Raw genomic sequence first — 57,671 nt, 5'->3', positions numbered from 1 at the left:
GATCTAGACGCTCAAGAGTAGGTTTAAATGCGGCTTTCACATCAGCAAAATCAATAAGCCAACCTGAATGTGCATCAACTTCACCTGTTAGCTCTAATCTAACAAGAAATGAGTGCCCATGAAGACGTCCACATTTGTGGCCTTTAGGAACATGTGGCAAATGATGGGCTGCTTCAAATTGAAAATCTTTAAAGATGGTGGTTGTCATCAAAACTCTCTTGACTTAATTAGTAAAAAAAAGACACAAATAGTACGAAGTCTACCAGTGTAGCCGATTTAGCGTATCACGCCTAATCTCCCTTAATCTTAATGACTTGTTATGTTCCTTTTTGCTTATTAATTATATTGGTAAAGGAAACCGATAAATAAATTTAGCATTTAAGGTTATTAGATAGAGCCAACAGGTCTTTAATTCATCTTCTAGTCGTGGGATACCCTCTCAATATTAGAAATATTATCAAAGAACAATAAAGCACAAATAAGTGCTTCGCTTTTTAAGGCTAGATAAATGAGCAATCAACCTCCATTATTATCAATGCTTCCATTAACACAGGAACAATTGAATAAATTACAGGATGCAACAAAAGATCTCTCAACAGCGCAGATTGCATGGTTATCTGGCTATTTGTGGGGGCAGCTTGATCCTTCTGTTGTATCGGCATCGACAGTGGTTACCTCAGTACACGTACCTGAGCAGGAAACCATTACATTGATCTCTGCTTCTCAAACGGGTAATGCGCGTCATCTTGCCGAACAGTTACGAGATAATCTGATTGCTCACAAATTAAATGTAGAACTATATTCCGCAGGTGAATACAAGTTTAAGCAGATCCATAAAACAACAACCTTGATCATCATTGCATCTACGCAAGGTGAAGGTGACCCTCCTGAAGAAGCAATCGCTTTTTATAAATATCTGAATTCTAAAAAAGCGACTGAAATGAAAGAAACGTCTTATGCTGTATTTAGCTTAGGTGATACATCGTATGAGCATTTTTGTAAGGCAGGAAAAGACTTTGATGAGCGAATTGCACAACTAGGTGCAACACGCTTATTACCAAGAGTTGATGCTGATGTTGAATATCAAGCCATTGCGGCTGAATGGATAGAACAGCTTACAGAGATCTTAAAGGCAAAAGTTCCGACACAAACTACGCAAGTCTTACAACAAACACAGTCAGGTACGACAGATACGATTGAGTCATCTATTTATCATCGAGATGCCCCTTTTACTGCCACATTACTGACTAATCAAAAAATTACAGGCAGAAATTCAGATAGAGATATTCGCCATATTGAAATCAGCCTTGAAGGTTCTAATTTGCAATATCAACCAGGCGATGCACTGGGCGTTTGGTTTAATAACTCACCTGAAAAAGTTGATGAACTTATTACTTTGTTGTGGCTAAAGGGGGATGAACCTGTCACGTTAAAATCTCAAACATTCACCTTAAAAGAAGCGTTACTGCACCATTGTGAGCTAACCCAAAATAGTGCACCTATCGTAAAAGCCTACGCCCAATTGACGCGTCATGAAGATCTATTGTCATTAGTGGCTGATAAAACCAAACTTCAGCAATATGCAGACAAACATCCTATTAATGAGATGGTACGCCAATATTGTGCTCAACCTACAGCACAAGATTTTGTTGATATTTTACGTCCACTGACTCCTCGTCTTTACTCTATTGCATCGTCACAACAAGAAGTCGAAGACGAAGTACACCTTACTTTAGGGGTTGTGCGTTACGACGTTAACTCTCGCGCTTATACCGGTGGGGCTTCTGGCTTTTTAGCGGATAGCTTGAAAGAAGGCGATAGTATCAATGTTTTTATCGAAAAAAATGCGCATTTTCGCCTACCTGAAGATAACACCGCCCCCATCATTATGATTGGCCCAGGCACAGGTATTGCACCTTTTCGAGGTTTTATGCAACAGCGCGAAAATGACGTAGCAACAGGTAAAAACTGGTTATTTTTTGGTAATCCTCATTTTGTAGAAGATTTTCTCTATCAAGTAGAATGGCAACGTTATGTCAAAAGCGGTCTGCTAACTCATATCGATTTAGCATGGTCACGAGATCAAGCGCATAAAATTTATGTACAAGATAAATTACGTGAACGTGGTAGTGAGATTTGGCAATGGTTACAACAAGGCGCTTATCTTTATGTCTGTGGCGATGCGTCACGGATGGCAAAAGATGTTGAACAGACGTTGTTAGATATTGTGATGGAGTATGGCAATAAAAATATTGAAGAAGCAGATGAATACTTAAGTGAGCTACGCCTAGAACGGCGTTATCAGAGGGATGTCTATTAAATGAAATCACACACTCAAGCGCCCTTAGTGGTTGAAGGAAAACTGGCTGATAGTGAACGCATGAAAAAAGAGAGTCACTTTTTACGCGGCACTATTACAGAAGACTTACAAAATGGTTTAACGGGTGGTTTTGAAGGCGATAACTTTCTATTGATCCGCTTTCATGGCATGTATCAACAAGATGACAGAGATATTCGTGCTGAACGTGCGGAACAAATGTTAGAGCCTCGTCATGCAATGATGTTACGTTGCCGTTTGCCCGGAGGCATTATTTCGCCTAAACAGTGGCTTAGCATTGATAAATTTGCGACTGAAAATACGCTTTATGGCAGTATTCGTATTACCAATCGTCAAACATTTCAATTTCATGGCATTTTAAAAGGCAATGTAAAACCGGCACATCAAATGCTGGTAGCAACAGGTCTGGATGCTTTAGCGACCGCGAACGATGTTAACCGTAACGTGTTATGTACTTCAAACCCAGTGCAATCTTCATTACACCAAGAAGCGTATGAGTGGGCGAAAAAAATATCAGAACATCTGTTACCTCGCACCCATGCTTATGCGGAAATTTGGTTAGACAAAGAGAAAGTTGCCACAACTGATGAAGAGCCTATTTTAGGAGAAACCTATTTACCGCGGAAATTTAAAACCTCGGTGGTGATCCCGCCTCATAATGATGTTGATCTCCATGCTAATGATATGAATTTTATCGCGATTGCTGAGAATGGGCATTTAGTTGGCTTTAACGTGCTTGTAGGTGGCGGTCTTGCAATGACACATGGCGATAAAAATACCTTTCCTCGCTTAGCCAGCGAGTTTGGTTATATCCCTATTGAGAATACATTGGCAATTGCAGAAGCTATTGTGACGACTCAACGTGATTGGGGAAATCGAACTGAACGTAAAAATGCAAAAACAAAATACACACTGGAACGTGTTGGCGTAGAGACATTTAAACAAGAGGTTGAACGTCGTTCTGGAGTAACTTTTGAGGCTATTCGACCTTATAAATTTACCCATCGAGGCGATCAAATCGGCTGGTTAAAAGGTGTTGATGATAAATGGCACCTTACTTTATTTATTGAAAGTGGTCGATTGATTGATACACCTGATGTTCCATTAAAAACGGGAGTGGCAGAAATTGCCAAAATTCATCAGGGTGATTTCCGACTGACTGCTAATCAAAACCTAATTGTGGCAGGTGTACCAGAGAGTGAAAAAGCCAATATTGAAGCGATCGCTCGTCGATATGGTTTGATGAATAGCCAAATTACACCACTGCGTGAACATGCAATGGCGTGTGTTTCTTTCCCAACTTGCCCATTGGCAATGGCGGAAGCTGAGCGCTTTTTACCTTCATTCACCGATACCCTTGATAACTTGATGACAAAACATGGTGTGAGTGATGAGCATATTGTTGTGCGTGTAACGGGATGCCCGAATGGCTGTGGTCGTGCTATGTTGGCAGAAGTTGGGCTGGTGGGTAAAGCTCCTGATCGCTACAACTTGCATTTAGGGGGAAATCGCATTGGGACACGTATTCCTAGAATGTATCGTGAAAATATTACCTCGCAAGAAATCATTGCAATACTGGATCCACTGATTGGTGAATGGGCAATTTCTCGTCATAACAATGAAGGTTTCGGTGATTTTCTTATCCGTACTGATGTTGTTAAACCTGTATTGAATTCAGCGATTGATTTTTATGAAGTGCAGGAGGCAGTATGAGCCTATTTCAGCTTGCTTCGCTAAAACAGTTACCTGTTAAAGAGCAAACACATGCTTTGAGCGAGATTAATCAACAGTTAGAGCAATTAAGTGCCATTGAACGGGTTACTTGGGCTTTAGAACATTTGCCTAAAGCCTATGTATTAAGCTCTAGTTTTGGTATTCAAGCTGCGGTATGTCTGCATTTAATCACTCGGCAATATCCTGAAATTCCGGTGATTTTGACTGATACAGGTTACCTATTTCCTGAAACCTATCAATTTATTGATACGTTGACTCTGCAGTTACAACTTAACTTGAAGGTATATCGAGCTGAAATATCTTCATCTTGGCAAGAAGCGCGCTATGGCAAACTTTGGTTAGAAGGCATTGATGGTATTGAACGTTATAACCAGATAAATAAAGTAGAGCCGATGGAAAGAGCGTTAAAAACATTACAGGCTCAAACATGGTTTGCAGGTCTTCGCCGACAACAAGCTAAAAGTCGTGAACATTTACCCGTGCTGTCAATCGCAAAAGGGATATTTAAGTTTTTACCTATCGTTGATTGGGATAATAAGCAGATCTATCAATATCTTAAAGATAACGACTTACCTTATCATCCTTTATGGGAACAAGGCTATCTCTCTGTGGGAGATACTCACACAACCCGAAAATGGGAAGACGGTATGAGTGAAGAAGAAACACGATTTTTCGGCTTAAAACGTGAGTGTGGATTACACGAATAACGCCATTATCTGCCAATAAATAATTTGGGGAATAGAGCTTATCTATTGCCCTTTTTGTCATTTATAAAATTATAACTATTTGAAAACACTTTGTTTTTCCTTATTCCTTTCTGTTCCATCACATAGCTTTTTGTCATTTCATAACCTCTAAAGCACCTTTTATAGTCGTTAGTTATAAAGTGAACAACGAAGGTGAAATACGCGTATGGATTACCTACCCTTATTTGTGGAATTAAAAGAACGCCCAGTGTTATTGGTTGGTGGTGGTCATGTTGCTGCGCGTAAAGCTTTGCTGTTGTTAAGAGCTGGCGCTCGCTTAAGAGTGATTGCACCTCAGTTGTGTGATGAATTACACCTTGCTTACCAGCAAGATAAAATTGAATGGGTATCAGCAAAGTATCAATCTGAACATCTATTAGGAATGATGCTTGTGATTGTAGCCACTGATGACAGTGTGCTTAATCAGCAAGTTTATCTTGATGCACAAGCACGGCATATTTTTGTCAATGTAGTGGATTCACAACCTCAATGCTCATTTATTTTTCCTGCCATTATCGATAGAAATCCTATTTTGATTGCCATTTCATCGGCGGGAAAAGCGCCTGTTTTAGTGCGAATGATCCGTGAAAAGTTAGAAGCCTTATTGCCAAGTTCATTAGGCGCAATGGCGACAATAGCCGGAAAATGGCGCAACAAAGTGAAACAGCACTTAGAGACTTTTCAAGCTCGTTGCCGTTTTTGGGAGCAAGCTTTCAGCGGTAAATTTGCTTCTTTAGTGGCAAGCGATCAATTAGCACAAGCAGAGGCCCTGCTTGAACAACAATTGAAACAAAAAGAGTGCCAACAAGGCGAACTTGCATTGGTTGGAGCTGGCCCCGGTGATGCAGGGCTATTAACACTGCGTGGTTTGCAGGTTATTCAACAAGCTGAAGTTGTGCTCTACGACAGTTTAGTGAGCCCAGAGGTTTTAGAACTTGTTCGCCGTGATGCTGACACTATTTGTGTAGGTAAAAGAGCGGGACATCATAGTGTTTCTCAAGAAGAAACCAATGCACTTATCGTGAAATATGCGCAACTTGGTAAACGCGTTGTTCGATTAAAAGGTGGTGACCCCTTTATTTTTGGACGTGGTGGTGAAGAAATTGAAGTTGCTATCGCGCATGGGATCTCTTTTCAAGTTATACCGGGGATCACTGCAGCGAGCGGAGCGAGTGCCTATGCGGGGATCCCATTAACCCACCGACAATATGCTCAAAGTGTCACCTTTATGACAGGGCATTGTAAAGCCGATGGGATCGAGCCGGATTGGGCATCGTTAGCGCAAGCTAATCACACACTCGCTATTTATATGGGAACAGCAAAAGCAGAGCTTATTAGCCAGCGTTTAATCAAACTAGGACGTTCTCCATTAACGCCTATCGCGGTGATTAGTTGTGGCACTCGTCGTGATCAGCAAGTCTTCACGGGGGATCTAACACAATTAGCGCAGTTAGCTGAAAAAGCACCGACTCCCGCTTTATTAATTGTGGGAGAAGTTGTTGCACTACATCACCAACTTGCGTGGTTTGGTGATAGGTACGCTTATCAATCCTTACCGTCACTCCATTCACCTTTGGTTCATTTTGCCTAAATGAGGTTGTTATGAATGAAACACAGCTAACCCATCTTCAGCAATTAGAAGCAGAAAGTATTTATATTCTGCGTGAGGTTGTCGCTGAATTTGAAAATCCCGTCATGCTTTATTCAATAGGTAAAGATTCCTCGGTGATGTTGCATTTAGCTCGCAAGGCGTTTTATCCCGCGAAATTACCTTTTCCTTTGTTGCATGTTGATACTGGCTGGAAGTTTCGAGAAATGTATGAATTTCGAGATAAAACGGCTAAAGAATATGACTTTGATCTTAAAGTTTATCGAAATCCACAAGGGGTAGAGCTTGGGATCAATCCGTTTATTCATGGTAGTGCAAAACACACAGATATCATGAAAACCGAAGGGTTAAAGCAAGCTTTAGACAAATATGGGTTTGATGCGGCATTTGGTGGTGCGCGCCGTGACGAAGAAAAATCACGTGCTAAAGAACGTATCTATTCGTTTAGAGATAGAAAGCACCGCTGGGATCCGAAAAATCAACGCCCTGAATTATGGAAAAACTATAACGGACAGATTAATAAAGGTGAAAGTATTCGTGTATTTCCGTTATCTAATTGGACAGAGCTCGATATTTGGCAATATATCTATTTAGAAAATATCGACATTGTTCCGCTCTATTTTGCAAAAAATAGACCAGTTATTGAACGTGATGGCACTCTAATTATGGTAGATGACGACAGGATCGATCTAAAACCTGGTGAAGTGATCTCACAGCAAAAAGTAAGATTTAGAACGTTGGGATGCTGGCCATTAACGGGGGCGATCCCTTCTCAAGCAGAAACACTCCCCGCCATTATTGAAGAAATGCTGATTTCCACCAGCAGTGAACGACAAGGGCGTTTAATTGATAGTGATCAGTCCGCTTCAATGGAACTGAAAAAACGCCAAGGTTATTTTTAATCGGAGGAAATATGGGACTTTTAGCCGTAAAAACGAATCAGCTTGTCGCAGGTGAAATCGCACAACAGGGAGGTGTAGAGCGCTATCTCAAAACTCAACAGAATAAAGGATTACTCCGATTTCTAACCTGTGGCAATGTCGATGATGGAAAAAGCACATTAATAGGGCGTTTACTTCATGACACAAGGCAGATCTATGAAGATCAGCTTTCCACATTACAAAATGAAAGTAAAAAGATCGGTACTCAAGGTGAAAAACTCGACCTTGCTTTGCTGGTGGATGGATTGGCGGCAGAAAGAGAACAAGGGATCACTATTGATGTAGCGTACCGCTATTTTTCAACTTCAAAGCGTAAATTTATTATTGCTGATACACCAGGGCATGCTCAATATACCCGCAATATGGCGACAGGTGCATCAACAAGTTCACTTTCTATTTTGTTGATCGATGCTCGAAAAGGCGTACAAGAACAAACACGGCGACACAGTTTTATCAGTACACTCCTTGGGATCCGTCACTTAATCGTTGCAATCAATAAAATGGATCTAGTGGATTATCAGCAAGCAATTTTTAACTCGATCCAACAAGATTATCTTCATTTTGCTGATCAGCTCCCAACGGATCTAACCATTGAGTTTGTTCCTATTTCTGCCCTTGATGGTGATAATGTGGTTTCTCCCTCATTGAATATGCCTTGGTATCAAGGAAAAACGTTGCTTTCATTATTGGAAGATGCGCCGGTTAAATTAGGTTCAGACGCGCAACCTCTGCGTTTCCCTGTGCAATATGTGAATCGTCCAGATTTAGATTTTAGAGGATACAGCGGTACGGTATCTTCGGGCGTGCTTTATCAAGGGCAACAAATCAAAGTACTACCTTCAGGAAAACAGACAACGATTAAACGTATTGTCACTTTTGACGGTGATTTAACACAAGCCAAAGTAGGGCAAGCCATTACACTGGTTTTGGCGGATGAAATTGATATTAGTCGTGGGGATATTATCGTTGATGATAACGATACAACCACCAATATTAGTACTCATGCATTAATCGACGTGGTGTGGATGTCAGAGCAACCTTTAGTACAAGGGCATACTCTAGACATTAAGATTGCAGGCAAAAAAAGCCGCGCCAAAATAGAGAATATTCATTATCAAGTGGATGTGAATAAGCTTACTCAACAAGTAACAGATAACTTAAGTTTAAATGCAATAGGTAGTGTTGAAGTCTCATTTGAAGAGCCATTAGTGTTGGATAACTATCAAATCAATAGCGATATGGGCGGGCTTATTTTTATTGATCGACTAAGCAATGTCACTGTTGGTGCTGGACTTATTCGAGAAACAAGAGATAACGCGATACAAACTACGACACAATATGATGCTTTTGAAGTCGAGTTAAACCAGCTTATCCGTCGCCATTTTCCCCATTGGGGAGCAAGAGATCTTCTTGGAGGAAAATAGTGGTGATAAGCAACGATATTGTTTGGCATCCTCATAAAATTGGATTAAATGAACGCGAATCACAACAAACACACAAAGGATGTGTGCTTTGGTTTACAGGTTTATCTGGTTCTGGTAAATCCACGCTTGCTGATGCGCTAGAGCAAGCGCTTTATCATTACTCACAAAAGTATTCACTCATCCATACCTATCTATTAGATGGAGATAACTTACGTTATGGATTATGTCGTGATCTTGGATTTAGTGCAGAAGATAGGCACGAAAATATCCGCCGTGTGGGTGAAGTGGCTAAATTGATGGTAGATGCGGGACTGATCGTCTTAACGGCTTTTATCTCGCCTTACCAAAAAGACAGACAACAAGTTAGAGAGCGTTTTGAGCAAGGAAGATTTATTGAGATCTTCGTTGATACGCCACTTTCTATTTGTGAAGCTCGTGATCCGAAAGGACTTTATCAAAAAGCAAGACGAGGTGAGATAAAGGAATTTTCAGGTATCGATTCGCCTTATGAACGGCCCATTGATCCCGAATTACATTTAGACGGCACACTTCCTATAAATACCCTTATCCAACAAATCATCACATACTTACGGCAAAAAAAAATTTACTGTTAATTTTATGATGGTATTAAATTATCTCTACACACCCCACACACAAAAAGGGTGGATGTGTAGAGATAATGTATGTATTTAAAGTAAAATATGCATATTACGCCATACTATTTCAAATGCGACTTACGCATTAATTAAGAGCCCATTTATTTATAAATAACCCCCATAGCACTTCATCTGAATAAGAAAAAATTAAACCTTAATCTGAATTTTATAGAAGTTATCCACGTTTCTAGTGAGGATAATGGGAATAATAATGTAATATATTCCAGCACTTTTGTGGCGTCTGTGGTTGAGTTGTGGGATGATTAGCCCATTAATCTTGGGGGTGGTAATGGGGAAATTAACAGTCTTACTTCTGATTTTACTTGGCTGGCTACAATATTCATTGTGGTTAGGTAAAAATGGTATCCATGATTACAACAAAGTAACTCAAGAAGTTGAATCTGCATTGGCGCAAAATACGCAGTTAAAAGAGCGTAATGATCGTCTATTTGCAGAGATTGATGACCTCAATGGCGGGCAAGAAGCGTTAGAAGAGCGTGCTCGTAGTGAATTAGGAATGATAAAGCCTAATGAGACATTTTTCCGTATTGTGAGCGATAAATCTCAACCACGTCGTTAATTTATTGAATTAATAGTGTGTCCTGATACAAATATCATAATGAATATAACAAACTCTACTCTTCCTATTGTTGCCGTTATTCCGGCAGCCGGCATCGGAAGTCGAATGCAATCAGTCTGCCCAAAACAATATTTGAAGATTGGTGGATTGACTATTCTTGAACATACCATTAATGCCTTATTGAAACACCCACGTATAACGCAAATTATCGTGGCAATCAGCCCTAATGACAGCTACTTTCACACTTTATCTTTAGCACAAGATAAAAGAATAATTACGGTTGATGGTGGTGGTGAACGCGCTGACTCCGTATTGTCAGGTTTAGAATATGTCACTCAACATTTTCCTGAAAACACATGGGCATTAGTTCACGATGCAGCAAGACCTTGCCTACATTTTGGCGATCTTGACCATCTAATTAAACTCATTGATGAAAACGTGATGGAACCCCACTTTTGTGGTGGCATTCTTGCGACACCGGTTCGCGATACAATGAAACGTAGTTATCACCAAGATAACCATATTGAACAAACAGTAGAAAGAACAACGCTATGGCATGCTTTAACGCCACAATTCTTTCCTGCATTGTTATTAAAACAAAATATAGAAAATGCACTCTCTCAAAAAGCAACGATCACTGATGAAGCCTCAGCGATGGAGTTTGCTGGATATGAACCTTTATTGGTTAAAGGTCGTGCAGATAATATCAAAGTTACTCAGCCAGAAGATTTAGCGCTTGCAGAGTTTTTCCTCTCACGCCAAATCACCAGTATAAGGAACACATAATAAATGAGAATTGGACACGGTTACGACGTACATAAATTTGGCGGTGAAGGCCCTATTATTATTGGCGGTGTCAGAGTTCCTTATGAACAAGGGCTATTAGCTCACTCTGATGGTGATGTAGTTTTACATGCGGTTACCGATGCTATTTTAGGTGCAATGGCAATGGGTGATATTGGCACATTGTTTCCTGATACCGACCCTGCATACAAAGGTGCAGATAGTCGCGTACTCCTTCGTGAAGCCTTCTCACGCGTAAGAGCAAAAGGTTACCGAATTGGTAATTTAGATGTCACAATCATTGCTCAGGCACCAAAAATGCTACCTCATACACCACAAATGCGCGTCAATATCGCAGAAGATCTTCATTGTCACGTTGATGACATCAATGTGAAAGCGACCACAACAGAAAAGCTTGGATTTGTCGGTAGAAAAGAAGGCATTGCCTGTGAAGCCGTTGTTTTACTAATGAAAGAGTTATTACCTGAATGAGTGATTTACCCGAACTCCATTGGTTACATGGAAAACCACAAGCAACAGGTTTATTAAAGTCAATTCCTGAAGATTTTATTGTCTGTGAAGATCTTGGCTTCACCCTGGATGGTGAAGGCGAGCATGTCATGGTGAAAATCAGAAAAACAGGTTGTAATACAGCTTTTGTTGCTGAAAAATTAGCAAAATTTGTTGGGATCCATCCTCGTGATGCCAGTTACGCCGGTCTAAAAGACAGAAATGCAGTGACTGAACAATGGTTTTGTCTGCGTATGCCGGGTAAAGAGATGCCTGATTTCAGCCAGCTCGCTTTAGAAGGTTGTGAAATTCTAGAAACGACTCGCCAGCAACGTAAATTACGTATAGGAACACTAAAAGGTAATCACTTTACATTAGTGCTACGAGATATTTCTGATCGCAATTTTGTTGATGCTCGTTTGGCGCAAATAAAAGCAAAAGGTATCCCTAACTATTTTGGTGCTCAACGATTTGGTCGTAATGGTGATAATTTACGACAAGCCATGCGTTGGGCAACAGACGAAATCCGCGTAAAAGAACGAGGAAAGCGTAGCTTTTATCTCTCCGCGGCCCGTAGTGCGATGTTTAATCATATTGTCAGCAAAAGATTAGAATGTGATTTATATTCAAAAGTGGTACTCGGTGATGCAATGCAACTTCATGGGCGAGGTAGCTGGTTTGTTGTTGATGAAGCTGAACTGGCTCAAACACAAACTCGTTATGAAGAGCATGATGTTCATATTACTGCACCTTTACCAGGTAAAGGTGATTTAGGTACACAATCACAAGCATTAGATTTTGAAACGAAAAATCTGGCAGAATATGAAGCCTTCTGGTCGTTGGCTCGACAAGAACGCGTTGATAATACAAGACGTGCTATCAATGTATTACCAGAAAATATGTCATGGAATTGGGTAGACGACACCACTGTTTCTCTGTCATTCTTTTTACCTGCAGGAAGCTTTGCAACTAGCGTTGTACGTGAATTAATTTTATTAGGGAATGATGATGCTGAAAATATTGGTGAGTAATGACGATGGTGTGATGGCGAAGGGGATACAGACCCTCGCTAAAGCATTGCGCCAGCGTTATGATGTACAAATTGTTGCACCCGATCGCAATCGTAGTGCTGCATCTAACTCTTTAACAATCGACAGACCTCTACGCAAACAAGAGCTTGAGAACGGGGATATTGCGATTGTTGAGGGTACACCAACAGATTGTGTTTATCTTGGTGTAAATCATTTAGTGCGTCCTCGTCCTGATATTGTGGTTTCTGGTATTAATCATGGCCCTAATTTGGGTGATGATGTTATTTATTCAGGTACGGTTGCTGCAGCAACAGAAGGGCGTTTTTTAGGTTTACCAGCCATTGCTGTTTCACTTGATGGTGAAACGCACTTTGAGACAGCTGCTCAAGTAACTTGTGAAGTCTTGGCAATGTTACAACAAGTACCTTTAAGAGCCGGAAATATTCTCAATATTAACGTACCTGATATTCCTATTGATGAAGTAAAAGGTTTCCGTATTACACGCTGTGGTAGTCGTCATGCATCACAACATGTTTATACGCATACCGATCCTAGAGGAAATAGTCTTTATTGGATTGGGCCTCCAGGTGAAAAAAATGATGTAGGTCCTGATACAGATTTTGCTGCTGTTGATGAAGGTTATGTTTCGATAACTCCATTGCATGTTGATTTAACAGCGTATAAAGCACTTGATTTACTACAAAATTGGTTAAATAAAGCAGAGGTCAAAAAAACATGTTAAGTCGGTCAATGAAAGACTTACTGACAATGTTAAAACAGCATGGCATCAAGGATGAGAGCCTGTTGGAAGCAATGAGTAAAGTACCTAGAGAGCTTTTTATTGATGAAGCGCTTTCTCATAAGGCTTACGAAAATACAGCTTTGCCTATTGGCAATGGGCAAACTATTTCACAGCCTTATATTGTTGCCAAAATGACAACACTACTAGAATTACAAAGTACCGATTCTGTATTAGAAATTGGTACAGGCTCGGGATATCAAACTGCAGTATTAGCAAATTTAGTCCATCATGTTAGTTCTGTTGAGCGTATAAAGATATTGCAATGGCAAGCTAAACGACGTTTTAAACATCTTGATTTACATAACATCTCGACACGCCACGGTGATGGATGGGAGGGGTGGTCATCAAAAGCGCCGTTTAATGCCATAATAGTGACAGCATGTGCAACAGAAGTACCACAACAGTTATTGATGCAGTTAGCCGATGGTGGCAGGATGATAATACCTGTCGGTGAACAACAACAAATACTGAAGTTTATCCGACGTTTAGGTAATGATTTTCACTACCAATCTATAGAAACAGTTAGATTTGTACCTTTAATTGCAGGCGAGTTAGCATAACTTCCAGATAAATCTGACCGTTTTTTATTACTGCTTTTTAATAGCTTGTCGTAATCTGCACTAATAAATGAAACATTTTCAAAAAATTGCAGTCTTTTTGTTTAACTCGACAAATTGCTAGATGCTAATGCCTTTTTAAAGGGAGAAGGAAGTATGAATTCAGAAAGCCCAATTAAGCATGTCCGCTGGGCAATCATGTGTTCGGTAATTGGATTTGCATTAACAGGCTGTGCAGATACACCTTATCGTCCTGCACCCATTACCTCTGTAAATGATAGCTCTTCAAATAATACGGTATCAACCGCACCTGTAGTGACTAACAGTAATGCGACGCCTATTGAAAGAACTACCCCCTTACAATCGTCACCTCCTCCTTCAATTAAGGTGAACTCCGCTTCGTCTAATGGAGGCATGGTTCAGTCTCAAAACCAATCTCGTCCTCAAACATCTGTTGCAGCGCAAAATGTAAGTACTGATGGCTCTGGACGGATTGTGTACAACCGCAATTATGACAGTATTCCTAAAGGAAATTACAGCGGTAATACCTATACAGTAAAACGTGGTGATACCATGTTCTATATCGCGTGGATAACAGATAGCGATGTAAAAGAGCTGGCATCAATGAATAATATTCCAGAGCCTTATAGTTTGAATGTGGGGCAGGTGCTGAATATTGGTAACCGTCAAGTTAATACGGGAACCAATACAAATGTGAACACATCTGTTATCAATCAACCAAGTAGTGCAGGTGTTCAAACGGCTCAAACGAAACCGACAAATAACACATCAATGGGGCCATTGATCACTAAACCGGCAACAACACCGCCGAAAACAACGACTCCGCCACCAACAACCAACACGAATACCACAACGACAGCGAAATCAGCACCAACAACGGTTTCTGGTAAGTGGATTTGGCCTGCGCAAGGTAATATCATCGAAAGCTATTCGAGTGCGCCAGGTGGTAATAAAGGTATCGATATCGGTGGTACAAAAGGTTCACCAATTGTTGCAACCGCAGCGGGTAAAGTGGTTTATGCCGGTAGCGCATTACGTGGTTATGGTAACCTCGTTATCATTAAGCATAATGACGAATACCTCAGCGCATACGCACATAACGACACCATTTTAGTGCGCGAACAACAAAATGTGAATGCAGGCCAGCAAATTGCCACAATGGGTAGCTCTGGAACTAGTTCTGTCCGACTACACTTTGAGATCCGTTATAAAGAAAAATCACTCAACCCAATGAGCTATTTGCCTAAGAAATAGGTAAGTGATTTTTTACACGTATAGTGAATAATCCTAAAGTTAAGCCCTTTCCTTTACAAAAAGAAGAGGGCTTTTTCTTATCTGTAATTAATTAAAATATTGAAACAAAATAAATTTTACCTAAGTATAAGTGCTTATTTAAAGGTTATTAAAAATGAGAGGTCAATATAAAATTATAGATAACGTTAAATTAGACGGTTGATTCTCAACCAATGAATGCGTATGCTAAAAATTGTTATATAAAAAATGAATAAAGATTCGTTGTTATGAAAAGATGAACTATAAAACAACCTATTGTTTAGGTAGGTATTTTCTTTATTAGATTATCTTTTTAATAATAGTACGTAATATAAATTATTGGATATTATTTTAGTATTATGGATTTTTATTTGTTTTTTTAGATGTAAATAGTCACAAATAGTACATCAAATAGAGTAATTTTACGCATAGATAGATATACGTAAAATATAATAAAAAAACTGTTAATAACCTGCACTCAATAGTTAAGTTATATATTGAATAAAGAAAGAATAAAATTAACAGTAAAATAGATTATGTTATCTTTTATTTTGTAATTCGTTACAAGGGAAAATCAGTAAACCCGTTGTGTCGTGACACAGCGATAAACTGGTAAATAGACTTTAATTAGGAGTCGTTTACCTAAATTATCAAGGGTAGGAGCAGCTGATGAGCCAAAGTACGCTAAGAGTAGACGAGTTATATACAGATGAAATTGAAGAGAACATGGAAGAGTTCGATGAAGTTGCTGCAAAAGAGGCAGAAAATGAGTCTGATGCTCAAGATGAAATTGAACTTATTGAAGGAGTCAACCAGCGTGCGCTCGATGCAACTCAGCTTTATTTAGGAGAAATTGGTTATTCTCCGTTGCTGACCGCTGAAGAGGAAGTTTTTTTTGCCCGTAGAGCGTTGCGAGGCGATATTCCTTCAAGACAACGAATGATAGAAAGTAACCTACGTTTAGTTGTTAAGATCTCTCGTCGTTATACAAACCGAGGTCTTGCCCTGCTTGATTTGATTGAAGAAGGGAACTTAGGACTTATTCGTGCTGTTGAAAAATTTGATCCTGAAAAAGGTTTCCGTTTTTCAACTTATGCGACATGGTGGATACGTCAAACTATTGAACGTGCCATTATGAACCAGACTCGTACTATCCGCCTTCCTATTCATATCGTTAAAGAGCTGAATGTTTATTTAAGAACAGCAAGAGAATTAGCACATAAACTCGATCATGAGCCTAGTGTTGAAGAAATTGCACAAACACTTGATAAACCAGTTGAAGATGTGAGTAAGATGCTACGTTTAAACGAACGTATTACTTCTGTTGATACCCCAATTGGTGGTGATTCAGATAAAGCATTACTCGATATTATCTCTGACGAAAATGAAGAAGGGCCGGAAGTAACAATTCAAAATAATAACCTCAAGGAAAATATCATAAAGTGGTTATTTGAATTGAATCCTAAGCAACGTGAAGTATTAGCACGTCGTTTTGGGTTATTAGGCTATGAAGCAGAAACTTTAGAAGATGTTGGTAGAGAAATTGGTCTAACAAGAGAAAGAGTTCGTCAAATTCAAGTTGAAGGACTGCGTCGCTTAAAAGACATTCTACAAAGTCAGGGATTATGTATTGAAGCACTTTTCAAAGCATAGTTAGCCATCCTTGTTCTATTTATAGCTTTAATTGACAAATTGTTATTACCAAAGCCGATTAGTGGATTTACTAATCGGCTTTTCTTTATCTTGTATTATGCGACTTAAAACGATAAAACAAGAATGCAGTCTTGCACCTTATTAGCCTGATGAAAGTAATAAAGGAAGATATGAAAGATTATTTTTTAAACGTTAAATTAGAACGTTGCGATTTTAACCAAAGTAAAATCTCCCCGAATGGAATGGTGAGATTAATAGCATCAGGTAAAAACTTCTATCTTAATGAAGAGGATTTTTCTAATTCTCAAGATTTTCTTAAACGATTAAAACAAGGTGATGAACTTAAAATCTGTGCTGAATTATTGAAAGATGGCAGTTTTTGGGTGCAATGGATTTATCATGATACAAAAGGAAGGCTTGAGCCTGAAAGAAAATTCACGCTAACAGCAAAACAACAAAAATGGTTATTGCTTGCATTTATTCTGACGCTTGTTGGCGGTTATTGGAGCTATTTTTCGATCCTCTATCTTGAAGTGAATTTCTTTATCGTTGTTTCTATGGTTATTGCATGTGGTGCAGTGATGGCGGGGATCAGTTATATCGGAGAAAAAGCTTATCGCTATTTTCAGCGCACCAGACCCAAACATAGAAAGAGAATAAAGGCGTTAGATAAAGTTATCGCCAAGCAAGTGTTGATAGCGCCAGATGGCGAGCGCCTCATTATTACTGGAATAAAATCAGCACCATTACCTTCATTGACTGTGATTAAAAAATCGTTTCCTCAAATAAAGCAAAGTAAAGTACAACGAGTTCGAGGAATAATACAAATTCATAGTAGTAATAGAATTAAAATGCATCACCGCAACGGCGAGACGGTGATAATGCAAGTATCCTGCCTGATTGATAATCATCCTTTCGTATTAAGTTATAGAGAGCGCTTATTTTATTCTGATCATAATCTGTTTCTTGCTGATGGTGATGATGTTGAACTGTTCTTTTGGCAAGCTGAAGATAAGAACTCAGGGCCTGTTATTTTGGGGGTTTATAATCATACAGATAATGGTGCTTATACAATATCAGGACAAATGTATATTGGTCACCAGCGTACATATCGTTTATCACTGTTAATAGTCGCATTAATTAGTGTTTTTATTTTCTCAATGGTTGCAAGTTTCTCTATTTCTGATGTTTATGATAATGGCAATTATTGGGATAAATGGGATTGGTATTCTATTGGTGATAGTTTTTTAGGAATGGGAATTATCTATGGCTTAATTATGAGTGGCATTGCTTTTTTAACTGCCTTGTTTTCAAATCTTTATATTTTGTTATCAGAAAAAGGCAATAGCAGTTATCAAACCCATTTTTTACTTCAGCAGCAATGTATTGAAAGCAAACAACCCCTGTATATTACGGAGTTGCGCCAATGAATCCTTTTTTCCGTAAGCCTTTTATCATTATCACAAGTTTATTTATTTTAAGCTTACTGCTTTTTTATGGCGTACTTTTTCATGGATTCGCCTCTAAGTGGCAATGGAAAAATGAAAACTCTTCCGAATTATCTTCATACCCATATTCTCACTATGATTGGCGTAATACTTTTTATGCTTCTAGCGGAATGTTAATTAAAACTGAATCTGATAGTGGCCGATATGATGTAGATATTTATGGCAGACTTCATCGCCAAGATAACCAGAGAAAATATACACTGTACTTTTCTGATAAAGAAGGCATGCGCTTTGTATCGCAAGGTCAAGGTAGCTTTTATAACGCTTATTGTGTTGCCGATAAATGTGTTTTATTTACAGAGCAGGGACGACAAACTATAGATTTAACAGAGTTTACAGTAGCAGATTTAATTCCTTGGCAAGAGACTAACAATGGTTATTATCGTTTTCCTTTAGCGCTAATTGGTGGAAAATTACTCTTTTCACAAACAACATCGCAACTAGTACTAGTTGATAATAAGACAATATTAACAAGTTTAGATGAAGGCGAAAGCTGGGAATATTCAGTTAATACAGAAGATTTGGTGAAGCAATATTACGCTGAAGATTTTGGTGAGTTTACTCAATTTCATTACGCTCTATCAGGTGATTCCCTCATTATTTTTTATAACCACCATTACACAACAAATACGTTAGAAATCACGTTAAATTTAGTGAATAAAGAAGTGACAAAAACACGCTGGCTTCCTTTGCGTGTTAAAGAAGTTGCCCAAAATGCTAAAGGTGATATCTATTTTATTGCTCAACATGCTTATCGTGATCTCTATTCTGTTGTTCAACGTCAAGCTGATGGAAATTTAGTGATTTTCTATGAAAGTGGTTATAAATATATAAATCAGTTAATGGCAAGTAATGATAATTTGATTTTAAATAAAGGCCGTAATGATGATGAAATTACGTTAGTCTTTTCATTGAAAACAAAAGATTATACATTTTATGAGAAAACTACTGACGATATGATGTTTAATCCTGCTTTATCATCATTTGTTCGCTTATTTGACAACTATGGTGATAAAGACACTTTATTGTTATTGGGTGAGCGGCTGAAATATAGCCATGCTTCAATTAATTAATGTTGTATTTATCTTTGATTATCTTCATTTGAAAAATTAGAAAGTAAGCCATAAAAAAGGCTCTGAAAAATCAAACAGAGCCTTTTTGCTATCAATATTTAGTATTTGTTATGACTTATTTTGCCATCTCTTTTAAACGATAGAGTTGTTCTAATGCTTGTCGAGGTGTTAATGCATCAGGATCGATTTTATCTAACGCTAATTCAATGGCAGAAGGCTCAGCTTCTGTTAATAACATCAGTTGTGACGTTTCAACATGACCAGAGCCAGTATGACCTGATAGCATTTCAAGCTCTTTTAGCTTCTGCTTAGCGCGACGGATCACCTCTTTGGGCACGCCTGCTAATGATGCTACGGCTAAACCATAACTTTTACTTGCAGCGCCTTCTTGGACGCTGTGCATAAAGGCAATAGTATCGCCATGTTCAACTGCATCTAAATGAATGTTTGCAGTGCCTTCAAGTTTTTCAGGCAGTGTAGTTAATTCAAAATAGTGAGTTGCAAAGAGAGTCATCGCTTTAATGCGGTTTGCTAAATTTTCAGCACAAGCCCAAGCCAGAGATAACCCGTCATAAGTGGATGTACCCCGACCAATTTCATCCATTAAAACTAAGCTATTTTCAGTCGCATTGTGCAAAATATTAGCGGTTTCTGTCATTTCAACCATAAAAGTAGAACGTCCAGAAGCAAGATCATCAGAAGCACCGACACGCGTAAAGATGCGATCGACTGGGCCAATTAAGGCTTTTTCAGCAGGTACAAAGCTACCAATATAAGCAAGTAAAGTAATTAATGCGGCTTGGCGCATATAAGTACTTTTACCCCCCATATTAGGGCCTGTAATGATCAATAAGCGACGTTGAGGTGCTAATTGTAATGGATTTGAAATAAACGGTTCACTAAGGACTTGTTCAACAACTGGGTGACGTCCTCCAGTGATTTGAATGCCTGTTTTTTCACTCAACTCTGGGCGAGTATAATTTAATGACTCAGCGCGCTCTGCAAGGTTAGAAAGAACATCTGTTTCAGCTAAAGCCTCAGCACTAATCTGTAATGCTGTCAGGTGAGGTAATAGCTTTTCAAAAATCTCTTCATAAAGCATTTTTTCGATAGCTAATGCTTTACCTTTAGAAGTTAATACCTTGTCTTCATACTCTTTTAATTCAGGAATAATATAACGTTCAGCATTTTTCAATGTTTGACGACGAACATAGTGCATAGGCACTAAATTGCTTTGCCCGCGACTGACTTGGATGTAATAGCCATGTACACCATTAAAGCCAACTTTTAGAGTATCAATACCCCATTTTTCACGTTCACGGATTTCAAGTTTATCAAGGTAATCACTTGCGCCATCGGCTAATGCACGCCATTCATCTAATTCGGCATTATACCCAGAGGCAATAACACCACCGTCACGTACTAATACTGGCGGTGTTTCAACAATAGCATGTTCGAGTAATTCACATAATTCATCGAACTGACTAATACGCTTTTGTAATTCTTTGATGTAAGGCATATCAGCTTGTTCAAGCACTTGATGAATATCGTGATATTGCTGGAAAGCATGGCGCATACGAGAAAGATCGCGAGGACGTGCGGAGCGTAGAGCTAAACGCGCTAAGACTCGCTCTAGATCACCTATTTGTCGTAAAAAAGGTTGCAGTTCAAAATAGAGGGGCTGTAATGCACTAATTGCATCTTGACGTTTAACGAGTTGTTCACGTTGGCGTAATGGGGTGTGTATCCAACGTTTTAGCATGCGGCTTCCCATAGGGGTAACACAGAGATCAAGTACGGATGCGAGTGTGTTATCGGTACCACCTGCAAGATTCTGTGTTAATTCAAGATTACGACGAGTCGCCGCATCTAAAATAATTGAATCTTGAGGGCGTTCCATAGTGATATTACGAATATGGGGCAATGCTGTGCGTTGTGTATCTTTCACATATTGTAATAAGCATCCAGCAGCACAGAGTGCCAAATGTGCATTTTCAACACCGAAGCCTGTTAAATCACGAGTACCAAATTGCAGGTTCAGTTGTTGTTTTGCTGTTTCTGGTTCAAATTCCCAAATAGGACGACGGCGCAAGCCTTGCTGGCGCTCAATTAGTGCCATCGACTCAAAAGTTTCTGGATAGAGTAATTCAGCGGGATGAGTCCGTTGTAATTCGGCAATCATGCTTTCACTATCTGGCATTTCAGTAACACGAAAGCGCCCTGATGTGATATCTAATGTTGCATAACCAAATGCGCCATTTTTATCTTGCCAAATAGCCGCTAAAAGGTTGTCTTGGCGCTCTTCAAGTAAGGCTTCATCAGTAACAGTACCCGGCGTTACAATACGAATAACTTTGCGCTCAACAGGGCCTTTACTTGTTGCAGGATCACCAATTTGTTCACAAATAGCGACAGATTCCCCTAGTTGAACTAATTTAGCGAGATAGTTTTCAACAGCATGATGCGGAACACCTGCCATAGGAATAGGTTGGCCTGCGGACTGACCCCGTTTTGTTAATGAAATATCTAATAAGCGAGAGGCTTTTTTAGCATCATCAAAAAACAGTTCATAAAAGTCACCCATACGATAGAACAGTAAGATTTCAGGATGCTCTGCTTTAATCTTAAGATACTGCTGCATCATTGGTGTGTGGGATTCGAAATTTTGGCTGTCAGTCATGGGGTTATCTATATTAACTTATTGAATTAACTTGATTCTGTGTTTTTTTATTGTCTCATAAGATCTCATTATATCTTATAAAATATCACAGAATCCCATATATAAGTGTAGGTTAAAGTGTAGGTTGTTGATGGTGATATGGTATAATGGGCATAACAAAACTGACAACCTACACTTTTCACTAAAAATCTTTAATTATCTTATAGTCAGCGCTAAACAAGGTAACACTGATGAGCCAAAAGCAGCCAGCAAAACCCTTATCAACGAAAGCCATTGAGGCAATGAAACCTGCCAGTAAAGATAGGTCTGATACAGGTGAAAATACAGGTTTACGTGTATTTTGTGGCGCAACAGGCATTAAGACATTTTTCTACCGTTATAGTAGCCCAGTTACACATAAACTTGTACAGCTAAAGATCGGTAATTTCCCTCAAACTTCATTAAGTGAAGCGAGAGTTAAGTTATAAGAGTTGAAACAGTTACGTCAATTAGGCCGATGCCCCGCGACTGAGATGAAAGAAGAAAAGCAATACAAAAAACAGGAACAACTCCAGCCGCAAAAAACACAGTTAACAGTAAAAGAACTTGTTGAGCTTCATTTAGTTGATCGTATCGAAGATCGTATAGGCAAAGACGGTAGAATTATTTCTGGCTCAAGAAAGAAGAAAGGGCAAATAGAAGTTCGTCGTATGCTTGAAGCCGATGTTGTTCGTGTTTTAGGTGAGCTTATGGCTCATGAAGTAACCTGAAAAAATGTGATAGAGCTTGTGCGTGAAATTGATGGACGAGGCGCTAAGGTTCAAGCCGGTAATGTATTGCGTGAACTGTCGGCAGCCTATGAGTTTGCAATCGGTCTAGAGTATTTCGAAGATAATTTCGCTAATCCAGCTTTATTGGCAAAATCGAGCTTGTAGCAAGCTAAGTTTAAACTAACGAGTAATAAAGGCACTCGTTACCTTGATGATAATGAACTTCAGAAATTTTTAGCGTGGTTACCAAGTTCTGCTTATACCAATGTCGTGAAAAATGTTTTCCGTTTAACACTTTGGACAGGTTGCCGAACAGGAGAAGTGTGCGCAATGGCTTGGGATGATGTGGACCTAGAAAAAGGTACTATTCATTTGAAAGAAACTAAAACAGGCATTGAACGCTACGTGCAATTACCTGAGCAAGCAGTCACCTACTTGAAATCAATGCGCATGAACTCCGATAAATACCTTTTTCCATCTCAAGTAACCAAGTTACCCATTCAGCAAAAGTATCTAACAGAATGTGCATGGCGTTTACGTAAAGAAGGCAAGATGTTGGATATCCCCGATTGGTCACCTCATGATTTACGCCGTACCATGCGTACTGGTTTGGCTAAACTAGGTTGCCCTAATGAAGTGGCTGAGGCGATACTTGGTCATATACGTGGCGGCATTGAAGGAACGTATAATTTATACAAGTATGATAGTGAATGTAAGGTGTGGTTGCAGAAATGGGCGGATCATATGGGCAACTTAGTTTAACACATCAATCCGTGATTTTTTAGATATCTCATTGAATTTAATTTGATTTTTTGTAAAATTGCATGTTGTAATCATAGGTATGCTCATTTAATCTATTTAATAAAGTGGGATGTTGCCGTATAGCCAGAATAACCTCTATTTAAGGGTTTCGAGCCAACGGATTTATATCTGTTGCCCAGACATTAATATAATAATCAGAAAGAGAGGTTAGAAAAATTAGCTCAGATTTGACCTGATATATCTATTGTACAGAGCCAAACTTAATCTGACAGGCAGCTCTGTGCCAGGAGCAGACATTGCCAACGTTATGACCCGTTAGGATATCTTCGATTACATCAAAGAGCCCTATAGCCTAAACCTGCACCATAGCCATCTCTGTAGAATTCGTTCTAGGGGCTTTTAACAGACCTAGTTGTATGGATCGGAAAGAAATATTAAAGCTCAAGGCGTCAGTCCAGTGCTGTCCTGTTTGCTGACCACACAAAAGAGTGCTGCTTGTACCTGCTAACTAATGGTATGCGGAGTGAGGGGGGAGAACCAAAAGCACTTACTACGTGTGGTGCTCTCCTGGAAGAGGAGACGTCGAAGTGATAACGCTAACAACAGTCTTACTGGTGATGCAGATAATGCTAGCTGGTTTGCAGATTATCGTTGCCATCAAGCAACTGACCGGACGCCCGTAAGGGATGAAGGACCTTGATTAAAGGCAGGGGGGTTACCTCCCCTGCCTTTTTTCGTTACTGCGCAAGTTAGCTCTGTTATTATAATCCTTACTCACACTGTAAGGACATAGTTCAAATGACTGAATGGCTTAATGCACATTTTGGTACAGACGCAGCTACCTATTTTAGCTTATTAGTCGGCGTACTGGCACTGTTTGGTATTGGGGGCGGTGTTACATATAGAATCAGACAGCAAAACAACATCAAACAGAAGGCAAAGAAAACCGAGGGTGATGTGAACCAGGCTGGGCGGGATATTAATCAGACCACCAACGTTTACCACACATCCAATGAATCTGCTGAGGACCTTGTAAAAAAAAAGCAAGATGAACATGATCTGAAGATCATCGACCAGATTCTTGAATTGCTGCCTTATGAGGATACTACTCAATGGGTTGAGCAGAGCTACCTGAGCGGTATACGGCAAGATGTTTGCTTAAACATTGAAAAAGCTGAAAAATTTAGCGGTGAAAAGTATCGGTTATTCAATACTGAAGTGAATGGTGCGAAGGACGCTTTTTTGGACGCTATGACCGCATACGTAGATAGTACGCTACCGTTTATGAGTGTTGATTACCCGAACAGAAAGCCAGTGATGCTAAGCCTTCCCCATGACTGGAAGAGTAAGAGTGTTGAATCGGAGGCAAACTTCCGCTTTCATCAGCAAAATGTGCGTGAAACATCGGGGGTGATGATTGCGCGTTATGAGGATTTTGTCAGGACATTTAAGGCTCATGGATTCATAAGCGATAAACTGTAAAGGCGCAGTGAGTCAGCGAACACCGCAACGACAGAACCGCGTAAGCGGTAAAATCAGCTTGTTAACTGGCGAGTTTATAGCCGTCCCTCCGGGGGGGGGCTTTTTTATGACTATAATGGACAGAATCACCTGAACGTCCAGTTGAGTTTCCCTGACAGGGCGTCAAGGAATGTTCGTTTTGTGCCAGAAACGGACATAGAAAACACGATGTTATAAGATTAGGTGCATATCTCCGATCGCATTCATTGGACGTAATGATCGTACTAAGCCGATCTCAAAGGAAAGCATTAATCAGGTAATTGAGCTATTAGGATAAAAAGGAAGGCTGACGGGGGAATGGTTTTCGTCACACATTGAGTACCATTCTGCACGAAGAAGGATTCAACTCTGCATGGATCGAAACACAGCTTGCACATGTGGATCAGAACGCTATTACACGGGGCTTACAATCATGCACAGTATTTGGAAGGGAGACAACAGATGATGCAGTGGTATAGTGATTACATAGATAGCTTGTCTAGAAATAAACTTCCGCAATTTTTTCTTCAAAAAAAGCAGTATGAACAATAAATCTAGTTGATGCATACAAAGGTTTATTGTTGATAGCAAGAGGAGCGCCACAATCGTGAATGTACAGAAAACCAAATTTTCATCTAAAGAATTCCTAAGGCGCCGTCGCCCTGAAAAATTTTCTGATTCAACAATCAGAGAGACTGGTACTTTAGATAGAGTTGTACTGGAACACTTCCTCTCTACGCTAAATACAAGAAATCAAGAATTACAATTCGAGGATTTTGCAAAAAAAATATGTGAAAAAATAATTTGCCCTAATCTCCTTGAACAGACTGGTCCTGTAGCAGGGGGGGATGGTAAAACTGACACACAAACATACCCTGTTTCGGAACAGAATAAGCTTCTTTGGTTCGAAGGTGTTAATGATACATCAAATAAAGAACGTTGGGCCTTTGCGGTAAGTACACGTAAAGACTGGAAGAAAAAATGTCATGAAGATGTACTTAAGATAAAAGAAACAAAGCGTGGGTATACTAAAGTATTTTGCATAACGAATCAATCTGCAAAGTCCAATATTCGTTCAGAGGCCGAGGATACACTAAAAACAAAAACTGGAATAGATGTCCGTATATTAGATATTAATTGGCTATTAGATCAAATTTACAAAAACCATTTTGAGCAATTGGTTATTGATTCATTGTCAGTTCCAACACAATATAAAAGAGAAGTTATTTTTGGAGAAAATGATTATAAGAAGCATAAAAAATATGAAGAATTAACCGAGTATATTAGAGAGAAAATAAACCCTGCTGAAATTTCATATGAACAAGTAGATATATTTTTAGTAATTGCAGAGTTAAGCGCTGAACTTGAGAAACCACTAATTGAAACACAAGGTCTATTTGAAAGAGCTATAAAAATCTCAAAAAAATTCGGGACTAATCAACAATTGCTAGATGCGTATTATCAATACGCCTGGAAGTCCCATTTTTGGATGGAAGATTTTAATCTCTTCGAAGAAAATCTTCAATTAGCGTATGAAAGTATAGCATCATCAACTAATTCCTCAAAATGGGAAAAAGTTTTAAATTTAATAACCGTTCATAAAAGTTATATTAGACTTAACAACGCAACATATACAATCGACATTGAGAATATTGAACGTAACATGCTCGCCAAACTAGATGAGATAGCTGACGATGATTCACGTCCCAGTAATGCGCTCACAGCGAGAACTCACAAAGCCATTTATAAACTGATAACGTTTTCAGATGTAGAAGATGCTTCGGTTGTATTTGAAGAGTTATATGAAATTTTTAAAAATAGTGGGAATTTAATAGGCTATCCGTTTGAGAAAAACTTCCAACTTTTGAACGAACTAGATGACATTTTTTTCAATGTAGATGCATATGAAAATTTATTAGACTATATGACTGAGCAATCTGCTGTTAGAGGTGGTGAAGTTAAAGGGGCATTATTAAATCTGCGAAGAGGTATAAAGAGGCTTCAAAATGGTCACCCTTATCAGGCAATCAAGTATTTAGGAAAATCTTTTATTCCACTCTATAAAGAGGAATCACGAGATAAATTTATATTAGCATCAAAAGCTATTGCTTATGCTTACGAATCCATTGGATTGCTATGGAGTTCACGTTCATGCTTGCTTCTATCCGCTTCTTTGATTACAGATAACTTCTGGAAGTATGATGAGATATCTTTAAAGCAGGCTGAAATTTATTATAATTTATGTCTAACAGAAATAAAACTAGGGAAATTAGCACATGCTCTTTTATGGTATGAACTGTTTTTAATAATTAACGAGAATATCAGTGATAGCTCGTTCGGCGATAAAGAAAATCAGCAAGTCGATTTTTACATAAGTCAACTCATTTTGAACACTGATCTAAAGGGAATAAATCGACAGAGTAATATCCCCGATGAACTCGATAGATTAGGCCTTTTTGTATCATCGGGATGTCTTAAATATGCTTTAGGTTATATTGAAGATTTTGAACGTGAGTACGGAGTTACTGCCGATAAAGATCATAATGATTTCTTGCAAAAAATACGTGACTTTGATACAGGATTTAATAGTAAGGGCATAAAAGATAACCATGACAAACGAGGAGTACATACATCTTTTATTTTTGGATGCACTATAGAAATTAACTTTCCGAATCGGTCACCATTTATAGAGTTTTCAACTAATGTCTTATCACTTTTAGAGGGGGCTTTTGCAACCTGTACGATTGACAACATCTATCTTAAAGAAGCATTTCTAATTATTGAAGTAATAGCAGATGACGATGATGACTTATCCTTATCACATGAAATAAATAGCAATAGTGGAAAACTAAATCTTACAATAAATTGCGCTGGTTTTGATGTAAGTGATTTTAGAATCGAGGCGCAACAAGAAATCACTAATGAATTCAAAGGATTAGTATTCAATCTTCTCCCCGAGTTATTTTTTATAAAAAATACAGAATACATTGAAAAAATGATCTTCGAAGATGCTGCATTCGACAGAGCAATTAGTTTTGGTGCCTGTATCAAATCTATTGAAAATGTTCTTGGTAATGATATTGATCAACAAATTAAGAAAATTTATTCCGCCAGTTCTGAAAAGAAAACTTACCCTCTTTTAAGAGATAAATCCTGGGATAGTGAATTTTCGAAAGTGTTGGAGATCGAGGATATAAAAGCTCCAACACCCGGTAAAGGAAGAATGCCTGAAGAGGAACTTAATTTCGAAAATATAACACATAAAGATTATTCCATACAAAGTCTAATCAAACCTCGTCTATGGGATAGAACACGCTGGCAAGGAGTAGGTTTCGCTCAATTAAAATCGTGTTATCCAGGATTATATCTATTATTTAAACACCCCGATATAGGTGAGGATATTTTTAAAGATCTTATATCATCAGTAGGCTTGGTAGATAGTAAAGCCAGATTACGGGTTTGTATTGTCAAGGGCATCTCAGTTAAAAACCCAACTCATTATAGAGTACTAATATCTGAAAATATGATGACAACTCCATTAACTAAAAGAATGACAATGATCAGTAGAATTAATACGATGACTCCTGATAGCAATGTCAATCTAGAAAGATTTCTTACTGCGTATCAGGCCTGTGGAAAATTCTATCTTGGATGTGATGCGATGTTAAAAAATATTGTTCCTGAGCATCCACAAAGAGATAGTTTAGGGATAGAAATGAGTACGTTAGATGTTAGGTGGGCTTGGGAAATTGGGTTAAATGATGTTGATTGTATTGGGGTTAATTTAAAAGAAGATGACCCCTATATTCCTAATGATGTAACTGAGATCCCATTATTGCAATTGATAAACAGTAAATAAGATGTTTGCCAAGAATACCGCCTCTTAAGGGGGGGATTCTAAACAAATCTTTAGCCTCTTCACTAATACTATTAGTGTTATTGCTTTCACAATAAATTGCTGACCTACTCCCCATTGCTTAACAAGCATCGAAGTAAGTATACATTCTGAACTTCCGCTTTTCGCTCAAAGAAGACGGAAATGAAACAACATTGTGCTGCAAAATTTTTAACTAGAAAGGTGTTCTATGTTGTCATATAAATTAACGGTGATAAAATGCACTATCGTCAGTTTGAAGTGAGACTACCATGAAAAAGAATGAATTAATTCAAGCAACAAGACCAACTCGTACTCAACTTATTCGTTCGGTAGCAACCTCTACAGCTATTGAAACAGGGCAGGAGTCTCGTCGCCTTGAAGAAGAAATGAAAACAAAGCGTGAGAAGTTTGGTCATTTGAAACTGGCGATTTAGCTTTCTTTTAAGGCTTCGCTAACCCAATATTTCATGGGGTCATAGTTAAGGTTTAACCCTGCGTGGATTGCTGCAATATACTGCTCGGGGTGTTGAGTCCAACTTTCATAATCCAACGGCTGGAAACCAGCTTGTACTGCCATCACATCCGCGAGTAAACGCGATAAGCGCCCATTACCCTCCCTAAACGGGTGTATCAGAATTAATTCCACATGTACTGTTGCTATAGCTTCTATGACTTGTTCTCGGCTCATATCGGTGCAGGGGGTGTACTCTGCTAGAAACTCTTTTTCAAATTGAGCAAGTAACTTTGCAACTCGACCGGCAGGGGCAAACATAAAGCCACCCTTGCTAATATTCACCGTACGTAACTGACCAGCCCACTCGTAAACATTCCCTAACCATTGGCGGTGCCAACGCTGAATAAGTGATACGGTAATTTGCTCAGTGGGAAATTGTTCTTCAAAAATGACTTGATACAGTTTTTCTAACAGGACAAGCTCTGCATCATTGATATCATCAACGTTTGAAAGCCCTAGCTTATTAGCTAGCACTTCTTCATCAGGACCATCAGCAAATTTTCCTTCGCTGTTAGATACATCATATCTATTCATTTTATACTCGTCATACTTCAAGTTGGCAGCGTTGTTGACTACGTCAATTCGCACTAGTCACATACTTATGTATGCTCCTAGCGACTCATTTACTTGTCGCCTAGCTACACCTCGAATTATTTAGAGTATAAGCGCTGGCTAGATTAAATAAAATAATAACTACCTATAAATCAAAGAATTAATTAAGTGTGGGTTAAATTATAGGTTTTTCTGGAAAATTAATAAATATCGTTACATTTCAACGTTAACACACCCATGCATCATTGGTGTGTGGGAGTCTAAGTGTTGAATGTCAGTCATGTTGTTGTCTGTCTTAACGTATTGAATTTTAAGTTATTTGTGAAAATCTATTGTTACACCACATATCGTTCTATTTCACAAGCATTGTGTGATCATATCACAAGGTTTCAGTTCATTGTTTTAATGATCCAAATATCTTTTTAGACTAAAAGCCAAATAATTTTAAGTCTATGATATCGTTGATTCACCATTAATGACAATCTACACTTACCTGGAAACTCTTTGTTTTTAATTTATTACGTATTGATTTAAATGATATTTTATTACATTGATAAATAAAGTGATAGTACCTGCTTTATTGATTTTATATTAAAGCTTATTGCTCAGGCATTAAAGGAAGGAATTGAAAATAGCTAATATAGGATATCTATAAATTCTTTAAAAAATACTTATAAATATATAATATTATATTTAAGTAAATATACGTTATTAATCAAAGCTCGATACTCTCATCAAGAGTATTATTAAGATGCTTAAAATTAATGTAATAAAAAATAGTCATTAATTATTAAACTCATTATAGTTTATAGCGGGTTAATTACTTAATAATATAATGAGGGATTATGAAAAAGAGCATATTGGCATCGATAATAAGTCTTTTATTAATATCAGCAGTAGGTTGTGATAATTCAAATGAAAATTCGAATACAGGAACACCTTTGCAAGATAAAAATAAGACAGAGCAAACAACACAATCTAAGCCTGATTCAAAAAATACGCAATCTGATGAAGTTCAATTTAGTCAGAAAATTGAAAAAGGTAACTTATGGTTAGCAACGTTTAACGAAGATTTTGGCACCATCATTCAGAAAAAAACCGGCAGACTTTCGGGCACAATTAACGTTAATCTTTTAGATAATACGAAAAAAGTTTTAACAAGTTTAAGTTCTGATAATGGCAAAACTCTTGATCTAACACCTTTCAAAATACTCGAAAATGAAGCAGAGACCGATCAAATAAAAAGAATGAAAGCGAACAGTGCGCTAATGCCTGTTAGAAGTGCTTTCTCTATGTATTTGAGTGGAGCAGGTGCTGAACGCGCTCAAGAATCTTTTGAATTTATGAAAACATTTTCGCCTACACTCCCAGAGCTAGATGCTGTGGGGAATGCTTATGGTGAAAGCTATGTTGATCTATATAAGAAACTGCTGAAATTAGGCGATTATCTTGTTGTAAAAGAGACTTATCGCTTAGATGATTTTGCACAAGCAAGTACTTTGTATGAAGATGTGAAAAATGCTTATGCCAAACTAATCGATGAGAAAGAAAAAGCCGCTGAGGCATATGAAAACTATTACCAAGCAATGCATATTGAAGAGCTTGAATTAGTGAAAAAAGAAGGCTTAGTTGTTCGTTATCAAATTATGCAATCATTGGATACAGTAACTAATACTCTTGATTCAATGAACCCAGATAAAATTGATGTGACTGCACTCTCTGCTGCGATTACAAAAATTGAGGAACAATCAATTGAGTTAGGAAAAGTATTTGGTGATGAAGCATTGCTAAATAAAGAAAATATGAAAGGTACTGATTATTCAGTTAAAAAATATTTAGAATTATACCAACAACTTGTTATTGAGTTAAAAGTGTTAGAAAAAAAACTCAATGAGAATAAAGATATATCAGGTAGCATAAATACGATTTCAAATGAATATAAATATTTAATAGAGAATTATAATTCTCTAATAGCGAAGTAATATTTACGCCATAAAAATGTAAATTGCACTTTAATAGTGCGATTTCTTTCGCAAAATTCACCTTTTTTACTGTGTTTTATTAAACATTAAATGATTGTTAGAAAAAGATGATCCAAACTAATGCTCAGAAGAGTCTTGAAATAGAGTGGAATGCTAGGAAAAAAATATTAAGAATGTAATCTGTTTTTATATAATAAAATTTTAAATTAATGATAAGTATTCATTCTTATTTTACATTCTTACTTTATTATAGTTGCGCTATTTATTTTGCTCTTTGGCTTAATTTTACTGATAAGAAAATGCGTTTTTATCGGTGCAATATAGGACTATCTATAACCACTTATACTTTAAGACGTGCTTCATCACCAAATACGTCAATTGTATTTAATGCAACAACGGATAATGACAGCAATATTATTTATTGGTTTATAGATGATGCTTATCTAGGGAATAGTACAAATCAGCGTTCAATAGAGTGGTATCCCAAAGAGAGTGGTCGCTATCGTATTCGTGCAGTAGACGATAAAGGAAGAGCGGATACGCGAAATATTCGTGTTGATATTATTGGTGTGATTAACAAACAAGAAATTGAAGCACATTAATATTGAAGTTAAAGTCGGTAGGTTTTACTTAATGTTTTTCTTAACGCCAAAATATTAATCTCTATCGTTATCTTACTCTAACTGTTATTACCCTATATTGTTGCGAGATAATTATTAGGTAAAATATTGAAAAATTTATTTTATCTCGTGAGCAAGGAAGAAATAACCAGTATGAAAACTAGTATTCTAAAATTAGCTTTATTAGGTGCATTAGCGTTACCGTTAGTGGGATGTGGTGATGCAACACCTAATTGTGATAGCACTGAAGCAAAAAACTTAGTGGTTGATATAACAAAAGATGAATTACGTGATCAAAAAATGGCGGCTGTGATCGATCAAATTAAGATCAAAGTAGAAAGCGTACGTACTCGTGAACATGATGAGAAGAGAGATACTTACTCATGTGCTGCTGAACTTTCTTTTGAAGGTAAAGGTGGCAAAAACTCTATTCCAATTACTTATACCATTGAAAGTACAGATGACGGCAAAGAGTTTTACGTTAATGTATTTGGTTTGTAGTTGATCCAGAAAAAACCAGAATAGAAAGTAGATATATAAGTAACAAGCCTATATATCTACTTGTAATAGAAATTATGCTAGATCATCCAGAAATTCTGGTGATGGAACAAAGAATAATGTACCCGTTACAGGGGTACTGAATTTAAGCAATTTATCCGTATGGCCCTCAGGTGTACCTGTAAACATATTTTCTAACATACGGTTAGTTGTTGAAAAATAACGTGCATAACCAATAAAGTAAGTACCATATTCATTTTGGGATGGATTGGAAAAAGGCATATTGGCTCTGACAATTTTTAAATCTTCGCCGTTCTCATCTTGAATATTGGTGACAACATTGTGTGAACCAGGCTCTTTTTCTTCATCAGTTAATTCCACATCATTAAATTTATGTCTACCAATGACTTTTTCTTGTTCGATAAGAGGCTGTTTTTCCCATGCTTCCATATCGTGAATATATTTTTGTACAAAAGCGTAACTGCCACCTGCAAACTCAGGATCTTCATCACCAATAACGGCATAAGAAGCTCGTTCATCTTCATATTCTGGGTTTTCAGTTCCATCGACAAAACCAATAATAGAGCGCCCATCAAAATATCTAAACCCATGTACTTCATCAACAGGCGTAACAATATTCTTTAGCTTTTGGCTGATGATAGATGCTAATTCGTAACAGGCTGAAACTTTGAGAGCTCGAATATGGAAAAAAAGATCGCCTGGAGTTGAAACCGCGGTATAAGTATCACCTTTAATTTCTTTAAAGGTATTTAGCTCTTTGGGTTTAGGCTGATTGGGAAATAATGTAGCCCATGCATTTGCCCCGAATCCCATTACACAACTTGTTTCCAATTCAGGAAAACGTGTTCTCATACTACGTATCAGGCCAGAAAAATTATTACAAAAATCGATCAGTATATCGCGGTTTTCAGGTGAATGGGTGAGGTTAAAAACTAAAAAATAAGCATTCTCACAGGGTGATTTCGTAACATCTTGGTATTTCATGGTGATCCCTAAATGACGAATAATAGATGAATAGTAATTAAGTTATATTTACAAAACATTGTTTTTTTAGTTTTACACCAAAAAACTCCCTATTACAAAGAGAGGGTTTGAGTTTTATTCAGATTTTTATCAATAAACATTATCAGAAATGCTATTGTTTTCTCTATTTTTTATAATGCTAATACACTGTATTAATTAATATTCTCATGACTTTGATAAACTAAAGATAGGTGCGGATGTTCCCATAAACTAGCTGGAGTGACAGTAGTTCTTTCCCACGGTATTTGCCCAATAAACCATAATTTCCAAAATTGTAATTTGGCATTAGGATTTTTGCTTAATAACTCTTGGAATGTTTCTATTTCACCTACACGAATAGAGAGTGCTGATTTATAAATATCAAAAACAAATTTAGAGCAAAACTGGCGGGAAGAGTCGTATTTAAAACCTGTGTGGTAAAGCTTATTTAATCTTTCAGGTACTTGTGCAACAAGTGCATTTTTTTGTTCGTCAGAGAGTTGTGTTGATAGCCGGCGTATTGCATAACGTTTGTCCGCAGAGCGGTTAATAAAGCGGGTTAATGTGGTTGTGGTTGAGAGCGGAACTCGACTTTCGGCAACTAAATAATCCTCACCATTATGACCAATAATAATGCCAACATGATTACTCCAGCATAAAGAAGCTGAGGAAATTTGACGAAATAAAGAGGTACCAATACACGTAAATACGATATCACCAACTTCTAATTTTTTTGGATAATCAATTTTTATCATCATTATATGACCTATTAAATAGAAATATAATCACCATTCTTTGACCATAATAAGTAGATAAGGTTTCTATTTGATAACTCAATGATCTTAAGATAAAAAGAACGCTCGGATTTAAGATGTTCTTAATTTTAAGAGGAAAATCATTATTTATTCAGAATAAGAAGATAAAATTAGAATATTAAATTAATATTTTAATTGAGTAATAAATATATATTTAAGTAAATTAACTTAGTCTCTCATTTGAAATATCATATTTTACGACCACGCTATTTTCATAAAGTAACTCTGATGTAATTAATTGAGGAAAAGCACCTACATTGTTCTTAGTGTAAATATCTCGCCAAATTTCATTACAGCGATATACATGCTCTCCCTTTTTGATAAAAGAAGAAGACTTCTCATAAATATGATAACGATATTCCCTTGCTTCACTACAAAGGAGCTCACCTTCTAACTGATGTTCAGCAACATGTAATCTAATTTGGTAATCATAAGGTGTTGGATTATATAAGACTAAATCTACATAGTTATAAAAAATTGCGGCTCCAGAGCCAAAAGGAAGTACTCGTCCTTCATCAGGAAAAGGATCAAAACTATGATTTGCCTTTTCAATCACTTTTAATTCAGAGTGTAATGCTAACCAATGTATTAAATTACTCGCCTGACAAATTCCACCGCCTACACCTTTTCGTGCTTCGCCATAGGAGAGTTGCATACCATCAATAAAACCTCTTTTATAGCTAGGTTTACCGACTAAATAACAAAAAGAGAAATACTCACCCGGTTTGATCACTACGCCATCTAACGCTTTTTCGACTAATTTAAGATTCGTTATTTTATTGTATTGTAATTGAATATCACTTTCGCCACGGCGACTAATCAATTTAGATGTATGTTTTAAATAACGGTAAGAAAGTCGTTGTTCTGGTTGAACGTCTCTGCTGTATTTTCGACCTGAAAAATACCAACTAAGAGAACGGAAGAAACGACGTTGCGCCACTCTCAAAGTATAAAGAATAGGGTGATAAGACGAGAGTGTTCTACGCATAAAATCCTTTTAAACAATAACAAATAGAAAGGAATAAACGGGAGTATGATAACGATTTAATGAGGATATTGATACGCTGATATCCTTAAAATAATAGGACTAAGAATTTAGCTGCTAAATTTATTTATTGATATCTTTCGTTAAAATTTGAGCTTGAGATTGTAAGATAGATAAAAAATTCTTAGTGGCTGGGGAGATATATTTTTCTTTATGATAAAAGTAACGAATGCCTCGGCTAAATTGAATATCATCAAATGCAATTTCACATAAAAGACCAGATTTTAATTCTTGCATGATAGATAAACGGGATAAAATTGAGATCCCTAAACCGTGAATAACCCCCTGTTTTATTCCTTCTAAACTATTTATTTCCATTACATTTTTGAGTTCTTTATTATTTTCTTGGATCCTATCTAATAAAAAGTCACGGGTAGCAGAGTGCTCGGGTTTGATCAGAAAAACTTCTGATACAATATCAGAAAATCTGCAATGTTTCTTTTTTGCCAACCAATGTTCAGGTGAACAAATAAGCACTAAGGGATCGATAAGAAAAGTATCAAGATGATATTCCGTCGGATCTAAATAGATATGATCTGACATGATCAAAAATTCTAATTCTTGGGTATCAAGCTTACGGATAAGTTGGGTTGAACTTGAAATATCCATGCTTAATTTCACATCAGGATATTGCTCTCTAAACTGCGCCATAATTTGAGGCAATAGGTAAACGCCAACAAAATGGCTAGCGCCAAACTTAATTTCACCTTTAGAGGGATCATCAAATTGTCGCATATGCTCAGAAGAGGATTTTACTAAATTAATAATCTGAGTTGCGTACTGCTGATAAACCTTACCTTGGGGAGTTAAATAAAGCCGATTATTGATCCTTTCAAACAATGTTGTTTGCAACTCTTCTTCTAGCTTTCTGATTTTAATACTCACACTGGGTTGAGTGCAAAATAGGCGTTCTGCAGTTTCAGTGACATTAAAACCGTTGGCAAGTAGTAAAAAAGCATCAAGTTGGCTTAAATTCATATCAACACCATAAATTATTTTTATAGTTATAATATATTAATACAATTATCTTTATACCTCAATATTTCTATACTGGACTTCCTACCCTACACATTAAGAGGAATCGGTTATGGAAAAGACTGCGAAGCGAGATGACATCGCTAAACCAGCGCCATCATCACCAAAACAAAACGGTAAGAAAATAACCTTAAAAACAATAGGAATACCTTTAGCTTTATTGGTATTGCTTGTTTTATTTTTTATACCAACACCAGATGGATTAAGTATTGAAGGGCAAAAAGCCATTGCTATTTTTTGTGCTGCGTTAATTTTATGGGTGTGTGGTTCTTTACCCATTTATTTAACTTCAATGCTCGTTATTGTTTTGCTTCCAATAACGGGAACTGTCGCAAAAGAGAAAGTGGTTTTCGGTACATTAGGTTATGACGTTATTTGGCTGATGGTTTCAGCATTTGTTTTAACGTCCGCCATGATCAAATCGAATATTGCCAGACGCTTTGCTTTATGGATGATCACCAAATTTGGGCAAACCCCCAAAAAAGCGTTATTTGTTCTTATTTTAATTAACTTTAGTTTAGTTTTCTTTGTTCCTTCAACGACTGCACGCGCAACATTAATGGTGCCTATTTGTATGATCTTATTAGAGATACATAAGGCAATTCCCGGAAAAAGCAATTACGGGAAATTAATGATGTTGCAAGGTGTACAAGCTGATGCCTTGGCAACATCCGGCGTAATGACGGGTACTGCCGCTAATATTATTGCAGTTGGATTTATCAATTCACAAGCTGGCGGTTCTATTGGTTATATGGATTGGCTAATTGCCTCTTTCCCATTAGCTATTGTTGGCATGACTATCTCCTTTTTTATTGGATTAAAATTATTCTCTTTTAAAGGGGAAGTGGATTTTGAAGGCTCGCTAGAGAAATTGAAAAAAGAACGTTCTCAACTTGGTGCATTAACTAAGAATGAGAAAAAAGCCATGTATATCTTTTTAATGGCAGTGTTCTTATGGGCAACCGAAAGCTATCACCAAGATATGTTTGGCTTCAAGATTAGTGTTTATATGACTGCTGTTATTGCTGCCATTCTTTGCCTGATGCCTCGTATTGGCTTATTAACGTGGAATGAAGCCAATATCAAATGGGATCTAATGATATTTGCAGCAGGTGCTTATGCGGCTGGTAACACCTTAGAATCTACAGAAGGAGCACAATGGTTAATTGGTAAAATGGTTTATGGGCTCGGGCTAGAAAATATGAGCACTACAATGGTTTATATTGTAGTTGTCTTTATCTGCATGTATAGCCATTTAATTTTTACCAGTAAAACAGTAAAAACAACCATCTTAATTCCGGCCATTATTGCACTTGCTAAAACATTGGGCATGGATCCGGTTACATTGGCATTAGCTGCGTCATTTACACTGACTTATACCATTACCTTACCACCACATTCGAAAGTAAATACTATCTATTTCTCAAGTGGCTACTTTAGTGTATTAGAGCAAATGAAATATGGATTAATTACTTGTTTTGTTGGGGCATCGGTAATTTCTATTGCGATATTTACTTGGTTCCAAATTCTTGGATATGGTCTTTAAACCATTAAATTAAGGAATAATAATGAGACTAATTTTATTAAGACACGGTGAAACCTTATGGAATATGGAATCGCGCTTACAAGGACATGCTAATTCATGTTTATCACCAAAAGGTATTAATCAAGCAATGGCGATAAAAGAGAGTATTAAATTATTATCACCTGCTAGGATTATTACGTCAGATTTAGGCAGAACAGTACAAACCGCAGAAATTGTTGGTCATCCAGAAGCAGTTAAAGAGCCGTTATTGCGTGAGTTAAATATGGGAGAGTGGACGGGACAACGAAAACCAGAACTTATAAGACACCATGCAGATAAATACAAAAATTGGCGAGCAGGAACATATACGCCACCTAAAGGCGAAAATTGGTTTGATTTTTGTGATCGCATTGGTGCGGCATTACAAGGATGGGTGCATAAAGAAGACAGCGATTTATTAGCGGTTGTGCATAGTGGAGTTATTCGTGCCGCCTGCAAAGTATTTTTAAATTTATCTCCTGAGTTTTTATTACCAGCAACACCAGGCACAATAACGATATTTAATTTTGATCTTAATTCTGACAAAGCACCAAAATTAGAAGCCTATAATATTGGCTCTTATATGCCAGATAAGAATGTCGCTGATTAAGATTAATAAGTAGTGGTTTTCAAATTAATCGTAGTAATTTAATTTATATAACTATTTAAAAAGCACTCCGATATTAAATCAGAGCAAGGGAAACCTTGCTCTTTTTTTTGTCTATGAAAATAAAAGAATACATTTTGTAAATAATGTTTTTTATTCTTTTTTATACAATTTGTAACTAATAGATTAAGTCGAATTTCATTCAAAAGTAACATGTGGTGGGTTTAATTTAATCAAATAGAGTAAAAAGTAGCTTTTATTATTAAGAGAAAATAATACTTTTTTTTACTCACACCATATGCGTTATAAAATGAAATAAAAATTTATTTATTAATAAAAAATAGTATTTAACTTTTATTTTGATTTAACAATGTTGTATCAATATATGAAAATTTAAAATAATTAAAAATAAACTTTATTAGTTAACTAATAAAGAGTTCACTTGGTTTTAAATCCTGATTAAAATCAAAAATAATGAATATTATACCGCTATAACCAAAACTTGTTTATTGTAAAAAACAATTAGATAATACTCACATACTGAGTTAATTAAGTATTTTTTAATTAATTTTGTTTTATTAATAAAAATTAATCGGAGAAAAAATGAGAAAAAATTTACTTGCAACATTAATTGCTGCGGCGACTATCTTTGTCACTAATAATGCATTAGCAGCAGATGGTACTATTGATTTTACAGGTGAAATTATAGACAACGCATGTGAATTAGCAGCGGGTTCTGATGCTTTAAAAGTTAATTTAGGTACTGTCTCTAAAAAAGCATTACCAAGTACAGGAAGTACTGCTGCAGCGACAAAATTCACAATTAAATTAATTAATTGCCCTAAAACAGTGACCACTGCATCTGTTAAATTTGACGCAGATTCATATGTAGGTGATGACAGTGTTATTGCCCTGAAAAAAGAGTCGGGTGTAGCAACTGGAGTGGGTATTCAAATTACGGATGATGCAAATGTTGTAGTACCTTTATTTACAGCATCTAAAGCCTATCCATTAAAAGAAAATATTGAAAATAATTTAGATTTTAGAGCTCGTTATATTGCTAAAACAGATTCTGTTACTGCGGGTTTAGCAAATGGTAATGCAACGTTTACTATTAACTATAACTAAATAAGATTAAATATAAATTAAGGTTTAAAAGGACTTGAACCTTATTATAAAAACATAGTGGTGATAATATGAAGTCTATTATTGTCTTTTTAATTTCTATTCTTTTTTTTATTAATCAATCTTCTGCTGGTGTTATTATTGGCGGAACTAGAGTTATTTATACAGAAGGGAATAAGAACGTTAGTATTAATGTTGAAAATCCAGATAAAATTCCCTATTTAATCCAGTCTTGGATAGATGATGTTAATGAAAATAAACAGTCAAAATTTACCATTACTCCACCTTTATTTAGACTAAACCCAGATAAGGCGAATACGCTGAGGATATTTTTAACTGAAGGGGATTTACCTAGTGATAAAGAGTCTCTATTTTGGCTAAATATAAAAACAATACCTGCAACAGAAAAAACAGAAAATTCATTGCAGATTGCTTTTAAGACTCAAATGAAATTAATTTACCGACCTGAAAATTTAAAAAAGGTAAATTTTGAGGAAGAGCAGAAAAAATTAATATGGTCAAAAGTTGGAAAAAAAATTAGTGTGAATAATCCAACACCCTATTATTTTAATTTTCAGATAATTAATTTTAATGGGAAATCAGTCAATGATGTCTCTTATGTTGAACCTTTTTCAACAAAATCATTTGATATAAATGATGGTAATGAACATGGCACGATAAATTGGGAAGTTATTAATGACTATGGTGCTAGCGTGAATTTATCAGAAGTGAAAATATAATAAATTATAAATTTAGGTTTTAATATGAAAATTAGAAAAATATGTATTAGCCTAATTTTATATTTGGGCTATACGGCTTTATCATATGCGGAAAATGACAAATCAGATAATATCTACTTTGATCCTGATTTTTTAGAATTACCCAATAAAAGCTCAATTGATTTATCTCAGTTTGAAAATAATGAGCAGTTACCAGGTAAATATTATGTTGATATTTATGTTAATACTAATTTAATTGGTACTAAAAATATTAAATTTGAGAAGATAGATAATGGCAAGTTAATCCCCTGCTTATCAATATCTGATCTCACTAAATTTGGTGTTAAAACAAGCGAATACAAGGAATTAGAAACAAAAGGAAATAACTGTATTAATTTGTCAGCGATCCCTAATGCAAAAAGTGAATTTCAATTTAATTCTCAACGCTTATATTTAAGTATTCCTCAAATAGCGATGAATAATGATCCTAGAGGATTTGTTGATTTAAATAATATAGATAATGGTATTACTGCACTGTTATTAAATTACAGTTATAGCGGTTCGAAAAATTATGATCGTAAGAGTGATGGCTCAAATACAACATCAAACTATATTAATTTAAGACCTGGAGTAAATATAGGTCCTTGGCGTTTGAGAAATTATACAACTTGGTCTAATAGTGATGATAAATCTAGTAAGTGGGATACTGTTTATACGTATTTATCGCGTAGTATTAATCAACTGAAAAGCCAATTAATTTTAGGGGATGGTGTATCACTTTCTTCTGTTTTTGATAGCGTACCTTTTAGAGGTATACAACTTGGTACTGATGATGATATGTATCCTGAAAGTGTACGCGGATATGCGCCTGTAGTACGTGGTATTGCGCGCAGTAATGCCCAAATTACTATTAAGCAAAATGGATATATTATTTATCAGACAGAAGTCGCCGCAGGGCCTTTTGAGATTAATGATTTATATCCCACTGGGAGTAGTGGGGATTTATACGTCACAATAAAAGAATCTAATGGGAGTGAACAACATCAAATCGTACCATTTGCTTCTTTACCTGTTTTACAGCGTGAAGGCTATTTATCTTATAGTGTGACGGGAGGCGAATATCGCTCTTATGATAAGAATGTGGATAAAACTAAGTTTGGGCAATTTACATTAATTTATGGCCTACCTTATGGAGTGACAACTTATGGTGGTAGCCAGTTAAGCCAAGATTATCAATCTTATTCATTGGGAGCAGGAAAAAACTTAGGTGTTTTTGGTGCAATTTCTGTTGATATCACACATGCAAACTCAACCTTTAATGATGGTACTAAGCAGCAAGGTCAATCCTATCGTTTTAGATATAATAAAAATCTGAATAATATAGGAACGAATATAGCATTAGCAGGTTATCGTTATTCTACAAACGGCTTTTATAGTTTATCAGAAGTATTCGATAGTTTTCGACGTACAAACTATAGCCCAGAAGTTGAACGTCGCCGTAATCGTGCTGAAATTACGATTAACCAAAATCTAGGTGAAGGGAATGGTTCTTTAGCAATTGGTTATATAAAAGAAGATTATTGGAATAGTAATAAAAAGACACAGTCTGCTACGTTAGGTTATAACAATAGTTGGCAAGGGATCAGCTATGGAATGAATTATACTTATAATAAGAATACAAATCGTTACTCTTATATTTCAGGAGAGAAAACACAAAGTGAAAACGAACACTTATTTGCATTTTCGGTGAGTGTGCCCTTTAGTGTTTTTGATGATACTTTTTATTATAACTTTAATACCAATAGTAGTAATCATAATACCAGCACAGGCAGTGTGGGAATTTCTGCATCTCAACTCAATAATAGATTAAATTGGAGTGCACAACAGGGATTTACCAATCAAGATCAAGGATCTTCTGGAAATATCAATGCATCCTATAAAGGTCAACTAGGTGATATTACTGGGGGGTATAGCTATAGCAAAGACAACCATAATCTTTACTATGGGGTCAATGGTAGCGTAGTTGCTCACTCTGGAGGAATAGTCCTTGGACAACAACTGGGTGAAACTTCTGCAATTGTTGATATTCCAAATGCTAAAGATATTGCGATACTAAATCAAGCGGGGGTCAAAACCAATAGTCGTGGTTATGCATTAGTGCCTTATGTTACGCCGTATCGAAAGAATACTTTAGAAGTTGATACATTAATGTTACCTGAAAATACAGAAATGGAATTGACGAGCCAAACGATTTCGCCTAGTCGAGGGGCTTTAGTTAAAGCTGATTTTTCTGCTAACGTAGGTCATCGCGTATTAATGACGGTTAATCTTGCAAATAAAAAACCAGTTCCATTTGGTGCTCAAGTTATTTTTAAAGATAACAGCCAATTGAATAGTATTGTTGGTAATGATGGAGAGGTTTATTTATCGGGGTTAGAACAACGCGGAAACTTAACTATTAAATACAACAATGAAACATGTCATGTAAATTATGATTTATCAGGTGTTCTTGATTATTTAGGACTCTATAAAGTCGCTGTGACTTGTCAGTAGTAAATTTAAATAGCATTAAAGCTAATATATTAAACCCAGTTATTTCTTTTATAGCTGTCGATATTTGCTACGCGTAGGAAAGTGAAATGACTATATTAATAAGATTTTTTATTTTAATAACCAGTGTAATAATAAGTTTTCCTTTACTCGCTGGGAATACGGTTACTGTTAATTTTTCTGGAAATATTAGAGCTGCAACTTGTAATATTTCTGGAGGAAGTAATATTAATATTGATTTAAAGGAAATGCCTGCAAATTTATTTAAGACAACAAATTCGAGTTCGGTGTGGAATAATTTTACGATTAAATTAATTGATTGTTCACCCACAATAAATCAAGTAAAGCTAACATTTACTGGTACACCAGATAATGCTGATGTCAATAATTTATATAAAAATGAAGGAACTGCAAAGAATATTGCCGTGCAATTGCAGAATGAAAATAGTAATGGATTAATACCATTAGGTAATCAAAAATCACTGTATATCGCGGTTAATGGCCAGTCATCAGTGAATATTCCTTTAAGAACACGGGCATTTAGTAAACTTGGAAATGCCACTCCAGGTACGGTATCTGCAAAAATTACAGCAACCATAATCTATAGGTAGAGGCAGAATATTATGTATAAAATCATACCATTATCCCTATTGTTTTTATGTTCTCCTTTTGCAGTAGCAAGTGTTGTTAATATTAATGTTTATGGCTCTGTGATTGCATCACCTTGTGAATTAGAAACAAAAAATTACTTGATTGATCTTAATAAAATAAATATTAGAAATATTAAAAACAATCAAAATTCAGATTGGGTTAATTTTTCTATAAAGTTAAAAAATTGCCCAATAACAACGAATAAAGTCACAATGACCTTAAAAGGGATTGTTGATCCTAATTATCCAGAGTATTTTATTAATAGTGGCACAGCAAAAAATACGGCATTAAATATCGCAGCACAATTAAATAAAAGTATTATAAAAAATAATGAAAAATTAATAGTGAACGTTAATCAGCAGACACACAATGCTGAATTTCCTTTATCGGCAAGAATTATAGGTTATGGAAGTAATATCACAGTGGGTTCATTTAAAAGTCATCTTGAATTCACGCTTCTTTATAATTAATGAGTAATAAAGGAAATAAAAATGAGTCATATTTACCCGGCATCAAAAATGATTGGAAAAAAAATAGCTTATTATAGAGCTATGAATGGGTACACTTTAAGTGAACTGGCGGAAATAATTGGTATCAGTCAACAACAGCAATCAAGATATGAACGAGGTATTAATAGAGTTAGTTTAGATAGACTTTATCAATATGCTCGTGCTTTTGATATTTGTTTAAGCCAATTTTTTATTTTAGATGAAGAAGAGCAAAAAGAGATGAAAACTAAAATAATAGATAAGTTAGGAGATAAAAATGCGCCATATAAGCACTAAATCTATTTTTTTATTAAGTGGGGCTTTATTTTATTCCACGTATACTTTTTCTGCTTGTATTCAAAATCCAAATCTCAGAAATATTAGGGCTGATATACCGAATAGAGTCTATTCAATTCAATATGATGATATGGGAACTCGTGTATTAGAAGAAATTCAGATCAATTATAAAAATGGACCTATAAATACCTACTCAGGTACTGATGGGCAATGTGGTAATGCATCAATTTCTGCGAAATATACTAATGGATGGGTGCCTAATGCGAATAAAATTGTACAGACAAATATTCCTGGAATTGGAGTGAAAGTTTATTTTAATAATATAGGTGCTATTAATTTTGACTGGGTTAGTAAGTCTACTGAAGTTGGTAAAACATATCATATGCCCAATCCTTATTGGAGAGTGCAGATAATAAAAACAGGCCAAGTAACACAGTCAGGAAGCTTAAAATTGGGAGAGGTTGCTAAAGCTGTGCAGAATAATACTGCACCTCGCAATACTACTTGGAATTTAACATCGTTATTTCTACCGTTAAATGCAATAAGAATAAACTCTTTAAAATGTTCAACCAAATCATCTAGTTACAATGTTAATATGGGCACTTGGTATGATACCCAATTTAAAAATATTGGTGATGTAAGTAAAAATGTTGATATTCCCATTACGCTAAGTTGTGCTGCAGGTACCAATATTAAAGCCACTGTGACGAGTAGTGCTGGATATATTGATGTAAATACAGGCAAATTAAAGTTATCAGGTACAAATTCAGCAACAGGAATTGGAATTCAGTTATTAGATAAAAATAATAATCCTATTAAATTAAATACTAAAAATAGTTTACAAAATCAGGTTGCATCAGGCGATTATATTTTTGGTTGGAAAGCACGTTATATAAAAACAGGAAGTACTATAACACCAGGAAGTGCTAACTCAATTGCTACGGTAAATATTTTGTACGAATAATTAATGAGTGTATTTTTGATATTATCAATTTTATTTTTCGGAGATGTTATGAATAAAGAAATATCAAGATTAGTTGGCGCTAAAATTAGAGAGTTAAGAATAACACACAGTATGAGTGGCAGTGAGTTTGGTGCTTTATTGGGAATAAGCCAGCAACATCAATCTCGTTTTGAAAATGGTGAGTCAAACATCCATGCAGAAAGTATTTATATTTTATCCTATCTTTTTGATGTCGATTTAAATTACTTTTTTGATGATGTTCAACATGTTGTTGATAAAGATAAAATAGAGAATAAAAAAAGTCATTATCAATCAGAGTCAATTATCGCAAGTAACGATATTTGGCGTTAATTTTATAAGATGCCTAATAATAAACTAGGCATCTTATATTTGTTTTATTTAAGGCGATATTTTTAAAACCTTACCAATATCCCAGTACCTTCCACCATACACTACCCAAGGTTATCCAAACGATAAGGTTAACTACGCTCATCACAAATCCGGTTTTCCACCATTCGCCCAATGTGGCGTAGCCAGAACCGAAAATAATGGGTGCAGTACCAGTACCGTAATGGGTTAATGACATCATTAATGAAGATGAGAATGCCAAGATAAGTCCTAATAACATTGGTGGGGCGCCAAGGGCTAAACCTGCGGCATAGAAAGCAGCAAACATAGCGGTAATATGGGCGGTAGTACTGGCAAAGAAATAGTGAGAATAAACATAAATTAATACCAGTAATATCATGCCACTGACCCAACTTATTCCCATGCTATCAATACTTGCCCCAACACTGAGTGACAACCATTTAATTAGTCCTAATTTTCCTAAGAAGGATGCCATCATTACTAATGCAGAGAACCAAACTACGGTATCCCATGCACCTTTGTTTTTTAAAATATCATCCCAATTCAAAACGCCTGTACATAATAAAATAGATAAGCCAATAAATGCCGCTGTTGTCGCATTAACGCTAAATCCATCACCAAATAACAGTGCAGGGACGCCTGCCCACATAATTAATAATAATGCGAAGACGGCAAGGGTTATTTTTTCAGGCAATGAAATAGGCCCTAATTGTGCTAAACGCTCTTTAGCAAAATGTGGTGCATTCGGGGTGCTGGTTATTTCAGGTTTATAAAGTAGATAAATAACAATAGGCATTAAAATTAATGAAACGATAGCGGGTACAAAAGCCGCAATTGCCCACATAGACCAACTAAGCTCATGTGTAGGATCGGTTTCACTGATAATTAAACTCACAATGAGTGGGTTAGGAGCTGTTGCCGTAATAAACATGGCAGAAGTAATTGGGTTTATATTGTAGTTCACTAAAGAGAGATAACGGCCTATTTTACCACTTGTACCATCTTCTGCTTTAGAGTTAAAACTATCTGATATTGAACGCATAATTGGGTGAATAATCCCACCACCACGCGCGGTATTACTCGGTGTTACAGGGGCTAATATTGTTTCAGCAATAGCCAATGAATAGGCTATCCCAATGGTTTTTTTGCCAAATAGGGAAATAAAATAATAACCAATTCTAGCGCCGAGCCCGGTTTTATTCAGACTCATTGACACCATAATGGAAATACCAATTAACCAGATAAGATCATTGGAAAATCCACTTAATGCATCACCGATAGCGGCTTTGGTTGAATTAGGGTTAGTGACCCCTGTAACAGCGACTAATGCGATAGCAATAATAGAAACAGCTCCGATAGGAAGAGCTTTACCAATAATGGCGGCGATAGTCCCGACAAAGAGCGCTAATAAATGCCAAGCATTGGGATCAACTCCCTGTGGTACGGGAATAAGAAACCAGATAATAAGGGTAATAGAAACGGCGATTAATGTAGGTATGGGGCGTAATGGAGTTAATTTATTCATCAGGTTATTCCATTAGGTTGCAGGTTAAATAAATAATCGGAAGTAAAAAAATAAAGCGAATAAGTGTTTTTATTGAGAACGATCTTATTAACATATTATTAAAGATTCATTGATTGGTGTCATAAAAATAAAATTATTTATTAACTTAATTTTAAAAAAATACATTTTATATAACTTAATGTTATTGAAATATAGAGTGGTTTTTATCTTTATGTTTTTATTGGTTTTTTGTATTTTAACTGATTTATTAATAATAAAAGTCAATTTCAATAATAGGTGGAAATAAAATATATTTATGATATGTGAATTCATCTTATATCACATTTATAATATTAATTTAATAGAGTTAGAATAAATTGTGTTATTATTTCTGATCGTCTTTATCTTATTAACCTATGTGATTATAATATTATTAACAATAGTTGAATAATGGAAAAAATATTTACAATTATTTTTTGCTATAATATTGGCGCCTGAAAAAATTCAGCTAAATATTGAAAATAACCTAATAGGTGATACACAATGAAGTACGATTTAAATGATCTCTACTATTTTGTGAAAGTCGTTGAGTTTGGCGGTTTTTCTCAAGCAGCAGAAACATTAGGTATACCTAAATCTAAACTAAGTCGTCGTATCGCTGATTTAGAACAGAAGCTCAATGTCTCTTTGATTTATCGTTCTACACGTCAATTTCATGTCACTAAAATCGGGCAGACATTTTATCAGCAGTGTAAAAATGTAGTCTCAGAAGCTGAAATTGCAGAAGAAGTTATTTGTTCAGCGCAAGGGCACCCACATGGCACAATTAAACTCTCGTGTCCTGTCGCATTATTGCAAATTTATATTCAAGATATTTTGGTCGATTTTATGGAGAAATACCCGGATATTAATATCCAGATATTAGCTATTAATCGTCCTGTTGATGTAATTAGTGAAGGTCTTGATTTAGCCTTGCGAGTAAGAGCATTACCATTAGATGACTCAGGTCTAACAATGAAAATCCTAGGTTATTCTCGACGTGTTCTAGTCGCCAGCCCTTTGTTATTTAAAGGACAAGAGATCCCTGATTCACCAGAACAACTTGCAGACTATCCTATTTTGGCAAATAGCGAACATTCACAACAATACACACTAACCTTGACTCATGAAAATGGTACGGTTTCCACACAACATGTGACTCCGAAACTAGCGACAACCGATGTTATTACACTTTATAAAGCAACATTAAAAGGATTAGGAATAACTCGATTACCACTGAGTGTGGTTGAAAATGAACTACAAGACGGCTCGTTAATTGAAGTGTTGCCAAATTGGCGTTTTCCTAAAGATGTTATTCATGCAGTTTACCCGTCAAGAAAAGGCTTATTACCTGCGATTCAAGTATTGCTGGAATACCTTGCTGATAATATGTCGCCATTGAAAGAGTAAGTGCAATATAAAAACGGCTCCGAATATTAAAGGGAGCCGTTTGGTTTCTATTGTTTGTTGTATGAAATAAAAGTGTTACTCGTTAGGAATACGACCGAATTTACCTTGGTTAAAATCATCAATAGCTTGTTTGATTTGAGCTTCGCTATTCATGACAAAAGGGCCATAACCAACAACTGGCTCATTAATAGGCTCTCCACTGAGATACAAGATTATTGCATCTTCAATAGCTTCAAGATTAACAGAACCACCTTCATTATCTAAAATCACCAAATCACCTGTTTGTAGTTGAGTTTGATTATCAAGATAAACACTACCGTGCAATATCACTAACCCTACATAACGATCTTTCTTGGTCGGCAACGTCACTGATTTTGTGCTTTTTAATTGAAGATCCCACACATCTACAGGTGAAAAAGTTTTTGCAGCGCCATGTGTGTCGTGATAATCACCGGCAATAATGCGCATTTTTCCGGCATTATCTGCTAAAGGAAGTACAGGGATCGCGCTTTCTTTTAGCAATTGATAGCCAGCAGGTGCCGATTTAGCCTCAGATGGAAGATTAACCCACAATTGCACCATATCTAACACACCACCTTCTTTGGTAAATTCATCAGAATGATATTCTTGATGTAAAATACCTGACGCAGCGGTCATCCATTGCACGTCACCCGGGCCGATTACGCCCCCTTCTCCTGTGGAATCATGGTGTGCAACTTCACCTTTATAAACGATAGTGACTGTTTCAAATCCACGATGTGGGTGTTCCCCGACACCACGATTATGTCCTTGAGATGCAGGAAAATCGGTAGGCCCGGCTCTATCTAAAAGTAAAAATGGGTTTAAATATTTACCATGATTACCATAACTAAAGAGTGAGCGAACATGAAAACCATCGCCAACCCAATGTTGACGAGGTGCTTTATAAATACCTATGATTTTTTTCATAAAATGTTCCTATAAGATTTCTATAGGGCCTATTTTAGAGCGACTAATATATTTAAGTAGTGCCAAAAATAGATTTCATCATCCTAAAAATAGAACAATAATAAAATGTTTCAGTGTTCTATTTTTAGAATAGTGTTTATCAGAATTGCTACTACCGAGATTTTAATTAATTGATTATTGTTTATTACAACGAAAGAGAAACGATATAAAAATATTTTTCTTAAATCATGTTAATGATCAACTTTATTAATTAAAAGGAATAAATAAATGAGCACTCCAGCAAATTTTAATGGTCAGCGCCCTGTAATTAATCCAGAAGATGCGGTTATGTTATTAATTGATCATCAAAGTGGTTTATTCCAAACCGTGGGTGATATGCCAATGACTGAATTACGAGCTCGTGCTTCAGTATTAGCAAAAATAGCAACATTAGCTAACATGCCTGTTATTACAACGGCTTCTGTACCACAAGGTCCTAATGGCCCATTAATTCCTGAAATTCATCAAAATGCTCCTCACGCAAAATATGTTGCACGTAAAGGTGAAATTAATGCTTGGGATAATCCTGAGTTTGTTGAAGCCGTTAAAGCCACAGGTAAAAAGCAATTAATTATTGCGGGTACTATTACGAGTGTTTGTATGGCATTCCCTGCAATTAGTGCCATTGCTGAGGGTTATCAAGTCTTTGCAGTGATTGATGCATCAGGTACTTACAGTAAAATGGCGGAAGAAATTACCTTAGCTCGTATTGTTCAAGCTGGCGTAGTACCGATGGATACCGCAGCAGTTGCTTCTGAAATTCAAAAAACATGGAACCGTGCTGACGCAGCAGAATGGGCGCAAGCGTATACCCAGATTTTCCCTGCTTATCAGCTATTAATTGAAAGTTATAGCAAAGCTCAAGATGTATTAAAAAATAACGAAGCTTTAGATTCTCAGCGTTAATTAATTTTTAACTCTCTTTGCAATTTGTATTTTCTGTGTTTAAAAATGCCTATAAAACTTTTTCTTTATGGGCATTCTGTTACAAAAATATATTAGGAAACAATAATGAAATTTATTTTATCTACCATATTATCATCATTATTACTTGTGCCAGCAGTACAAGCAAATGAATATAAACTTGAACCAACACACACTAAGGCCATGTTTTATATTGATCACTTTGGTACTTCTACTAATAGTGGTGGTTTTTATGAAATTGAAGGGGATTTAACTTATTCTCCAGAGAAGAATATAGGGAAAATAAACGTTACTATTCCGGTTAAAACATTAAATACGGGATTAACAGCATTTGATAATCATATAAAAAGTGCCGATATATTGGATGCAGATAAATATCCAACAATTCAATTTTCTTCAACACAATGGCATTTCTCTAATAATAAGCCCACATCTATTGAAGGGTTATTAACCATGAAAGGAAAAACATTGCCAATTAAATTAACAGCAACTAAATTTAATTGTTATGAAAGCCCTGTATTTAATGCACCTGTTTGTGGTGGTGATTTTGAAACAACCATTAAACGTTCAGATTGGGGTGTGGACTTTTTAGTTAAAGAAGGGATGACTGATAATATGACATTAAAAATCCAAGTAGAAGCAATTAAGCAGTAACTTAAGTCATATATTAAATATTCTTTCTATTTTAAAAGCCTTATTAAATACAAGGCTTTTTTGCTATTTTATAAAATAAAATACAATTAAAAATAAAGGCTAATTTGAAAATCCAACAAATAAAAATAGATTTTTTTATTTGTTGATAATAATTATTTATTGTTGTATGTTATGAAATTGTAACCTGTAAATCATTTGTCTTTGTTTTATTTGATATTTATAGGTTGGTAATTGTTTGTCATTCGTTAAATCTTCCTATAAAGTTTTTGGTTTTATTCAAAAATCAATAAACTTTTCTCATCATAATTTATTTAATAAATATCGTTCGATTAAATAAAAATTTTTTACAATAAATAAGTGTGACTTCTATCACTCTACATTTTGATATTTCTTCAGTATGTTTATACGCAGAGATTAGAAATTAATAAATCAGACATTTATTTATATTGCTTAATAACTTAAGCAAATAGGCTTCTTATTATCAAAAAAACGAAATGCAAATAGATATGTGCTGTTACATATATTAAATGCGTTAAGGATATCATAATGATCCATGCTTTTATTAAAAAAGGGAGCTTTCAGGATTCAGTAAGCCTGATGATTATTTCCCGAAAATTAAGTGAAGCCCCAGAGGTGGAAGAAATTTCCGTCATGATGGGTACACCAGCGAATAAATCTCTTCTCGATGTCACCGGTTTCTGGCATGACATGTTTAACGAAGCAACACCGAATGACATTTGTGTTTCGATTAAAGCGGAATCAGATGATCCTGCCATTGTCGACATGATTTCTACTGCGTTAGAAGAAGCATTAGCAGAAATTGCAAGTGGTCAAAAAGGCGGTAACAAATTAACGACAGTCCGTAGCTGGCGTACTGCTAAACAAAAAAGCACTAATGCCAATATGTTGCTTATCTCTATTGCCGGTGAATATGCTGCTGAGCTAGCGGATACGGGGTTAGATGATGGCTGTAACGTTATGCTGTTCTCTGACAACGTATCTATCGCAGATGAAAAAGCACTAAAAGAAAAAGCAGCCGCTAAAGGTCTGATTGTTATGGGGCCAGACTGCGGTACGGCAAATATTGCTGGTGCACCTCTTGCTTTCGCTAACATTGCACCGAAAGGCTCGATTGGTATTGTTGGGGCATCAGGTACAGGTATTCAAGAAATTACCTCTCAAATCGTTTTACAACGCCAAGGTATTTCTCACTCAATTGGTTTAGGTGGTCGTGATTTAACAGAGCAAATTGGTGGTATCAGTGCGATCACTGCTATCAATATGCTAGCTGCTGATCCTAATACTCGTGTCATTGCCTTTGTTTCTAAGCCACCAGCACCAGCTGTTCGTCAAAAAATCATTGCAGAAATGAAGCGCCATAATAAACCGATTGTGGCTCAATTCTTAGGAACAACACCTGAGAAATTCCAAGACGACAATATCTACTTCACTCGTACTTTAGATGAAACTGCACGTATTGCGGCTGAATTAGCGCGTGTTGAAGATATCGCAGCAGAGTTACCAAAAGTTGCAGGTAAGAAAATCATTGGTCTTTATGCTGGCGGTACGTTAGCGGCTGAGTGCGCCATGTTGTTATCTGAAAAACTCAATGTTGAAGTCGATAACGAACATAAACAAGGCACGATGCTAGATGCAGACGGCCACAAAATTATCGATATGGGTGATGATTTCTATACACAGGGTAAACCACACCCAATGATTGACCCATCTACACGTAACAAATTTATCAGTGAGCTAAGCAATAAAACAGAAACGGGCGTGTTACTGGTTGATTTTGTTATTGGTTATGGTGCAACTCAAGATCCAGCCGGCGCGTTAATTCAAGAAATCAAAAAACTGAATGAGAAACGTGGCGAAGCTAATCCACTGATCACTATCGCAACAATCACTGGTACTGAAGACGATCCACAAAACCGTAGCGAACAGCAAAAACAGCTGAAAGAAGCGGGCATTATTGTGATGGACACGTTGCCAGAAGCCGTTTTATTAGCAAAAGAATTAATCCAGCCACATCCAGCAGAAGTACATGCTGAAGTATCACCACTGCTTAACGGGATCTCTGTGATCAACGCAGGATTACGTAGCTTTGCAGACGATCTGCAATCAAGTGGCACCCCTGTTGTTCATTATCAGTGGGCACCTGTCGCAGGTGGTAATAAGAAACTGGCTGAAATATTAAAGAAATTGAAATAAGGAATTGCAGATATGTACTCAACTATCGAACAAGCGAATGAAGCAGTTATCGAACGTATCCGTGAAGCCCGTCCTCACTGGTGTGATGTTAGCTTAGCAAAAGAAGTCGTTCCTACTTTAGAGACAGGTAAAAAACTACTTCATGCAGGTCCACCAGTAACTTGGGGAGAAATGAGCGGTCCTGTTCGCGGTGCATGTATCGGTGCTTCTTTATTTGAAGGCTGGGCAGAAACTGAAGAGCAAGCATTAGCCATGTTAGAAGCAGGCGAAATTGAGTTTATTCCTTGCCATAACGTAAATGCAGTAGGCCCAATGGGCGGTATTACTTCTGCTCATATGCCAATGCTGGTTATCAAAAACCACATTCATGGTAACTATGCTTACTGCAACATGAACGAAGGTATCGGTAAAGTGATGCGCTTTGGTGCTTACGGCCCAGATGTGCAAGAGCGTTTACATTGGATGAAAAATAGCTTAGCACCAGTATTAAAAGCTGCGATTGCAACGTTTGAAAACGGTATCGATCTAACTGCAATTATGGGGCAAGCAATTACGATGGGTGATGAATTCCACCAACGTAACATCGCTGCATCTGCTCTGCTACTGCGCCAACTGGCACCAGTATTAGGCACTTTAGATTTCGAAGAAGCTGAAATCACAAAAGTGACTAAATTCCTGAGCATTACAGACCAATTCTTCCTGAACTTAGCAATGGCTTACTGTAAAGCGGCGATGGATGCAGGTGCTCAAATCAAGCAAGGTACTATCGTCACTGTGATGACGCGTAATGGTAGCAACTTTGGTATCAAAATCAGCGGAATGGGTGATCAATGGTTTACCGCTCCAGTCAATACGCCGCAAGGTCTATTCTTCTCTGGCTTTAGCCAAGCAGATGCAAACCCAGATATTGGTGACAGTGCAATCACTGAAACTTTCGGTATTGGTGGCGCAGCAATGGTTGCAGCTCCTGGTGTAACACGTTTTGTTGGCGCATCTGGCGGTATGGATGCAGCGCGTGAAGTGACTGAAGAAATGGCTGAGATCTATCTTGCTCGTAACATGATGTTGCAAATTCCAACTTGGGATTTCCAAGGTGCATGTTTAGGCTTAGATGCACGTCGCGTTGTTGAAACAGGGATCACTCCACTGATTAACACTGGTATTGCACATAAAGAGCCGGGTGTTGGTCAGATTGGTGCGGGTACTGTGCGCGCACCTTTAGGTTGCTTTGAAAAAGCGATTGTTGCACTCGCTGAAGAGCTAGGTATCGACGCTTAATCTCGTTTTCTAACGACAAAGTACAGCAATAAAGGGGGCATTATGCAAATTCAAGCACTTCAAACCAGCCAGCATATCACTGACTTTGAAGGTGAGATTAAATGTGTGGGCATTTATGATCATGCTTTGAATTTCATTTGCCCTCAGCAACGCTTAATGACTTTTCATCGTGAAGGAAGAGGATTAAGCCCGATGGGGTGGTTACTGAAGCAAGATGATTTTGATTATTTTGCAAAACAGTGCCATCCCTCGATTGTGATGAACCTTAAAAATCATCAAGCAACACTCGCAAATAAGCTCACATTGAATGCAGGTCAAAGTGAGAATTTGCGTTTACAAGAAAAAGCGGATTTAGATTTACGTTGGTTAGAAAGTTTTTTTTCTCTGTTATCACCCGCGATTGCAACGGGGTTATATGGATCATTGAAAAATTACCGTCAAATCGCGCAACTTAGTGAAATTAAGTTATTAACTAAGCTGTTTCATAACCAGCTATTAGGCAATGCTGTTAACTGGGCTATTTTTACAGGGAAAGGCCCCGGATTAACGCCAAGTTCAGATGATATGCTGGTGGGAATGTTATTTGCGCATTATCTAGCAGAGCCTGAAAAGAAACTTAATCATTTTTTTAATAACACACCACCTTTATCTGAGTTGACCACTATTGTCAGTAAGCATTATTTGGAATATGCCACACAGGGAATATTTTCTACCTATCTCATTCAACTAGGTAAAAAAATAAAGAATAAAGAGATTATTTTTAAGGATATGTTGGAAATACTCTCTATTGGTCATCATTCCGGAGCAGATACATTACTGGGATTATGGATTGGTTACCAAACTAAAAAACAACAACAGCATATTGATTAAATTTCTTTAATAAAAGAATTTATATAAACATTCGGATACGGATAATTATGAAAACAATTGTTATTGCTTTAGGCGGAAATGCATTATTGCAACGCGGAGAAGTTTTGTCTGCTGAAAATCAATATAAAAATATTGAATTGATGTCAGAGACAATTAATAAATTAGCCAAAGAGTATCGTGTTGTATTAGTACACGGTAATGGGCCTCAAGTTGGATTGCTTGCACTGCAAAACCTTGCATATCAAGATGTTCCTGCATACCCGTTAGATGTCTTGGTGGCAGAAAGCCAAGGTATGATTGGTTATATGATGATGCAGAAAATTAATCAAAATCATCCTGAACAAGCTATTACAACGGTAATGACTCGAGTTTCAGTTGATATTAATGATGAAGCATTTAACGATCCAAGTAAGTTTATTGGCCCTATTTATGATGAAGCTGATAAAGAAGAATTAATTGCGAAGTATCAATGGACATTTAAACAAGATGGTAAACATTATCGCCGTGTTGTTCCATCACCAACACCGAAAAAGATTATTGATATCGAGGCAGTAAGACTTTTATTAGATAAAGGCCATATTGTTATTTGTGGTGGCGGTGGTGGTATTCCAGTCAACAATACAAATAATGAATTTATTGGTAGTGAAGCGGTTATTGATAAAGATTTAACGGCAGCTTTAATTTCTCGTGAATTAAATGCAGAGCACTTTGTTATTTTAACAGAGGCAGATGCTATTTATAAAAATTGGGGTACACCAGAACAAGCTGCAATTCGTGAAGCAACACCAGAAGAACTTGCACCAATGGCTGTCGCTGATGGCGCAATGGGACCAAAAATTATGGCAGTGAGTGATTTTGTTAATGCAACAGGGCAACAAGCTCATATTGGTGCATTACAAAATATTCAACAAGTTATTGAAGGTCAGTCTGGCACTTTAATTTATAAGTCTTAATAAAAATTCTTTCAGGAGCGTCATTATGAACGATGCACAAGTGAATGAGAAAGGCAAAGTCCCTTATTGGGTCAAACTGACCATTATCTTCTTCTTTGGCTGGATTGCGCTGTATGGTAGCCGTGCCATTGTTGGTCCTTTAATGGTAAATATTGGTGCTGAGTTTGATCTTACTAAAGCTCAACTCGGTTCTATCATGAGTATTTTCTTTATCGGATATACTGCACTTAATATTCCATCAGGAATGATAGGTGACTATTTAGGGAAGAAAAAAGTATTAGTAACAGGGGTTGTTCTCTTTGGTGGATTTACCATTATTGCGGGGATGATGCCAACTTACGTGACCTTTATGTTTGCATGGGTCATGGTGGGGATATTCCAAGGCTTCTATTATGGCCCTCAGTATGGCTTATCTTCAGAAGCAATACCGAAGCATCGTATTACATTAGGTAGTGCGATTATCAATAGTGGTATGGCATTTGGTCTGTCTATTGGTTACTACATTTCAAGTATTTCTGTCGGTGAGATGGGAATGAGCTGGCGTGCTCCGTTCTATATCATTGGTGTACCAATTATTATCATTGGTTTGGTGATGTTATGGATCATCAAAGATA

Annotated in this window: 52 protein-coding genes and 2 pseudogenes (2 of these 54 running past the window's edge); 45 read left to right on the top strand and 9 right to left on the bottom strand. The window is 36.6% G+C overall.

Going from position 1 to position 57,671, the window contains the following annotated elements; genetic code table 11:
* Window positions 1-211, bottom strand: partial view of a 6-carboxytetrahydropterin synthase QueD gene (gene queD, locus NBG71_RS10270; protein ID WP_164530180.1) — the 5' portion only. 155 nt of this gene lie to the left of the window's left edge; 211 of the gene's 366 nt are visible here — the first part of the coding sequence; the start codon lies at window positions 209-211; its stop codon lies beyond the left edge, outside the window.
* Between the two features lie 297 nt (window positions 212-508).
* Between queD and cysJ the strand changes: the two genes are divergently transcribed.
* The 17 genes from cysJ (at window position 509) to NBG71_RS10185 (ending at window position 19,238) form a co-directional block, all read left to right on the top strand.
* Window positions 509-2,320 carry an NADPH-dependent assimilatory sulfite reductase flavoprotein subunit gene (cysJ, locus tag NBG71_RS10265; RefSeq protein ID WP_075673800.1) on the top strand — a complete coding sequence of 604 codons (1,812 nt, stop codon included), beginning with the start codon at window positions 509-511 and terminating at the stop codon, window positions 2,318-2,320.
* Window positions 2,321-4,051, top strand: coding sequence for an assimilatory sulfite reductase (NADPH) hemoprotein subunit (gene cysI, locus NBG71_RS10260; RefSeq protein WP_075673799.1), 1,731 nt, complete (start codon window positions 2,321-2,323; stop codon window positions 4,049-4,051). It begins immediately after the preceding gene.
* Complete coding sequence (locus NBG71_RS10255) at window positions 4,048-4,779, top strand: phosphoadenylyl-sulfate reductase (protein ID WP_075673798.1); 732 nt, start codon at window positions 4,048-4,050, stop codon at window positions 4,777-4,779. Before cysI ends, NBG71_RS10255 begins: the two co-directional genes overlap by 4 nt.
* 205 nt (window positions 4,780-4,984) lie before the next feature.
* On the top strand, window positions 4,985-6,409 hold the full coding sequence (cysG, locus tag NBG71_RS10250) for a siroheme synthase CysG (protein ID WP_156733983.1): 1,425 nt from the start codon (window positions 4,985-4,987) through the stop codon (window positions 6,407-6,409).
* Between the two features lie 11 nt (window positions 6,410-6,420).
* On the top strand, window positions 6,421-7,329 hold the full coding sequence (cysD, locus tag NBG71_RS10245; protein WP_099660057.1) for a sulfate adenylyltransferase subunit CysD: 909 nt from the start codon (window positions 6,421-6,423) through the stop codon (window positions 7,327-7,329).
* A gap of 11 nt (window positions 7,330-7,340) precedes the next feature.
* Window positions 7,341-8,792, top strand: coding sequence for a sulfate adenylyltransferase subunit CysN (cysN, locus tag NBG71_RS10240; RefSeq protein ID WP_156733981.1), 1,452 nt, complete (start codon window positions 7,341-7,343; stop codon window positions 8,790-8,792).
* Window positions 8,792-9,406: an adenylyl-sulfate kinase gene (cysC, locus tag NBG71_RS10235; RefSeq protein WP_083629118.1), complete on the top strand. Its 615-nt coding sequence runs from the start codon at window positions 8,792-8,794 to the stop codon at window positions 9,404-9,406. Before cysN ends, cysC begins: the two co-directional genes overlap by 1 nt.
* A gap of 331 nt (window positions 9,407-9,737) precedes the next feature.
* On the top strand, window positions 9,738-10,028 hold the full coding sequence (ftsB, locus tag NBG71_RS10230) for a cell division protein FtsB (protein WP_036913758.1): 291 nt from the start codon (window positions 9,738-9,740) through the stop codon (window positions 10,026-10,028).
* Between the two features lie 39 nt (window positions 10,029-10,067).
* Window positions 10,068-10,814 carry a 2-C-methyl-D-erythritol 4-phosphate cytidylyltransferase gene (gene ispD / locus NBG71_RS10225; RefSeq protein WP_075673793.1) on the top strand — a complete coding sequence of 249 codons (747 nt, stop codon included), beginning with the start codon at window positions 10,068-10,070 and terminating at the stop codon, window positions 10,812-10,814.
* A gap of 3 nt (window positions 10,815-10,817) precedes the next feature.
* The gene (ispF, locus tag NBG71_RS10220; protein WP_075673792.1) at window positions 10,818-11,303 is read left to right on the top strand and encodes a 2-C-methyl-D-erythritol 2,4-cyclodiphosphate synthase; all 486 of its coding nucleotides are present in this window, start codon (window positions 10,818-10,820) and stop codon (window positions 11,301-11,303) included.
* On the top strand, window positions 11,300-12,352 hold the full coding sequence (truD, locus tag NBG71_RS10215) for a tRNA pseudouridine(13) synthase TruD (RefSeq protein WP_075673791.1): 1,053 nt from the start codon (window positions 11,300-11,302) through the stop codon (window positions 12,350-12,352). Before ispF ends, truD begins: the two co-directional genes overlap by 4 nt.
* Window positions 12,330-13,094, top strand: a complete 765-nt coding sequence (gene surE / locus NBG71_RS10210) for a 5'/3'-nucleotidase SurE (protein ID WP_075673790.1) — start codon at window positions 12,330-12,332, stop codon at window positions 13,092-13,094. The genes truD and surE overlap by 23 nt, the downstream gene beginning before the upstream one ends.
* Window positions 13,088-13,714 carry a protein-L-isoaspartate(D-aspartate) O-methyltransferase gene (locus tag NBG71_RS10205; RefSeq protein ID WP_075673789.1) on the top strand — a complete coding sequence of 209 codons (627 nt, stop codon included), beginning with the start codon at window positions 13,088-13,090 and terminating at the stop codon, window positions 13,712-13,714. Before surE ends, NBG71_RS10205 begins: the two co-directional genes overlap by 7 nt.
* A gap of 153 nt (window positions 13,715-13,867) precedes the next feature.
* The gene (gene nlpD / locus NBG71_RS10200; protein WP_223672774.1) at window positions 13,868-14,986 is read left to right on the top strand and encodes a murein hydrolase activator NlpD; all 1,119 of its coding nucleotides are present in this window, start codon (window positions 13,868-13,870) and stop codon (window positions 14,984-14,986) included.
* Between the two features lie 687 nt (window positions 14,987-15,673).
* Window positions 15,674-16,657, top strand: a complete 984-nt coding sequence (rpoS, locus tag NBG71_RS10195; RefSeq protein ID WP_075673787.1) for an RNA polymerase sigma factor RpoS — start codon at window positions 15,674-15,676, stop codon at window positions 16,655-16,657.
* A gap of 170 nt (window positions 16,658-16,827) precedes the next feature.
* Window positions 16,828-18,087, top strand: a complete 1,260-nt coding sequence (locus NBG71_RS10190; RefSeq protein WP_159242299.1) for a hypothetical protein — start codon at window positions 16,828-16,830, stop codon at window positions 18,085-18,087.
* Complete coding sequence (locus NBG71_RS10185; RefSeq protein ID WP_099660062.1) at window positions 18,084-19,238, top strand: hypothetical protein; 1,155 nt, start codon at window positions 18,084-18,086, stop codon at window positions 19,236-19,238. The genes NBG71_RS10190 and NBG71_RS10185 overlap by 4 nt, the downstream gene beginning before the upstream one ends.
* A 115-nt stretch (window positions 19,239-19,353) precedes the next feature.
* Here the strand turns inward: NBG71_RS10185 and mutS are convergent, their stop codons facing one another.
* Window positions 19,354-21,918, bottom strand: coding sequence for a DNA mismatch repair protein MutS (mutS, locus tag NBG71_RS10180; protein ID WP_196563949.1), 2,565 nt, complete (start codon window positions 21,916-21,918; stop codon window positions 19,354-19,356).
* Window positions 21,919-22,148: 230 nt separating this feature from the next.
* Between mutS and NBG71_RS18930 the strand changes: the two genes are divergently transcribed.
* From NBG71_RS18930 to NBG71_RS10155, 7 genes and pseudogenes are all read left to right on the top strand, one after another.
* Complete coding sequence (locus NBG71_RS18930) at window positions 22,149-22,385, top strand: Arm DNA-binding domain-containing protein (RefSeq protein ID WP_211838618.1); 237 nt, start codon at window positions 22,149-22,151, stop codon at window positions 22,383-22,385.
* Window positions 22,386-22,388: 3 nt separating this feature from the next.
* Complete coding sequence (locus NBG71_RS18925) at window positions 22,389-22,667, top strand: hypothetical protein (protein ID WP_211838617.1); 279 nt, start codon at window positions 22,389-22,391, stop codon at window positions 22,665-22,667.
* 216 nt (window positions 22,668-22,883) lie between these two features.
* A pseudogene (locus NBG71_RS18920) lies at window positions 22,884-23,429 on the top strand (site-specific integrase); the annotation flags it as partial.
* 798 nt (window positions 23,430-24,227) lie between these two features.
* Window positions 24,228-24,911 (top strand): hypothetical protein, encoded by a 684-nt coding sequence (locus NBG71_RS10170; RefSeq protein WP_156733976.1) that lies wholly within the window; start codon window positions 24,228-24,230, stop codon window positions 24,909-24,911.
* A 232-nt stretch (window positions 24,912-25,143) separates the two neighbouring features.
* Window positions 25,144-25,481: pseudogene (locus tag NBG71_RS10165) on the top strand (tyrosine-type recombinase/integrase); the annotation flags it as partial.
* 55 nt (window positions 25,482-25,536) lie between these two features.
* Complete coding sequence (locus tag NBG71_RS10160; protein ID WP_156733975.1) at window positions 25,537-28,788, top strand: hypothetical protein; 3,252 nt, start codon at window positions 25,537-25,539, stop codon at window positions 28,786-28,788.
* Window positions 28,789-29,075: 287 nt separating this feature from the next.
* Complete coding sequence (locus tag NBG71_RS10155) at window positions 29,076-29,240, top strand: hypothetical protein (RefSeq protein WP_164530181.1); 165 nt, start codon at window positions 29,076-29,078, stop codon at window positions 29,238-29,240.
* Here NBG71_RS10155 and NBG71_RS10150 read toward each other — a convergent pair.
* Entirely contained in the window at window positions 29,237-29,854 is a 618-nt protein-coding gene (locus tag NBG71_RS10150; RefSeq protein WP_250916828.1) for a Fic/DOC family protein, read from the bottom strand. The two genes, NBG71_RS10155 and NBG71_RS10150, sit on opposite strands and share 4 nt — an antisense overlap.
* A gap of 863 nt (window positions 29,855-30,717) precedes the next feature.
* Between NBG71_RS10150 and NBG71_RS10145 the strand changes: the two genes are divergently transcribed.
* The 3 genes from NBG71_RS10145 (at window position 30,718) to NBG71_RS10135 (ending at window position 32,975) form a co-directional block, all read left to right on the top strand.
* Window positions 30,718-31,854, top strand: a complete 1,137-nt coding sequence (locus NBG71_RS10145) for a YiiG family protein (protein ID WP_250916827.1) — start codon at window positions 30,718-30,720, stop codon at window positions 31,852-31,854.
* Between the two features lie 299 nt (window positions 31,855-32,153).
* Complete coding sequence (locus NBG71_RS10140; protein WP_075674359.1) at window positions 32,154-32,456, top strand: hypothetical protein; 303 nt, start codon at window positions 32,154-32,156, stop codon at window positions 32,454-32,456.
* Between the two features lie 171 nt (window positions 32,457-32,627).
* Complete coding sequence (locus tag NBG71_RS10135; protein ID WP_075674358.1) at window positions 32,628-32,975, top strand: hypothetical protein; 348 nt, start codon at window positions 32,628-32,630, stop codon at window positions 32,973-32,975.
* 72 nt (window positions 32,976-33,047) lie between these two features.
* Here the strand turns inward: NBG71_RS10135 and NBG71_RS10130 are convergent, their stop codons facing one another.
* The 4 genes from NBG71_RS10130 to NBG71_RS10115 all read right to left on the bottom strand — a co-directional run bounded on the left by NBG71_RS10130 (window position 33,048) and on the right by NBG71_RS10115 (window position 36,833).
* Window positions 33,048-33,977, bottom strand: a complete 930-nt coding sequence (locus NBG71_RS10130) for a Dyp-type peroxidase (RefSeq protein WP_075674357.1) — start codon at window positions 33,975-33,977, stop codon at window positions 33,048-33,050.
* Between the two features lie 191 nt (window positions 33,978-34,168).
* Entirely contained in the window at window positions 34,169-34,747 is a 579-nt protein-coding gene (locus NBG71_RS10125) for a YebB family permuted papain-like enzyme (RefSeq protein ID WP_250916841.1), read from the bottom strand.
* 226 nt (window positions 34,748-34,973) lie between these two features.
* A complete protein-coding gene (locus NBG71_RS10120; protein WP_075674353.1) occupies window positions 34,974-35,798 on the bottom strand; it encodes a VanW family protein in 825 nt (274 codons plus the stop codon).
* Window positions 35,799-35,918: 120 nt separating this feature from the next.
* Window positions 35,919-36,833 carry a LysR family transcriptional regulator gene (locus NBG71_RS10115; RefSeq protein ID WP_075674354.1) on the bottom strand — a complete coding sequence of 305 codons (915 nt, stop codon included), beginning with the start codon at window positions 36,831-36,833 and terminating at the stop codon, window positions 35,919-35,921.
* A 109-nt stretch (window positions 36,834-36,942) separates the two neighbouring features.
* Between NBG71_RS10115 and NBG71_RS10110 the strand changes: the two genes are divergently transcribed.
* From NBG71_RS10110 to NBG71_RS10065, 10 genes are all read left to right on the top strand, one after another.
* On the top strand, window positions 36,943-38,436 hold the full coding sequence (locus NBG71_RS10110) for an SLC13 family permease (RefSeq protein WP_196563948.1): 1,494 nt from the start codon (window positions 36,943-36,945) through the stop codon (window positions 38,434-38,436).
* Between the two features lie 22 nt (window positions 38,437-38,458).
* The gene (locus tag NBG71_RS10105; RefSeq protein WP_075674356.1) at window positions 38,459-39,064 is read left to right on the top strand and encodes a histidine phosphatase family protein; all 606 of its coding nucleotides are present in this window, start codon (window positions 38,459-38,461) and stop codon (window positions 39,062-39,064) included.
* A 600-nt stretch (window positions 39,065-39,664) separates the two neighbouring features.
* Window positions 39,665-40,189, top strand: coding sequence for a fimbrial protein (locus tag NBG71_RS10100; protein WP_075673279.1), 525 nt, complete (start codon window positions 39,665-39,667; stop codon window positions 40,187-40,189).
* Window positions 40,190-40,257: 68 nt separating this feature from the next.
* On the top strand, window positions 40,258-40,926 hold the full coding sequence (locus NBG71_RS10095; RefSeq protein ID WP_164530671.1) for a fimbrial biogenesis chaperone: 669 nt from the start codon (window positions 40,258-40,260) through the stop codon (window positions 40,924-40,926).
* A gap of 24 nt (window positions 40,927-40,950) precedes the next feature.
* The gene (locus NBG71_RS10090) at window positions 40,951-43,458 is read left to right on the top strand and encodes a fimbria/pilus outer membrane usher protein (protein WP_164530670.1); all 2,508 of its coding nucleotides are present in this window, start codon (window positions 40,951-40,953) and stop codon (window positions 43,456-43,458) included.
* 86 nt (window positions 43,459-43,544) lie between these two features.
* The gene (locus tag NBG71_RS10085; RefSeq protein ID WP_075673282.1) at window positions 43,545-44,066 is read left to right on the top strand and encodes a fimbrial protein; all 522 of its coding nucleotides are present in this window, start codon (window positions 43,545-43,547) and stop codon (window positions 44,064-44,066) included.
* 12 nt (window positions 44,067-44,078) lie between these two features.
* The gene (locus NBG71_RS10080) at window positions 44,079-44,576 is read left to right on the top strand and encodes a fimbrial protein (RefSeq protein ID WP_164530669.1); all 498 of its coding nucleotides are present in this window, start codon (window positions 44,079-44,081) and stop codon (window positions 44,574-44,576) included.
* Window positions 44,577-44,597: 21 nt separating this feature from the next.
* Window positions 44,598-44,891, top strand: coding sequence for a helix-turn-helix domain-containing protein (locus NBG71_RS10075; protein WP_075673284.1), 294 nt, complete (start codon window positions 44,598-44,600; stop codon window positions 44,889-44,891).
* Entirely contained in the window at window positions 44,872-45,855 is a 984-nt protein-coding gene (locus NBG71_RS10070; RefSeq protein WP_164530667.1) for a fimbrial protein, read from the top strand. Before NBG71_RS10075 ends, NBG71_RS10070 begins: the two co-directional genes overlap by 20 nt.
* Window positions 45,856-45,903: 48 nt before the next feature.
* Window positions 45,904-46,206 (top strand): helix-turn-helix domain-containing protein, encoded by a 303-nt coding sequence (locus NBG71_RS10065; protein ID WP_075673286.1) that lies wholly within the window; start codon window positions 45,904-45,906, stop codon window positions 46,204-46,206.
* A 70-nt stretch (window positions 46,207-46,276) separates the two neighbouring features.
* Here NBG71_RS10065 and NBG71_RS10060 read toward each other — a convergent pair whose 3' ends face one another.
* Entirely contained in the window at window positions 46,277-47,749 is a 1,473-nt protein-coding gene (locus NBG71_RS10060) for an anion permease (RefSeq protein ID WP_109395419.1), read from the bottom strand.
* 522 nt (window positions 47,750-48,271) lie between these two features.
* On the opposite strand from NBG71_RS10060, the gene NBG71_RS10055 reads away from it, so the two are divergent.
* Complete coding sequence (locus NBG71_RS10055; protein ID WP_075673288.1) at window positions 48,272-49,177, top strand: LysR substrate-binding domain-containing protein; 906 nt, start codon at window positions 48,272-48,274, stop codon at window positions 49,175-49,177.
* Window positions 49,178-49,252: 75 nt separating this feature from the next.
* On the opposite strand, the gene NBG71_RS10050 is transcribed toward NBG71_RS10055, so the two are convergent.
* On the bottom strand, window positions 49,253-50,125 hold the full coding sequence (locus NBG71_RS10050; RefSeq protein WP_075673289.1) for a pirin family protein: 873 nt from the start codon (window positions 50,123-50,125) through the stop codon (window positions 49,253-49,255).
* 267 nt (window positions 50,126-50,392) lie between these two features.
* Between NBG71_RS10050 and NBG71_RS10045 the strand changes: the two genes are divergently transcribed.
* The 7 genes from NBG71_RS10045 to NBG71_RS10015 all read left to right on the top strand — a co-directional run.
* On the top strand, window positions 50,393-51,070 hold the full coding sequence (locus NBG71_RS10045; RefSeq protein WP_075673290.1) for a hydrolase: 678 nt from the start codon (window positions 50,393-50,395) through the stop codon (window positions 51,068-51,070).
* Window positions 51,071-51,175: 105 nt separating this feature from the next.
* Complete coding sequence (locus NBG71_RS10040; protein WP_156733964.1) at window positions 51,176-51,742, top strand: YceI family protein; 567 nt, start codon at window positions 51,176-51,178, stop codon at window positions 51,740-51,742.
* Window positions 51,743-52,288: 546 nt separating this feature from the next.
* Complete coding sequence (locus NBG71_RS10035; protein WP_099660080.1) at window positions 52,289-53,956, top strand: acyl-CoA synthetase FdrA; 1,668 nt, start codon at window positions 52,289-52,291, stop codon at window positions 53,954-53,956.
* A 12-nt stretch (window positions 53,957-53,968) separates the two neighbouring features.
* A complete protein-coding gene (locus tag NBG71_RS10030; protein ID WP_075673293.1) occupies window positions 53,969-55,234 on the top strand; it encodes a YlbE family protein in 1,266 nt (421 codons plus the stop codon).
* Window positions 55,235-55,276: 42 nt separating this feature from the next.
* Window positions 55,277-56,104, top strand: a complete 828-nt coding sequence (locus NBG71_RS10025) for an oxamate carbamoyltransferase subunit AllH family protein (protein ID WP_075673294.1) — start codon at window positions 55,277-55,279, stop codon at window positions 56,102-56,104.
* 47 nt (window positions 56,105-56,151) lie between these two features.
* Window positions 56,152-57,057 carry a carbamate kinase gene (locus NBG71_RS10020; RefSeq protein ID WP_159363541.1) on the top strand — a complete coding sequence of 302 codons (906 nt, stop codon included), beginning with the start codon at window positions 56,152-56,154 and terminating at the stop codon, window positions 57,055-57,057.
* A gap of 25 nt (window positions 57,058-57,082) precedes the next feature.
* On the top strand, window positions 57,083-57,671 hold the 5' end (the start) of the coding sequence (locus NBG71_RS10015; protein WP_075673296.1) for an MFS transporter. 656 nt of this gene lie beyond the right edge of the window; the window shows 589 of its 1,245 coding nt (coding positions 1-589); it begins with the start codon at window positions 57,083-57,085; its stop codon lies beyond the right edge, outside the window.

The organism is Proteus sp. FZP2095 (genome assembly GCF_023701425.1).
Taxonomy (GTDB): domain Bacteria; phylum Pseudomonadota; class Gammaproteobacteria; order Enterobacterales; family Enterobacteriaceae; genus Proteus; species Proteus cibarius.
Note: the sequence above shows the minus strand (reverse complement) of the source record. Positions and strands in the feature narration are given on the sequence as shown.

Coding starts and splice junctions, on each gene's coding strand:
- NBG71_RS10025 (WP_075673294.1), top strand. CDS start 55,277: ATGCAAATTCAAGCACTTCAAACCAGCCAGCATATCACTGACTTTGAA.
- ftsB (WP_036913758.1), top strand. CDS start 9,738: ATGGGGAAATTAACAGTCTTACTTCTGATTTTACTTGGCTGGCTACAA.
- NBG71_RS10100 (WP_075673279.1), top strand. CDS start 39,665: ATGAGAAAAAATTTACTTGCAACATTAATTGCTGCGGCGACTATCTTT.
- NBG71_RS10030 (WP_075673293.1), top strand. CDS start 53,969: ATGTACTCAACTATCGAACAAGCGAATGAAGCAGTTATCGAACGTATC.
- NBG71_RS10040 (WP_156733964.1), top strand. CDS start 51,176: ATGAAATTTATTTTATCTACCATATTATCATCATTATTACTTGTGCCA.
- NBG71_RS10140 (WP_075674359.1), top strand. CDS start 32,154: ATGCGTTTTTATCGGTGCAATATAGGACTATCTATAACCACTTATACT.
- cysJ (WP_075673800.1), top strand. CDS start 509: ATGAGCAATCAACCTCCATTATTATCAATGCTTCCATTAACACAGGAA.
- NBG71_RS10150 (WP_250916828.1), bottom strand. CDS start 29,854: ATGAATAGATATGATGTATCTAACAGCGAAGGAAAATTTGCTGATGGT.
- ispF (WP_075673792.1), top strand. CDS start 10,818: ATGAGAATTGGACACGGTTACGACGTACATAAATTTGGCGGTGAAGGC.
- NBG71_RS10205 (WP_075673789.1), top strand. CDS start 13,088: ATGTTAAGTCGGTCAATGAAAGACTTACTGACAATGTTAAAACAGCAT.
- NBG71_RS10185 (WP_099660062.1), top strand. CDS start 18,084: ATGAATCCTTTTTTCCGTAAGCCTTTTATCATTATCACAAGTTTATTT.
- NBG71_RS10190 (WP_159242299.1), top strand. CDS start 16,828: ATGAAAGATTATTTTTTAAACGTTAAATTAGAACGTTGCGATTTTAAC.
- NBG71_RS10065 (WP_075673286.1), top strand. CDS start 45,904: ATGAATAAAGAAATATCAAGATTAGTTGGCGCTAAAATTAGAGAGTTA.
- NBG71_RS10120 (WP_075674353.1), bottom strand. CDS start 35,798: ATGCGTAGAACACTCTCGTCTTATCACCCTATTCTTTATACTTTGAGA.
- NBG71_RS10105 (WP_075674356.1), top strand. CDS start 38,459: ATGAGACTAATTTTATTAAGACACGGTGAAACCTTATGGAATATGGAA.
- rpoS (WP_075673787.1), top strand. CDS start 15,674: ATGAGCCAAAGTACGCTAAGAGTAGACGAGTTATATACAGATGAAATT.
- NBG71_RS10155 (WP_164530181.1), top strand. CDS start 29,076: ATGAAAAAGAATGAATTAATTCAAGCAACAAGACCAACTCGTACTCAA.
- ispD (WP_075673793.1), top strand. CDS start 10,068: ATGAATATAACAAACTCTACTCTTCCTATTGTTGCCGTTATTCCGGCA.
- cysI (WP_075673799.1), top strand. CDS start 2,321: ATGAAATCACACACTCAAGCGCCCTTAGTGGTTGAAGGAAAACTGGCT.
- NBG71_RS10095 (WP_164530671.1), top strand. CDS start 40,258: ATGAAGTCTATTATTGTCTTTTTAATTTCTATTCTTTTTTTTATTAAT.
- surE (WP_075673790.1), top strand. CDS start 12,330: ATGCTGAAAATATTGGTGAGTAATGACGATGGTGTGATGGCGAAGGGG.
- truD (WP_075673791.1), top strand. CDS start 11,300: ATGAGTGATTTACCCGAACTCCATTGGTTACATGGAAAACCACAAGCA.
- NBG71_RS10110 (WP_196563948.1), top strand. CDS start 36,943: ATGGAAAAGACTGCGAAGCGAGATGACATCGCTAAACCAGCGCCATCA.
- NBG71_RS10085 (WP_075673282.1), top strand. CDS start 43,545: ATGACTATATTAATAAGATTTTTTATTTTAATAACCAGTGTAATAATA.
- NBG71_RS10045 (WP_075673290.1), top strand. CDS start 50,393: ATGAGCACTCCAGCAAATTTTAATGGTCAGCGCCCTGTAATTAATCCA.
- NBG71_RS10070 (WP_164530667.1), top strand. CDS start 44,872: ATGCGCCATATAAGCACTAAATCTATTTTTTTATTAAGTGGGGCTTTA.
- cysG (WP_156733983.1), top strand. CDS start 4,985: ATGGATTACCTACCCTTATTTGTGGAATTAAAAGAACGCCCAGTGTTA.
- NBG71_RS10055 (WP_075673288.1), top strand. CDS start 48,272: ATGAAGTACGATTTAAATGATCTCTACTATTTTGTGAAAGTCGTTGAG.
- cysD (WP_099660057.1), top strand. CDS start 6,421: ATGAATGAAACACAGCTAACCCATCTTCAGCAATTAGAAGCAGAAAGT.
- nlpD (WP_223672774.1), top strand. CDS start 13,868: ATGAATTCAGAAAGCCCAATTAAGCATGTCCGCTGGGCAATCATGTGT.
- NBG71_RS10135 (WP_075674358.1), top strand. CDS start 32,628: ATGAAAACTAGTATTCTAAAATTAGCTTTATTAGGTGCATTAGCGTTA.
- NBG71_RS18930 (WP_211838618.1), top strand. CDS start 22,149: ATGAGCCAAAAGCAGCCAGCAAAACCCTTATCAACGAAAGCCATTGAG.
- NBG71_RS10090 (WP_164530670.1), top strand. CDS start 40,951: ATGAAAATTAGAAAAATATGTATTAGCCTAATTTTATATTTGGGCTAT.
- mutS (WP_196563949.1), bottom strand. CDS start 21,918: ATGACTGACAGCCAAAATTTCGAATCCCACACACCAATGATGCAGCAG.
- NBG71_RS10050 (WP_075673289.1), bottom strand. CDS start 50,125: ATGAAAAAAATCATAGGTATTTATAAAGCACCTCGTCAACATTGGGTT.
- NBG71_RS10075 (WP_075673284.1), top strand. CDS start 44,598: ATGAGTCATATTTACCCGGCATCAAAAATGATTGGAAAAAAAATAGCT.
- NBG71_RS10060 (WP_109395419.1), bottom strand. CDS start 47,749: ATGAATAAATTAACTCCATTACGCCCCATACCTACATTAATCGCCGTT.
- NBG71_RS10170 (WP_156733976.1), top strand. CDS start 24,228: ATGACTGAATGGCTTAATGCACATTTTGGTACAGACGCAGCTACCTAT.
- NBG71_RS10255 (WP_075673798.1), top strand. CDS start 4,048: ATGAGCCTATTTCAGCTTGCTTCGCTAAAACAGTTACCTGTTAAAGAG.
- NBG71_RS10145 (WP_250916827.1), top strand. CDS start 30,718: ATGAAAAAGAGCATATTGGCATCGATAATAAGTCTTTTATTAATATCA.
- NBG71_RS10115 (WP_075674354.1), bottom strand. CDS start 36,833: ATGAATTTAAGCCAACTTGATGCTTTTTTACTACTTGCCAACGGTTTT.
- NBG71_RS10080 (WP_164530669.1), top strand. CDS start 44,079: ATGTATAAAATCATACCATTATCCCTATTGTTTTTATGTTCTCCTTTT.
- NBG71_RS10020 (WP_159363541.1), top strand. CDS start 56,152: ATGAAAACAATTGTTATTGCTTTAGGCGGAAATGCATTATTGCAACGC.
- cysN (WP_156733981.1), top strand. CDS start 7,341: ATGGGACTTTTAGCCGTAAAAACGAATCAGCTTGTCGCAGGTGAAATC.
- NBG71_RS10130 (WP_075674357.1), bottom strand. CDS start 33,977: ATGAAATACCAAGATGTTACGAAATCACCCTGTGAGAATGCTTATTTT.
- NBG71_RS10035 (WP_099660080.1), top strand. CDS start 52,289: ATGATCCATGCTTTTATTAAAAAAGGGAGCTTTCAGGATTCAGTAAGC.